46 protein-coding genes and 1 pseudogene (1 of these 47 running past the window's edge) are annotated in these 57,671 nt (G+C 44.9%); 21 read left to right on the top strand and 26 right to left on the bottom strand.

The features are described from left to right. The 6 genes from JGK22_RS07925 to JGK22_RS07900 all read left to right on the top strand — a co-directional run. On the top strand, nucleotides 1-181 hold the 3' portion of the coding sequence (locus JGK22_RS07925; protein ID WP_293176366.1) for a dihydrofolate reductase family protein. 353 nt of this gene lie to the left of the window's left edge; 181 of the gene's 534 nt are visible here — the last part of the coding sequence; its start codon lies beyond the left edge, outside the window; it ends in the stop codon at nucleotides 179-181. 1,120 nt (nucleotides 182-1,301) lie between these two features. Continuing rightward, on the top strand, nucleotides 1,302-2,411 hold the full coding sequence (locus tag JGK22_RS07920; protein ID WP_293176368.1) for a phosphotransferase: 1,110 nt from the start codon (nucleotides 1,302-1,304) through the stop codon (nucleotides 2,409-2,411). 108 nt (nucleotides 2,412-2,519) lie between these two features. After that, entirely contained in the window at nucleotides 2,520-2,942 is a 423-nt protein-coding gene (locus JGK22_RS07915) for a hypothetical protein (protein ID WP_293176370.1), read from the top strand. A 245-nt stretch (nucleotides 2,943-3,187) separates the two neighbouring features. Beyond that, nucleotides 3,188-4,045, top strand: a complete 858-nt coding sequence (locus JGK22_RS07910; RefSeq protein ID WP_293176372.1) for a hypothetical protein — start codon at nucleotides 3,188-3,190, stop codon at nucleotides 4,043-4,045. Between the two features lie 466 nt (nucleotides 4,046-4,511). Then, on the top strand, nucleotides 4,512-5,594 hold the full coding sequence (locus JGK22_RS07905; protein WP_293176376.1) for a transposase: 1,083 nt from the start codon (nucleotides 4,512-4,514) through the stop codon (nucleotides 5,592-5,594). 188 nt (nucleotides 5,595-5,782) lie between these two features. Next, a complete protein-coding gene (locus JGK22_RS07900) occupies nucleotides 5,783-6,184 on the top strand; it encodes a GNAT family N-acetyltransferase (protein WP_293190332.1) in 402 nt (133 codons plus the stop codon). Nucleotides 6,185-6,420: 236 nt separating this feature from the next. Here JGK22_RS07900 and JGK22_RS07895 read toward each other — a convergent pair whose 3' ends face one another. Beyond that, complete coding sequence (locus tag JGK22_RS07895) at nucleotides 6,421-7,152, bottom strand: WecB/TagA/CpsF family glycosyltransferase (RefSeq protein WP_293176378.1); 732 nt, start codon at nucleotides 7,150-7,152, stop codon at nucleotides 6,421-6,423. A 171-nt stretch (nucleotides 7,153-7,323) separates the two neighbouring features. Then, nucleotides 7,324-7,461 (bottom strand): hypothetical protein, encoded by a 138-nt coding sequence (locus JGK22_RS07890; protein WP_293176380.1) that lies wholly within the window; start codon nucleotides 7,459-7,461, stop codon nucleotides 7,324-7,326. A 111-nt stretch (nucleotides 7,462-7,572) separates the two neighbouring features. Here JGK22_RS07890 and JGK22_RS07885 point away from each other — a divergent pair, with 111 nt between their 5' ends. Then, nucleotides 7,573-10,782, top strand: coding sequence for a glycoside hydrolase family 15 protein (locus JGK22_RS07885; protein WP_293176382.1), 3,210 nt, complete (start codon nucleotides 7,573-7,575; stop codon nucleotides 10,780-10,782). Between the two features lie 104 nt (nucleotides 10,783-10,886). Here the strand turns inward: JGK22_RS07885 and hisB are convergent, their stop codons facing one another. Beyond that, a complete protein-coding gene (gene hisB / locus JGK22_RS07880; RefSeq protein WP_366025264.1) occupies nucleotides 10,887-11,549 on the bottom strand; it encodes an imidazoleglycerol-phosphate dehydratase HisB in 663 nt (220 codons plus the stop codon). Between the two features lie 147 nt (nucleotides 11,550-11,696). Further along, nucleotides 11,697-12,473 (bottom strand): enoyl-ACP reductase FabI, encoded by a 777-nt coding sequence (gene fabI, locus JGK22_RS07875; protein WP_293130545.1) that lies wholly within the window; start codon nucleotides 12,471-12,473, stop codon nucleotides 11,697-11,699. A gap of 317 nt (nucleotides 12,474-12,790) precedes the next feature. On the opposite strand from fabI, the gene ntcA reads away from it, so the two are divergent. The 4 genes from ntcA (at nucleotide 12,791) to ruvX (ending at nucleotide 17,534) form a co-directional block, all read left to right on the top strand. Next, complete coding sequence (gene ntcA / locus JGK22_RS07870) at nucleotides 12,791-13,456, top strand: global nitrogen regulator NtcA (protein ID WP_293145473.1); 666 nt, start codon at nucleotides 12,791-12,793, stop codon at nucleotides 13,454-13,456. A 77-nt stretch (nucleotides 13,457-13,533) separates the two neighbouring features. After that, the gene (locus JGK22_RS07865; protein ID WP_293176384.1) at nucleotides 13,534-15,222 is read left to right on the top strand and encodes a DUF3084 domain-containing protein; all 1,689 of its coding nucleotides are present in this window, start codon (nucleotides 13,534-13,536) and stop codon (nucleotides 15,220-15,222) included. Between the two features lie 292 nt (nucleotides 15,223-15,514). Further along, entirely contained in the window at nucleotides 15,515-16,639 is a 1,125-nt protein-coding gene (locus tag JGK22_RS07860; protein WP_293176386.1) for a formylglycine-generating enzyme family protein, read from the top strand. Nucleotides 16,640-17,123: 484 nt separating this feature from the next. Continuing rightward, the gene (gene ruvX, locus JGK22_RS07855) at nucleotides 17,124-17,534 is read left to right on the top strand and encodes a Holliday junction resolvase RuvX (RefSeq protein WP_293176388.1); all 411 of its coding nucleotides are present in this window, start codon (nucleotides 17,124-17,126) and stop codon (nucleotides 17,532-17,534) included. A gap of 79 nt (nucleotides 17,535-17,613) precedes the next feature. Here ruvX and JGK22_RS07850 read toward each other — a convergent pair whose 3' ends face one another. From JGK22_RS07850 to JGK22_RS07840, 3 genes are all read right to left on the bottom strand, one after another. Continuing rightward, complete coding sequence (locus JGK22_RS07850) at nucleotides 17,614-18,213, bottom strand: hypothetical protein (protein ID WP_293176390.1); 600 nt, start codon at nucleotides 18,211-18,213, stop codon at nucleotides 17,614-17,616. Nucleotides 18,214-18,284: 71 nt separating this feature from the next. After that, on the bottom strand, nucleotides 18,285-19,190 hold the full coding sequence (locus JGK22_RS07845) for an Rpn family recombination-promoting nuclease/putative transposase (RefSeq protein WP_293205874.1): 906 nt from the start codon (nucleotides 19,188-19,190) through the stop codon (nucleotides 18,285-18,287). A 232-nt stretch (nucleotides 19,191-19,422) separates the two neighbouring features. Further along, nucleotides 19,423-21,003, bottom strand: coding sequence for a photosystem II high light acclimation radical SAM protein (locus JGK22_RS07840; protein WP_293312654.1), 1,581 nt, complete (start codon nucleotides 21,001-21,003; stop codon nucleotides 19,423-19,425). A gap of 375 nt (nucleotides 21,004-21,378) precedes the next feature. Here JGK22_RS07840 and JGK22_RS07835 point away from each other — a divergent pair, with 375 nt between their 5' ends. Both JGK22_RS07835 and JGK22_RS07830 read left to right on the top strand, forming a co-directional pair. Further along, entirely contained in the window at nucleotides 21,379-21,768 is a 390-nt protein-coding gene (locus JGK22_RS07835; protein ID WP_293176394.1) for a DUF1830 domain-containing protein, read from the top strand. A 482-nt stretch (nucleotides 21,769-22,250) separates the two neighbouring features. After that, a complete protein-coding gene (locus tag JGK22_RS07830) occupies nucleotides 22,251-22,835 on the top strand; it encodes a hypothetical protein (RefSeq protein WP_293216911.1) in 585 nt (194 codons plus the stop codon). Between the two features lie 180 nt (nucleotides 22,836-23,015). Here JGK22_RS07830 and JGK22_RS07825 read toward each other — a convergent pair whose 3' ends face one another. Continuing rightward, nucleotides 23,016-23,663, bottom strand: a complete 648-nt coding sequence (locus tag JGK22_RS07825) for a calcium-binding protein (RefSeq protein WP_293216887.1) — start codon at nucleotides 23,661-23,663, stop codon at nucleotides 23,016-23,018. Between the two features lie 632 nt (nucleotides 23,664-24,295). Between JGK22_RS07825 and JGK22_RS07820 the strand changes: the two genes are divergently transcribed. Further along, a complete protein-coding gene (locus JGK22_RS07820; RefSeq protein ID WP_293195836.1) occupies nucleotides 24,296-25,195 on the top strand; it encodes a BTAD domain-containing putative transcriptional regulator in 900 nt (299 codons plus the stop codon). A 5-nt stretch (nucleotides 25,196-25,200) separates the two neighbouring features. Here the strand turns inward: JGK22_RS07820 and JGK22_RS07815 are convergent, their stop codons facing one another. Further along, entirely contained in the window at nucleotides 25,201-28,878 is a 3,678-nt protein-coding gene (locus tag JGK22_RS07815; protein ID WP_293176400.1) for an NB-ARC domain-containing protein, read from the bottom strand. A gap of 470 nt (nucleotides 28,879-29,348) precedes the next feature. Between JGK22_RS07815 and JGK22_RS07810 the strand changes: the two genes are divergently transcribed. After that, nucleotides 29,349-30,713 (top strand): calcium-binding protein, encoded by a 1,365-nt coding sequence (locus tag JGK22_RS07810; RefSeq protein ID WP_293176402.1) that lies wholly within the window; start codon nucleotides 29,349-29,351, stop codon nucleotides 30,711-30,713. Between the two features lie 139 nt (nucleotides 30,714-30,852). Here the strand turns inward: JGK22_RS07810 and JGK22_RS07805 are convergent, their stop codons facing one another. From JGK22_RS07805 to purL, 7 genes are all read right to left on the bottom strand, one after another. Further along, on the bottom strand, nucleotides 30,853-31,929 hold the full coding sequence (locus JGK22_RS07805; protein ID WP_293176404.1) for a DUF3474 domain-containing protein: 1,077 nt from the start codon (nucleotides 31,927-31,929) through the stop codon (nucleotides 30,853-30,855). Between the two features lie 1,064 nt (nucleotides 31,930-32,993). Beyond that, complete coding sequence (gene purF / locus JGK22_RS07800) at nucleotides 32,994-34,460, bottom strand: amidophosphoribosyltransferase (RefSeq protein ID WP_293176406.1); 1,467 nt, start codon at nucleotides 34,458-34,460, stop codon at nucleotides 32,994-32,996. Nucleotides 34,461-35,238: 778 nt separating this feature from the next. Further along, nucleotides 35,239-35,673, bottom strand: a complete 435-nt coding sequence (locus tag JGK22_RS07795; protein ID WP_293176408.1) for a hypothetical protein — start codon at nucleotides 35,671-35,673, stop codon at nucleotides 35,239-35,241. 32 nt (nucleotides 35,674-35,705) lie between these two features. After that, nucleotides 35,706-36,110 carry a hypothetical protein gene (locus JGK22_RS07790; RefSeq protein ID WP_293176410.1) on the bottom strand — a complete coding sequence of 135 codons (405 nt, stop codon included), beginning with the start codon at nucleotides 36,108-36,110 and terminating at the stop codon, nucleotides 35,706-35,708. A 5-nt stretch (nucleotides 36,111-36,115) separates the two neighbouring features. Then, entirely contained in the window at nucleotides 36,116-36,331 is a 216-nt protein-coding gene (locus JGK22_RS07785; RefSeq protein WP_293176412.1) for a hypothetical protein, read from the bottom strand. A gap of 124 nt (nucleotides 36,332-36,455) precedes the next feature. Continuing rightward, nucleotides 36,456-37,259: a formylglycine-generating enzyme family protein gene (locus JGK22_RS07780; protein ID WP_325314963.1), complete on the bottom strand. Its 804-nt coding sequence runs from the start codon at nucleotides 37,257-37,259 to the stop codon at nucleotides 36,456-36,458. Between the two features lie 119 nt (nucleotides 37,260-37,378). Next, nucleotides 37,379-39,961, bottom strand: a complete 2,583-nt coding sequence (gene purL / locus JGK22_RS07775) for a phosphoribosylformylglycinamidine synthase subunit PurL (RefSeq protein ID WP_293205868.1) — start codon at nucleotides 39,959-39,961, stop codon at nucleotides 37,379-37,381. A 612-nt stretch (nucleotides 39,962-40,573) separates the two neighbouring features. Between purL and JGK22_RS07770 the strand changes: the two genes are divergently transcribed. Continuing rightward, nucleotides 40,574-41,173 (top strand): pentapeptide repeat-containing protein, encoded by a 600-nt coding sequence (locus JGK22_RS07770; protein WP_293176417.1) that lies wholly within the window; start codon nucleotides 40,574-40,576, stop codon nucleotides 41,171-41,173. Between the two features lie 330 nt (nucleotides 41,174-41,503). Here the strand turns inward: JGK22_RS07770 and JGK22_RS07765 are convergent, their stop codons facing one another. The 5 genes from JGK22_RS07765 to JGK22_RS07745 form a co-directional block, all read right to left on the bottom strand. Beyond that, nucleotides 41,504-43,816: a dynamin family protein gene (locus JGK22_RS07765; RefSeq protein ID WP_293176419.1), complete on the bottom strand. Its 2,313-nt coding sequence runs from the start codon at nucleotides 43,814-43,816 to the stop codon at nucleotides 41,504-41,506. An 11-nt stretch (nucleotides 43,817-43,827) separates the two neighbouring features. Then, a complete protein-coding gene (locus JGK22_RS07760; RefSeq protein ID WP_293176421.1) occupies nucleotides 43,828-44,391 on the bottom strand; it encodes a hypothetical protein in 564 nt (187 codons plus the stop codon). Nucleotides 44,392-44,446: 55 nt separating this feature from the next. Further along, complete coding sequence (locus JGK22_RS07755) at nucleotides 44,447-46,858, bottom strand: dynamin family protein (RefSeq protein ID WP_293176423.1); 2,412 nt, start codon at nucleotides 46,856-46,858, stop codon at nucleotides 44,447-44,449. A gap of 211 nt (nucleotides 46,859-47,069) precedes the next feature. Next, nucleotides 47,070-47,213: a hypothetical protein gene (locus tag JGK22_RS07750; RefSeq protein ID WP_293176425.1), complete on the bottom strand. Its 144-nt coding sequence runs from the start codon at nucleotides 47,211-47,213 to the stop codon at nucleotides 47,070-47,072. Between the two features lie 37 nt (nucleotides 47,214-47,250). Next, nucleotides 47,251-47,427, bottom strand: a complete 177-nt coding sequence (locus JGK22_RS07745; RefSeq protein ID WP_293205866.1) for a hypothetical protein — start codon at nucleotides 47,425-47,427, stop codon at nucleotides 47,251-47,253. A gap of 140 nt (nucleotides 47,428-47,567) precedes the next feature. Here JGK22_RS07745 and JGK22_RS07740 point away from each other — a divergent pair, with 140 nt between their 5' ends. Together JGK22_RS07740 and JGK22_RS07735 are read left to right on the top strand one after the other, a co-directional pair. Beyond that, nucleotides 47,568-48,701, top strand: coding sequence for a flagellar assembly protein H (locus tag JGK22_RS07740; RefSeq protein WP_293195841.1), 1,134 nt, complete (start codon nucleotides 47,568-47,570; stop codon nucleotides 48,699-48,701). Between the two features lie 142 nt (nucleotides 48,702-48,843). After that, entirely contained in the window at nucleotides 48,844-50,580 is a 1,737-nt protein-coding gene (locus JGK22_RS07735; RefSeq protein ID WP_293312652.1) for a DUF3352 domain-containing protein, read from the top strand. Nucleotides 50,581-51,003: 423 nt separating this feature from the next. Here the strand turns inward: JGK22_RS07735 and mrdA are convergent, their stop codons facing one another. The 4 genes and pseudogenes from mrdA to JGK22_RS07715 form a co-directional block, all read right to left on the bottom strand. Beyond that, nucleotides 51,004-52,833, bottom strand: coding sequence for a penicillin-binding protein 2 (mrdA, locus tag JGK22_RS07730; protein WP_293210252.1), 1,830 nt, complete (start codon nucleotides 52,831-52,833; stop codon nucleotides 51,004-51,006). Nucleotides 52,834-53,004: 171 nt separating this feature from the next. Then, a pseudogene (locus tag JGK22_RS07725) lies at nucleotides 53,005-53,823 on the bottom strand (transposase); the annotation flags it as partial. A 42-nt stretch (nucleotides 53,824-53,865) separates the two neighbouring features. Next, the gene (locus tag JGK22_RS07720; RefSeq protein WP_293216877.1) at nucleotides 53,866-54,495 is read right to left on the bottom strand and encodes a helix-turn-helix domain-containing protein; all 630 of its coding nucleotides are present in this window, start codon (nucleotides 54,493-54,495) and stop codon (nucleotides 53,866-53,868) included. A 202-nt stretch (nucleotides 54,496-54,697) separates the two neighbouring features. After that, the gene (locus JGK22_RS07715; protein WP_293176435.1) at nucleotides 54,698-54,991 is read right to left on the bottom strand and encodes a hypothetical protein; all 294 of its coding nucleotides are present in this window, start codon (nucleotides 54,989-54,991) and stop codon (nucleotides 54,698-54,700) included. A 113-nt stretch (nucleotides 54,992-55,104) separates the two neighbouring features. Here JGK22_RS07715 and JGK22_RS07710 point away from each other — a divergent pair, with 113 nt between their 5' ends. The 3 genes from JGK22_RS07710 (at nucleotide 55,105) to JGK22_RS07700 (ending at nucleotide 56,820) form a co-directional block, all read left to right on the top strand. After that, nucleotides 55,105-55,587 carry a hypothetical protein gene (locus JGK22_RS07710; RefSeq protein WP_293176437.1) on the top strand — a complete coding sequence of 161 codons (483 nt, stop codon included), beginning with the start codon at nucleotides 55,105-55,107 and terminating at the stop codon, nucleotides 55,585-55,587. Nucleotides 55,588-55,777: 190 nt separating this feature from the next. Further along, complete coding sequence (gene cysE, locus JGK22_RS07705) at nucleotides 55,778-56,575, top strand: serine O-acetyltransferase (protein WP_293176439.1); 798 nt, start codon at nucleotides 55,778-55,780, stop codon at nucleotides 56,573-56,575. Nucleotides 56,576-56,583: 8 nt separating this feature from the next. After that, nucleotides 56,584-56,820: a hypothetical protein gene (locus JGK22_RS07700; RefSeq protein ID WP_293312658.1), complete on the top strand. Its 237-nt coding sequence runs from the start codon at nucleotides 56,584-56,586 to the stop codon at nucleotides 56,818-56,820. A 120-nt stretch (nucleotides 56,821-56,940) separates the two neighbouring features. Here the strand turns inward: JGK22_RS07700 and JGK22_RS07695 are convergent, their stop codons facing one another. Further along, complete coding sequence (locus JGK22_RS07695) at nucleotides 56,941-57,522, bottom strand: Npun_F5749 family FMN-dependent PPOX-type flavoprotein (protein WP_293176443.1); 582 nt, start codon at nucleotides 57,520-57,522, stop codon at nucleotides 56,941-56,943. Between the last annotated feature and the right edge of the window lie 149 nt (nucleotides 57,523-57,671).

Genomic DNA, 57,671 nt, shown 5'->3' with positions numbered 1-57,671 from the left:
CTCATTCCTCCAATGTCAACTGATTGATGAATATATTCTGTCGATCGCACCTATCATGTTAGGCGAAGGAATTCCCTTATTCTTGCCATCTCCCATGGAGATGAAATTAAAGTTAATAGAAGTACAGAAGTATCCGACCGAGTTAGTTCAAGTAAGATACACCAAATATAAAAGTAAATAAAAAATACAGACAAAGGAAGCTTTCACATGAGCAAAGTTCGCATTTAATTCTGCTGAGGAATCAGTACAGGTTTTATTGATCGAGTGATGTCTAGCTTTAAAATGATTAGAGGCGTACCAATTGCATCGGGATAGCGACGGTTAACAACAACTTTGAATGCCAACTCAATTTGAGTCTGAGGAAAGTTTTGTGAAACCCATGCTGGCGAAAAATTGTATTAAGCAGACGATGGTGACAGTCCTAATAATGAATGTAATTGTTGGCAATCCGTTTCAGCAACAAACAATCTCAGATGTACCAGATAGGAATCTCCTCAGAATACAGTCTTATCGTCAGTCAGTTTTCCTGTTCTTGAATTAGTACAGGTCAAGGGAATTTTCAAGGTCAAAATTCATTCTTTATTGTAGAATATCTTTGAGCAAACTCCACAGCAGCAATCGGGTGGGCTCAAAGCCTCTGTCCACAACCAGAAGTTTGATGAAAGCCGACGAACTCCCGCGATTGCTATCAGTCAAGCCCCTCTCTATCCCAGGGCTGATTTATTCTAATATCAATTTACGATTTAAATCTGGACAAAGCTTTTAGTAGCAAGGAAAACAGGAGTTTTTAATAATTTGCTAAGCCTGCTACAGAAAGATCTACCCAACGCCTCATAACATAAGGGTTAGAGAGATTGGAAAATTTTAGAAGGAATCAGCCCTGCTCTCTATCCCAATCTCCTGCTGCTTCAAAAGCAGAGTTTGCCTAATATCGATAGGGACTGTTGACATTTGGTAAAATCCCCATGTATTGTTAACGGAAAATTAGTACCCCGTGAGGACGGTGATTATATCTATTCAGGCGATCGTCTCAATTGAGACTGATTACCAGGAATATTTGGTGAGGTCAGACAGGAAAATGTCAGTGATGCAACCGCATCAAAATCTCGCAATCGAAATCGAATCGGATTTGCAGCGGTATGGTTAACGGCTTGAAAACACTCAGGCTGTTATGAGTTTCCTTGGGCGCTGCCCTACAGCTTGCTTGGAACAATTGAGATCAATGGTAATGGCGCCGACAAAGTTATTGTCAAACGTGCTCTGAGTATGAAGGCACTAGCTTTGAGTTCTAGGAATACAGAATGGTCAACTCAATCGCATTTTCAGGGGTGAAGGGTACGGTTGTCAAAGTTGTTTTCCAGGAATGTAAATTCGTTGAGGATTTTATGCCAAACTCTACTTTGAAATCATCGATCCCAGAAGCAAAACTCGAAGCAGTTGAAACAGCAATTCAAACTGCTTTTAATACCAGAAATGTCGAAAGTATCCAGCTTCTAACTGGAGGGTTCTCCTCAGCGCTGGTTTATAAAATTACCGTGAATGGTAAAGCTTATGTATTAAGGCTGATTATGCAGATCGATCCGCTCAGCGATCCCGTTCGGCAATATGCTTGCATGAATTTGGCCGCAGAAGCTGGCATTTCACCACAGGTTTATTATTTCAGCACGGAAGATGCTTTAGCAATTACCGACTTTATCGAAGCTGTACCTTTGTCGAAATATGTTGGCTCGCGAGATGATTTGCTGGCAGAATTCGCAAAAATGATTGAATCGATTCATGCTACCTCGCTTTTTCCAAAATTCGTGAATTTCATGGATGGCATTGACGGTTTTATTCAGGAGTTTAAGGCTTCAAAAGTATTGCCAGAAACTGCAACAGCAGAAGTTTTCAAATATTACTCAGAAATCCAGATGGTTTATCCGCGTCACGATCGCGATTTAGTCTCAAGTCACAACGATTTGAACCCACACAATATTCTTTTTGATGGCAATAAATTCTGGGTTATTGATTGGGAGGGAGCCTTTGGGAGCGATCGCTATGTGGATTTGGCGATCCTTGCCAATAGCTTTGTCACCACCGAAAAGCAGGAAAACATCTATCTAAAGGCATACTTCGGTGACGCACTGGATGACTGCAAGCGCGATCGCTTGTTCCTGATGCAGCAAGTTTGTCACATTTTCTACGCGCTACCGTTTATGAAGTTTGCTGCGGCGTTGCGTCCCCCCAATTTCGTCCATGACAGCAGCATGGATACGCCTGGTTACAGACAATTTTGCTGGCAACTTGGGGCTGGTGAAGTTTCGCTTAATTCCTATGAAGGAAAACTATTGTTTGGAAAAGTCTTGTTGAACGAGGCTTTGCACAATATGAAAACAGCGCGATTTGTAAGAGCGATCGAGCAAATGGCATAATAAGATATGATGTTCGCAACCTAACTCTGTGAATTCAGATTCCATCTCTTGAGAGCAAAACAGTTCCATAGATCGCGATTAAGGGGTAGCACATTGATTTCCACAGCAATGCAAAATCAAGAAATCACAGATTTTGGAATCAAACTGATTGCAACGGTGAATGGGATTGCAGCCTTACTGCACTTGGGTTTCTGGATATTTGCTTTCCTGCGGCTGCCCCGTCCATCGGTTGTCGAGACAGAAGCAGAACGTGTTGACCTAATCGTGACTTACGGGTTGGGAGTTGCGGATCTTTTATGGTCTGTACCTCTGTTGATTGTGGGTTGTTTTTGGCTTTACAATGGCAGGGAAATTGGTTGGCTAGCGGCACAAATGGCAAACGTGCTTTATTGGTACTCTTTTACGTTCATTCTGATCCGCGAACTGAATGCTAAGTCTATTCGTTTTGGCACCCTGCTATTTTCGCCGTTTGCTATGTTCTCGCTGTGGGCGGCCTGGTATCTATGGCAGGTTCGCACCATGTTTTATTAACCAGAAAATAGATTAGATTAATAGTGCAGAAAAAGTTCTAGCTGGATGATTCTGAAGCAAAACTACTGGTTGGAAAAGTCTTGTTGAACGAGGCTTTGCACAATATGAAAACAGCGCGATTTGTAAGAGCGATCGAGCAAATGGCTCGATAAAATCTACGCTTTAGTCATGACATTCAGGGAAATTGCCTGCGTTTAGTAAGCGGGATAGTTAGATATAAATTCCACCTTTTTGCCGATCGTTGAATGAAACATACCGCAATTGATATGCCGCGCATTCCCACCGCGCCGAGTTCAATTCAGAAGGGAGTTCCTCTGAAGCATCTGCTTGGGTCAGAAGCAGTTGATTGTTTGGCACACAATATCTTGCTCGCGTACCCGCAATTTGATGAAAAATCGTTTCGTCAGGTTGCGTTAGATGGATTGGATTCGCTTGAACTTATGGAACGCGGCCGACATCTGGCATTAGCACTCCGTCAATGTTTGCCTGATAAATATGCGACAGCTATTGAGATACTTGTGGCTTCTTTGACACCGCCACTAACTCAAACAGATGGACTCAAACTAGCAGTATTTTTTTATCTTCCTCATATTTGTTTCATTGCTAAGTATGGTATAGAACTAAAAGATAATGATGGACAAGATCCGTTTGAAATATCCATGCTTGCCCAATACGAACTTACCAAACGGTTTAGTGCGGAGTTTTCCATACGACCGTTTCTAATTCAACAACAATATCGCACCCTTTCGCAACTGCTTGATTGGACATCGGATCCAGACCCCCATGTCCGTCGTCTTTGTTCTGAAGGTACGCGATCCAGACTTCCTTGGGGAACGCGAATCCCCGCTTTCATCGCCAACCCAGCCCCCGTATTCCCAATCCTTGATGCCCTGAAGGACGATCGCAGCCTTTACGTGCGTCGCAGTGTCGCCAACAATCTGGGCGATATTGCCAAAGACCACCCCGAACAGGTATTTGCAATTTGCGATCGTTGGCTAAACGGTGCCTCTAATGAAGTCAAATGGCTCATCCGCCATGCTCTTCGGTACCCAGCAAAAAAAGGAAATAAAACCGCTCTCCAACTTAGAGTCGCAGCTAAATAACGAAAATCACTTTAATAAACCTCTCCTAAAAAGATTCTGGAGGCCTTGCTATATGACGATTTTAAAATACAATAAAAATAAAAGTGTTTTTGTTGCGTAAGTCATATTTGAATTAAATTTCCAATCAAATATCGATCGAGAAGGCAGAACCATGATTGAGACGACTAATCTGCAACTACTCCCCGTCGAACGGATACACATCAAGGCTTTTTTGAGCAGTAAAAGCGAGCTGGCAGAACTTTTGCAAGTCACAGTACCTAATAACTGGCCGCAGTTCCCTCACCGAAAACGAGCGGGAAGCCCCGGGCTTTAGACATGGGGAGGAACGCGGCTGCGACTTATTTAGTCGCCTACATCTTTTTTGAGAATAAATCTTTTCATAGTCGCCTACAAAATGTTTTTTATTGGCAAAATCCCACCTTAAATAAGATTGCTATGCTAATCTAATAATCAGGAGGAAATAGAAATGTTTGGATGTCAACAAAATCTCATTAGTCCCGATAATAATCTCAAAGCAATTCTAGAATTCCTGTGCAGTGAGTCATCAAAATTGACGAATTGCGGAATTTATTATGCTCGACAGATGTACTTCAAGACTGGTAAAATACCGACGAGGGCAGAGTTACACAAAGTGTTAGGCACGGAGAATCAAAATCTGCATTACAAGGCATTCTATTCGGACACGGCACAGCAGATTTTAACTACTGTCGCCGAGTCTTTTAAATCCTATATTGGACTTCTAGAAGGCATCAAAAAAGGGACGGTAACTCAAAGACCTAGATTACCTAATTATCGACAAGGTGGTCTAGCTTTGGTGACTTATACAGGTCGCTCCGTTCGACTTAAAGACGGACTTTTGAGATTTCCGCTGGGTACTAAAGTTAAAGCCTGGTTCGGATTGGATGCTTTTTATCTACCTTGGCCTACAAACTTAGACGACAAAGCAATCAGAGAATATCGAATCCTACCTAGAAACGGCTGCTTCTATTTGGAATTAGTCTACAAAACGGCAGATATCCAAGCAGATGTAGACCCATCTAAAGCTTTGATGATCGACCACGGAATGAACAACTGGCTAACTTGTGTTAGTAATATAGGAACTAGCTTGATCGTTGATGGGTTACATTTGAAGTCGCTCAATCAAGGATACAATAAGCGTGTTGCTTTTTTGATGTCAGGGAAGGCAAATGGTTATTGGTCAAAACGACTGGCGCGTTTGACAGAAAATCGCAATCGGACGATGCGAGATGCTATTAATAAAGCAGCTCGAAAAGTGATAAATCATTGCTTAAGCAACAATCTTGGTACTGTTATATTTGGTTGGAATGCTGGCATGAAGAATGCTATTAATCTTGGCTCTCAAACCAATCAGAATTTTGTGCAAATTCCGACGGGTAGACTCAAGAATAGAATTGCTAAACTGTGTGAAGAATACGGGATTAAGTTTGTAGAAACGGAAGAGTCGTATACTTCCAAGGCTTCATTTATTGACCTTGATTTGCTACCTAAATTCTGCGAAAAACTTTCGTGGGTGGCAACCTTGTGGTAAACGAGTTAAGCGCGGATTGTATCGTACTCTTGAAGGTTTGTTGATTAATGCAGACTGCAATGGGGCAGCGAATATTGGTCGAAAAGTAGCGGCAACCTTGGGGATAAGTCTCAAGGGAGTCAGTAGAGGTGCTTTGATAACGCCTTTGAAAGTCCCTTTGTGGTCTTAGTCAAGAATCCCCCTGATTCATCAGTGGGGAGTATCAAGCATTTTCCCTCCCTGAGGATGAATCCTTACCGCTTCCTAATGGTTGGAATGGATATTTGTTTATTCACCCGCAACAGGCAGTGCTTGTGGGTAATGGAGGTTTCAAAGGTGAACCAAATGAGTCGGGCATTGTAGAAATTGGTTATGAAATAGCTGCCGAATACTGGAATCGCGGATTGGCAACTGAGGCAGTACAGGGGCTAATTGACTATGCTTTCGATCGCGAGGAAGTGCGAGCAGTCAACGCTCATACTCTGGGTGAAGCTAATGCTTCCAATCGGGTACTACAGAAGGTGGGGATGCGGTTTGTGTCCGATGTTGTTCATTCTCAATTAGGTACAATCTGGCTCTGGCAGATCGATCGAGATTCTGCCAATCGTTGATGGAATTGATGAGGATTTTTGTAGCAAGGTCAACAGGTGCGATCGATCGCCCGCAATGACTCGCCAGTTGTTTCGAGCATCCGCTTTAACACTCGCTGCATCACCTGTGCTTCATCATCATGTAGAATATGCTGGATCTGTCAAATAAATTAACCACAATTATTGTAGAGACGGGTTCGCGGGCGATCGCAAATATCAGCAATAACACCCGCAAACCGGATTTGATTGGGAACTTTCTAAGCTCGCAAATCGCCTAAAGCTTTCAAGGCAAATTGTGGCAAAGCCAACATCCTGCGCCAGCGCCAAGGTTCTTGATAAAGCCGGTACAACCATTCTAAATGATTGTCGCAAAACCACGCCGGTGCGCGGTCTTTTGTTCCAGCCCAAATATCAAAACTGCCGCCAACTCCCACCCAAATTGACTGCGGACAAAGGTGGCGGTGTTCGGCAATCCAAAACTCTTGGCGCGGCACTCCTAAGCCGACAAAAATAATTTTTGGCTGTATTTGTTTGAGGCTTTCACAGAATTCTGTTTCTTCCTCAGCAGAAAGATAGCCGTGTTGAGCAGAAATAGACAATCGATTAACTTTTTGCTGCCAACTTTCCGCCGCCTTCGCCGTGACTCCGGGCGCACCTCCAAAGAAAAATATTGGTTCGGAATTCGGCAATTTTCCGGCCTGTTGCAGCAGCGATTCTGCTAGTTCAATCCCCGGAAACCGCTGTGCCGATTTGCCGCGCATTCGCAAATACAGCACTACTCCAGAACCGTCGGGTATCACGAGCTCGGCAGAGCGAATTACATCGGCTAAAGCCGGGTTTTGTTCGGCTTGCATTGCCATTTCAGCATTCAGCGTCACGACGTGAGTCCCTAACCCTTGATGCAGGCGCTCTATCAGCCAACCTGCATAATCGTCTAATATGTGAACTGGTAGTCCCAGCACTGAAAATTGCGGGCGCGATCGATCCATATTTCTTTCTTTGAGATTCCTACACACCTAGTTGTTTAAATTAGCTTAGTTTGGCGATCGCCCTCAGACAAGTCTCGGACGCAAAAAACCCGATTTTTGGCACCAAAAGTCTGTTAAGTCATCATTCTGTGGCCGATAAACCGGGTTTTTGGTCGAAATCGCGATCGCCCGTTAGCGTTCAATTTTCTTAACAGAGCCGTCAGCGTACCATTCCATCGGCACGAGTTCAATTTTACCATTAATTTTCACTGTAGAGTAGACAATCTTTACGAAAGCAACGCTGTTGTTATTGTTGTTGCGGCTAGACATGGCAAATACCTTGTTATGTTTGTAGAACTTGAGAAATGATAGAAACTCTGATATATTTAAAAGTCTATTCACCGCAATTCGGCTCGCATCAGGAAAACTAAGGAAAACGAAATGGCGATCGCAACAACCCAGCGGCAAACCCGGTTAGATTATTACTACCAGCAAATCAAAAACGTCATCCTCAAACGCCAGAACCCAATAACCGGTTTGCTGCCGGCGAGTACGGCTGTTAACGCCCACGGCGACTACACCGATGCCTGGGTGCGCGATAACGTGTACAGCATTTTGGCAGTGTGGGGTTTGGGTTTAGCTTACCGCAAAATTGATGGCGATCGCGGCAGAACATTTGAACTCGAACACAGCACAGTCAAACTAATGCGCGGCTTGATGTTTGCGATGATGCAGCAAGCAAACAAAGTCGAACGTTTTAAAAATACTCAATTGCCCCTAGATGCCCTGCACGCCAAATACAATACTCAAACCGGAAACATTGTTGTCGGCGATGACGAGTGGGGACATTTGCAGTTAGATGCTACCTCTATCTTTTTGTTAATTCTTGCTCAAATGACGGCTTCGGGATTGCATATAGTTTTTACAATCGATGAAGTCAATTTCGTCCAAAATTTAGTTTACTACATTGGCAGAGCTTACCGCACTCCCGATTACGGAATTTGGGAAAGAGGTCATAAAATTAATCGCGGCAATGCCGAATTAAATGCCAGTTCTGTTGGCATGGCAAAAGCAGCGCTGGAAGCAATCAATGGATTGGATTTGTTTGGAGTTAACGGTTCTCAAGCATCGGTAATTCACGTTTTACCGGATGAAATTGCCAGAAGCCGCATCACTTTGGAATCGCTTTTGCCTCGCGAATCTAGTTCAAAAGAAGTAGATGCTGCTTTATTGAGCGTGATTAGTTTTCCTGCTTTTGCTGTGGAAGACAAAGAATTAGTAGCGCGGACTCGCAATAAAATTATTGACAAATTACAGGGAAATTACGGCTGCAAGCGGTTTCTGCGGGACGGACACCAAACAGTTTTAGAAGATGCCGATCGCCTGCATTACGAACCGACAGAATTAAAGCAGTTCGATAGTATAGAATGCGAGTGGCCGCTATTTTTCACTTATCTGCTCTTGGACGGCATATTTGAGGGAAACCAAGCCCAAGTCGAAGAGTACCAGGAGCGTTTGGCATCTCTGGCAGTCGATCGCGCTGGTTTACCTTTACTACCAGAATTGTACTATGTCCCTGCCGTAAATATAGAAGCCGAAAAATTAAATCCCCGCAGCCAGCAGCGCTTACCCAATGAAAATGTTCCCCTAGTTTGGGCGCAAAGTTTGTATTTTCTCGGTCAATTGCTGAACGAGAAATTAATTGCAGTGGGGGATATCGACCCGCTAGGAAGGCATCTGTCAGTCGGCCAGCAAAGAGAACCTTTAGTGCAAATTGCCCTGTTAGCTGAAGACGAAGATTTGCAAGCAGAATTAGCCGCTAACGGCATAGCAGCCCAAACGCCCAAGCAGGTAGCACCAATTCAAGTCCGCCAAACTAAGGAATTATCCGCTATTTACGCGGAGATTGGACGCAACGATCCGCTAGGCTTAACCGGGCGCCCCGTGCGCCGTTTGCGGAGTTTGACGACTTCCCGGGTGTTCAAAATTCGCGGAGAGGCGATCGTATTTCTCCCCTCATTTTTGGACAGAGAAGAATTTTACCTAACCCTAGACTACCATTTTCTAGTATCTAAAATCCAAAGTGAAATCGCTCACATTCACCGCCACTGGTATCAGTTAGGACGCCCCACAGTAACGCTGATGTTAACTCATGCGATGCTGGAAACCGGCCGGGAAGCATTGTTAGACTTGATGAAAGAACTCCGGGACGGACACTGCAAAAACACGCCAGTTAAACTCGGGAATCTCAACCAGTTAATGCTGACTGCGGGTACGGAAAGAATTGATTTCATGCACGATTTTGAATTCACCGAATCTCCGGTAACAGGTGCAATAGAAACCCGCAGCTATCTCGGTTACAATCCCGAAAAAACTTGGCCTTTGGGTCACACGCAAGAATTCAAACTAGAGTGCGAAACTAATACTAAATTGCTGCTCGCTAGCCTGCGCGGTTCAGAGAACTTGTACGAACAAATAGAGCTGCTGCACACATTGATTCGACTAAAAGGACTAAATTTCGATACAGGATTTGGAGGCGCCGAAGCAACAGTAAAAGTTGTGGATTTGCTCAACGAAGTTTATACAAAAGCTGGAGAAAGTTCGCAGTCAAAAATCCAATGGGCAGTCATCCGCCATGCTGCTGGATTGCTGGACAAGGTTGATATCAGCTTGTCGGATGCGGTGACAGACATTTTGGTCAGGCAAAAACAAATTGCTGTGGGGAAAGCCTACAGCGAAGATTCGGTGATTTCGCGGCCTGGTTCTTACATGGAAGTGATGGACAAAATCCGCCAATTCTGCGGAGAAGATGTTCGCGATCGAGTTCTCACCCAAGAAGTTATTATCTATCTCAGCGTCCTAATTAAAGCCGAACCGCAGTTATTTAAAGGTCTGCTGACACTGAGAGTTAGCTACTTTATTTTGTTGTTAACCAGCGAATTAGCCCGCGAATTGGGAGTTACGCAAAACGAAGCTTACGAACATTTAATGCAGCTAAGTCCCTTTGAAATCAAAAATCGCCTGCGCCAAGTTTTGACAGAATACGAGGAAATGAATCAAATCCTCAAAGAGCAAGAATCCCTGCGCGTCAAACAGCCGGAAAAAGATATTGAATGGGTAGTCGCGCCTGTTTTTGAAGAACCACAAATGCCTGCGGGAGGATGGCGTCGCAAGCGGCAAATGGAAGGTGCAGTCAATCGCGTACCGAAAGATTTTTATCCGAGTGTTTGGGGATTGCTGCGGCACTGTAAAGGCTTGATTATTGGCGACAAATTAGAGCGCCGAAATCGGTTAGATAGCGATGTTATTTTATCGGAAATGACGCCGGGTGAAAAGAATTTTGCGCTGCAAATCGAGCATTTGCTGAACAAGATTGTGGCACCGGAATATCGACAAGTAAATATTGAGGCGCTGATGGAGTTGGCTGCGATCGCCCAGCGGAATCCAGAATTGAAAGTAGAAGAATACATTGTTTTAGATGTATTAGTCGGTCACGCGGTGCGGCTGAATTGGCAAGGAAAACACCCGGAAAGAGCGGACAGGTATGATGAAGATAAGGCGGCGGCGTGGCAAGGTTTTTACAATACTTCGCCCTACGTTTGTGCGAGTCACGTCCTCGATGCTTTCCGATTCTTGACGACGTTTGGATAGGTAGTAGGGTGTTGTGAATTTAAATTGCATATTCGGGGTGGTGCTGCGAAGCCCACCCCACTAATTGTTTGATTGTTTTTTGGGACGCAGTTACTACCCCTAAACTACAAAACTCCTTTAGAGCTCGGAATCCGACTGGCGCGCCGAGGATCGATCGCCACCGCCATCCGCAGAGCCCGCGCAAATGCCTTAAACGCGGCTTCGACAATGTGATGAGAATTCCCGCCCTGCAACTGTCTGACGTGCAGTGTCATTTGAGTGTGGTTCACCACCGCAGCAAAAAACTCTCTCACTAACTCGGTGTCGTAACTACCGATGCGCTGGGTGGGAATTTCCAAGTTGTAACTTAAATGAGGCCTTCCCGAAAAATCTAGCACTACTTCAATTAATGCTTCATCCAGCGGGGCGATGAAGTGTCCGAAACGAGAAATGCCCGATCGATCTCCGACAGCTTTTGCTAGGGTTTGACCTAAGGTAATGCCCACATCTTCGTTCGTGTGATGGTCGTCGATCGCCAAATCGCCGATCGCCTGCACGTCCAAATCGATCAATCCGTGAGAAGCAATCTGCTGCAACATATGGTCTAAAAACGGAATTCCTGTAGACGCCTTGCAAGTTCCCGAACCGTCGAGATTGAGGCTGACAGTGACATCCGTTTCGAGTGTTGTGCGCTTCACCAAGGCGGCCCTGGCGATCGTGTTACTAGAAATTGGAGGAGGTACAGGCGGGCGATCGATTATTTCCATAATTCGCAATTGGTCATTCATTAGAATTAATTAGTAATTTGGGATTAACACTTTTGTAGCGAACAAAAGACAGTTATTGACAGTTGACTGTTTGCAAATCTTGCTGTCAACTGTCTAAAAACTTCGCTGTCAACTGTCAACTGTCAACTGTCAACTGTTTAAAAGCTGTTACATTCCCATGATTTCGTAACCGGCATCGACATACAAAACTTGACCCGTAATCCCGCTAGATAGATTGCTGCACAGAAAAGCCGCAGCATTTCCCACTTCCTGCTGAGTTACCGTCCGCCGCAGCGGTGCCACTTCCTCAACGTGGTGGATCATGTCCAGAATGCCGCCAACTGCTGACGAAGCCAGAGTCCGAATCGGGCCTGAAGAAATGGCATTTACCCGAATATTTAACGGGCCGAGTTCCGCCGCCAGATACCGAACATTCATTTCCAAAGCAGCCTTAGCAATTCCCATGACATTATAATTAGGAACTACCCGCACACCGCCCAAATAAGTTAGCGTGATAATACTGCCGCCTTCGGCCATCAGCGGTTTAGCAGCAGCACAAAGCCGCACCAGCGAGTAAGCGCTAATATCCAAAGCATTGGAGAAGCCTTGACGCGAGGTGTTGCTGAAATCTCCGGAAAGTTCGTCTTTGCCGGCAAAAGCCAGACAGTGAACTAGGACATCTAACTTGCCCCATTTGTCGGCGATCGTTTTAAAAGTAGACTCGATTTCGCTTTCGTCTTGGACATTGCAGGGCAGATACAGACTGGGATTGAGCGGTTCCACGAGTTCAGCGACTTTGCGCTCGTGCTTGCCTTTTTCGTCCTTCAAATAAGTTATGCCGAGATTAGCCCCAGCTTTGTGGAGCTGCTGGGCGATGCCCCAGGCGATCGAGCGATTGTTGGCAATGCCCGTAACAAGAGCATTTTTTCCGGTCAAATCTATCATCTGTATTTTTTTAAGAAGCAACTAGCACCGTTCTCATTGGCTGTATGCGACAACCCCGCCAGTTTAGACACAACCGATTCAGATTTAACTGATTCAGACACAATTGAGACACAATTGATATTAATTTTGCTGTGGAGCTAGATGGGGCGGAATTGAAAAAGTTAAGAGAAGGGCTAGATTTAATCATACAGCGTGTGCTTACCTTAACATTAGATGACAGTAACAGAATCCCTAGAGATTGGAGGTTGGGCAGTATATTTACTCAATAAGGTTAATCGACAAGTTACAAAGTATTGATTAGTACAAAGGATCTCGTCGTGACACATGATAGACCGCTAGCAGCCGTGTTCCGCCAAATCAGTGGCGGGGCGTTTCCGCCCATTGTCGAAAACTTTGAACGGGGCAAGACAATTTTTTTCCCTGGAGATCCGGCTGAGCGCGTCTACGTTCTCATTAAAGGCGCTGTGAAGCTCTCCAGGGTGTACGAAGCAGGGGAAGAAATTACAGTCGCCCTCCTGCGCGAAAACAGCGTATTTGGGGTGCTGTCTCTGATTACGGGACACAGATCGGATAGGTTTTACCACGCGGTAGCCTTTACACCGGTGGAATTGATCTCGCTGCCGATCGAACAAGTGGAGAAAGCGCTCAAGGAAGACCCGGAATTGTCGATGGTGATGCTTCGGGGACTGTCATCTCGGATTTTGCAAACCGAGATGATGATCGAAACGCTGGCACACCGAGATATGGGTTCGAGACTCGTCAGCTTTTTGCTGATTCTATGCCGGGATTTTGGGGTGCCGAGTACGGATGGGATTACGATTGATTTGAAGCTGTCCCATCAGGCGATCGCCGAGGCGATCGGCTCGACGCGGGTAACTGTGACTCGTTTGCTGGGGGATCTCAGACAAGAAACAATGATCTCGATCCACAAGAAAAAGATCACAGTTCACAATCCGGTGGCCTTAAGCCAGCAATTCACTTGATGCCGAGAAATTATACGATTTTGGATTTTGGATTCTTTCTTCAATCCAAAATCCACAATCTAAAATAAGAAATCGGAATGACTGCTGGATACATCTTAATATTTGTAATGTTAGTGTTGGGCGGCGTGATCGCTACTGTTAGCGATCGCCTTGGGACGAAAGTCGGCAAGGCCAGATTGAGTTTGTTCAAACTGCGCCCCCGCGATACCGCTGTTGTAGTGACAGTGATGGCCGGCAGCATCCTGTCAGCCATTACTCTGGGCATTTTATTTGCTACCAGCAAGCCGCTGCGAACCGGAGTTTTTAGCATAGACGAGATTCAAAAAAGACTCAACAACGCCCGCAGAGAAATCAAACAAGCCACTCAAGAGAAAAATCGAGTTGAAACTGAATTAGCTCAAGCTTTGGCGGCTCAATCCCAAGCTAAAGCCAATTTAGAGCAAATTAATCAATCGCTCCAAGCAGCTAATGCCGAGCAAGCTAAGACGCAAACAAAATTAAATTCGCTGCGGGCCCAACTTAACAGCGTGCAAGCAGCCAAGTCTAAAACTGAACAGCAGTTAAGTCAGGTAGAAGCGGCTAAATCGCAAACGGAAGAACAGCTTGCTACTGTGGAAGCGGCTAAATCTCAGACAGAAGAACAATTGAAATTGGTGGAAACGGCGCGATCGACTACCAGAGTTCAGCTCGATCGCACTGAGAATCAATTGAAGACTGTTTCAGGGCAAAAAACGACTTTGAGCTCGGAAATCGCCCAACTGCAAGCGGAACGCCAACAGTTAATCGAGCAGCGAGAGCAGGTTAAAACTCAAATTGCTCAGCGGGACAAGGAAATTGCCCAGCGAGAGGCAGAAATTACAAAACGAAATGTGGCAATTGTCGATCGCAACAAGCTAATTGCTGAGCGAGACAAGGAAATTGCCCAGCGTGCGGAAAATCTCGCCCAGCGCGATCGCATAATTGTCGAGAGGGACAAGGTAATTGCCGAGAGGGAAGCACTTTTAGAAACCCTGGGACAGCAACAAGCTCAACTCGAACAGCAACAAACTTTATTGCAGCAGCAAATGCAAGTTTTGGAACGCGATTTTCAAGCCATCCGCGAGGGAACAGTTGCGATCAGGCGCGGTCAAATTTTAGCTGCTGGTGTTGTTAGCATCAAAGAAGCGGGTACGGAAAGCCGCGCGATCGATCGACTGTTGCAAGAAGCAAATAAAACCACCGTCGAACTGATGCAGCCGGAAAATAATAAGGTTAGAGAGCAGGTTATTCAAATTACTAAGGCGGAAATCGATCAATTAATCAGTCAGATCAAAGACGGTAAAGACTACGTGGTGCGGATTGTAGCCGGCGCTAATTACCTGCGACAAGAAAAGGTAATTAAGGTATTTGCAGAAGCCGAAATCAATCGAGTGGTGTTCCGCGCTGGAGATGTGATTGCAGGGGTTGCTGTCGATCCCGTAGCTTTACCTGACGAACAGGTGCGACAACAGTTGCAGCAATTGATTGAAGCTTGTCAATTTCGAGCTCGGTTAATTGGTGTTGTCGGCGGTAGAGTCCAAGTTGCGGACAATCGGATTGAAACTTTGGGCGGTTTTGTCGATCGACTACAGCAGTACGATAAACCATTGGAGGTTCGGGCGATCGCCGCGGATGTCACTTACATCGCCGGGCCGCTGAAAATAGATTTAGTTGCTCTGTCAAACGGAGTCGTGGTTTTCCGCACCGGACAACAAGAGCCAAGTAGAGGAGATTTGAAACTTAGATAAGAAGTGCGATCGATCTATCGAATTTGATGAAATATTTTGGGCGATCGAACCGCAATTTTGCTTGACATTTTCGCGCCATTGACATATCATTAAATCATGGGAATCCGTGTCGCCATATATATAGCAATCGTAGGGTATGTCGCCACCAAAAATCTGGAAGCACCACCAACAATCTCACAGCGACGCACCGCACCGCTAAAAGGTCAAAGAGAGAAATTAAGAATCGATCCCTGAGATATTGACATCACAAAACAAAATTTTACTCAATTAAAATGCAGGACAGTGCGGTGTAATGTCAGAGAATCAAAATGAACCCAGAGAATACGATGCTGTCCGTGGCGGACAAAATTCAATTCCTGTCAATGCCGCGGTACTCGGAGGCATACCCGGTGTTAAAAGCCGCTTAGCCTCACCCATTGTCGAAGTGAAAATCGCCGCACTCTCCGAAGCACTGAAATATGGAGAAGCAGGCTTAGATGTGATAGTGCAAGCCTTGCGCGAGGAATCAATGCAGGTGAAATTTGCTGCCTATTCACTCCTGAAAGATAGAGATGACTTAAAGATAAAACCGCAGTTTCAAGACTATCTCCCTACATTTGAATTTGATGTCATCACAGTCGATGATAAAGGAAAAGAAAACAGTCGCATCAAGTCCTTTGCTCATTACTTCAGAGAAGACTTAGGTAATGGAGTTGTACTAGAAATGGTTTACATTCCTGGCGGCACATTTATGATGGGTTCGCCAGCAACAGAATCAGGTATATACGATCGCGAAAGTCCGCACCATCAAGTAACAGTACCCGCTTTTTATGCAGGAAAATACCCCATCACCCAAGCACAGTGGCAAGCAGTGATGGGAAATAACCCATCGCACTTTAGAGGTGAGAAACTGCCTGTAGAAACTTTAGGCTGGGATAAGGCTGTAGCATTCTGCCGGAAAATTTCTGAAAAAACAGGCAAGATTTATCGCTTACTTTCGGAATCTGAATGGGAATATGCTTGTCGCGCCGGAACTGCAACACCTTTCTATTTTGGCGAGACAATTACCACGGATTTAGTTAATTATAATGGGAATTTTCCCTTCGGTGCAGCACCGACGGGACGTTACCGCGAACAAACAATGGATGTGGGGAGTTTTCCCCCCAATCCCTTTGGACTTTATGATATGCACGGTCAGGTTTGCGAATGGTGCAGCGATAAGTGGCACATTAACTATGACGGCGCACCGATTGACGGAAGTTCTTGGGAAACTGGAACAAGTAATTGCCGAGTGCTGCGTGGTGGTTCGTGGTACAACTATGCGGTGTATTGCCGTGCTGCCCGCCGCGACTGGATCCCTGCGGGCCACTCGTACAGGTGCAGGGGTTTTCGTGTAGCGGTAGCTTTGACTGTCCCTTCCTCCCTGTCTTCCCTGTGAGGACTCTTCTCTACTCTCTAGATAGTAGGGTGCGTCGCCATCTGCAATTTGCAAATCAAATCGACAATCTCACAGCGACGCACCGCCAGAATCAGATACGCCTTCTGATATCATGTCTGGTCGATTACCATAACAAAAAACGGTTTGTAGTGCGGACTTCAGTCCGCAATATTGAGCGGACTTCAGTCCGCACTACGAACGAATCTTGCTGCGGTCAATTGATGGGACACGATATCAATTAAAACGGGGAAGTAAAGATTGTGGCAAAAACCCGGTTTCTGATTTTAGGCATTATATGGTCGCACGGATTCCCATGATGATATAATATGTCAATCCTGCAAAAAAGTCAAGTAAAATAAGTACGATCGCCCGCCAAGATTTTGAGACAGTCAAGAATGCAAGTATCAGATTAGATATAAGTTGGCGATTGAGTTAGCCGGCGCTCAAGCCCCTGTAAAAACTTATTAAATGAGGACTAATAAATATGATTTTAGGTTTCGATCCGGGGAAAGACAAGTGCGGCATCGCCGTGATGGGTAGAGATAAGAACATCTGCTACCATCAAGTAGTGCTGTCCGACGAAGCAATATCTACCATTCAATCACTGTGCAAACAGTTTCCAATTGAGTTATTAGTCATGGGAGACCAAACAACTTCCAAAAGTTGGAAACAAAAACTGACGCAGAGTTTGTCGCCCTTTATAAAAATTGTGCAGATTGACGAGAGGTTCAGCAGTCTAGAAGCGAAGGATCGTTACTGGGAAATGTACCCTGCGACGGGACTTTCTCGCTTGATTCCCCAGGGAATGCGGACTCCGCCGCGGCCTGTAGATGATATTGTGGCGATCGTCCTAATTGAAAGATATTTAAACAAGCAGTTGACATTTGACAGTTGACAGCGAGGTTTTTAAGCAAGTTCTAAAAACTTTGGGTTTAGTGCGAAATCCTATTTTTTACTGAATAAGTGAAATCTAGCTAAGTCTGTTGAACCATCCAAACCAAGAATCCTAAAATGGTTTCCACGGGAAGCAGCGGATAATCGGTAAGATCGATCGCCACAGTTGTTCCTGAAAGCTTGAGAAAGCGCCATTGAGTGCCGCTGCTGATACAACCGTAGATAGTTGCGATCGGGTGTTCTGCTGCTTCGTTAAAGCGCTGTGCTGCTACCATTTCAGCAATACATTGACCGATCCCTTCGTTCAAATCGGCTTTTTTTGCTTCCACAACTACGATCGCAGGTGCTTCAACGGTAAGCTGTTCGGGCGATCGGCTAATTAAAAAATCGACGTATCCGGTAAGATCGCAACTGGGGTCAACATTAAATTCCCGTCCCGAAAATAAACTGATTTGGCGGTTCATCAAGCGCCGGACTTCTTGCAAAACTGGGTAGACAAGGGCTTCCGATCTCGCTTTTTCGGAACCAACTGCGATCGTCCAAGGCAAATCTTCTAATTCGCTAGTCAATCTCGGACTGGGATTAATTGATTCCACCTCAGGAAAAAACCGAGTGCCCTCCACGATAGTTAACTGAAAGTCTTTTTTAGCTTTAGTAATTGTGAATTGACTGTAAGGCATAATGTGCGATCGCTCTTTATGAAATTGAAAATGCTATAGACAAGATACGCAAGGCGCACTCTGACTTTTTACTATCGATCGCCCATTTCCTGCAACCAACTCACCAAATCTTCCGCGCTATTGAAATCAAGCACAGCTTCTGTCAAAGTATCGATTCGATCGCTAGATAACTGTGTAATTCTAGATTTAATTGACTCATCCAAAGTTTCCAGCTTTCGTTCCAGCAAACGAATCACAGTATTAATTTGACCCCGCTGAGCTCCGGTTTCTAAGGCTTCTTCTATAGACCTTTGCTGATCTTGCAGATAAAAGACCTGTGCTTCCAGTTGATCTAATTCTTTGCGGCTGAGGTTCACGGTATTAGCAATACCAAAAGCTTGCTGAATCGGTGCAGTTGTTTCCAGCGATTCTGGAACCATTTCCAAATTCGGTGCTTCTCTGATAAAATAAATCCACTTGTCAGCTAGAGATTCTAACTCATCAACAGACTTATTAAATTTTGGTAACTCCACAAAAATTAGCGTCATTGTCGGACAGATATAATCAAAATGTTCTTCCTCTTCTTTAAAAGAAAAACGCGAAATAATTTTATTGGTGTTTTCAAACAAAATAAAATCCGTAATTGTGATGGCAATTACTGGGTCTAAACTGAAGTAGCCCTTGCCCCGCGTGAGTTGATTTCCGTAAGCTTTCGCTGCATTGTAGGCAATCCGTTTTTCAAAGGCTTTAACATTCAAAACTTGCATTTCGATAATCACGATCGTCCCGTTATCTAGGGTTGCTTTGACATCTAAATACGAGTCTTTCAATCCCACAACTTCTCCGGCTTGATACGGATCGATCATTTGTAAATCTTGAATAGTGGGATTGCCTTGATAAATCAGACCGTTGAGAAAGCTAATCAGAATAGGTTTACTTTCTGCGGAAGCAAATATTCTTTTAAATGCAAAATCCGTTCTGGGGTCGATAAAAGTCATGATGTTTATCTCCTATTTATGATTCTGTTTTCCAAGTGTTGACAATGTGAAAAAAATTAGGTTCGTAGTAAGGACTTTAGTCCGGTTTGTTTTAATTTTGGAAGGACTGAAGTCCTCACTACGAACCTTCTTGAAGGACTAAAGTCCTCACTACGAACCTTTTTGTCGTAAAGACTTTAGTCCGGCTTATCTTAATTTGGAAGGACTGAAGTCCTCACTACAAACCAGGAAATCAACGAACAGCAGTTAACTGTTTATCTTTGATTTCAACAGGTGCAGTCAAAGCTGCTTCCAAATCCGCACAGCCGAGTTTTTCCTCCAAAATCGCCATCACTTCGCGGCCGAAATCATTGGAATTTCGCTGCCAAGCTTCTAAACAAATTTGTCCGAAAAACGAGCCCAAAGGTTCGGGATTCCACAGCAGTTTGCGCGCTGTCCAAGGCATCAAACTCATCGGATCGTAACCGGGTTGCAGAATATCCTTTTTAAAGGCGTATTCTTCTAAAATTGTGTGCGGCTGCAACCCGATAAAGAAAATCGCAGGTTCTACTTTGTCCACTCCGAAAATCCGCTCTAATTCTCGGTGGTAAGCAATAGTTTGCCGGATGGTTTCAACGGTTTCGTCAATGACGTTGAATGAGTAATTTACCGAAACCACATCGTTGTAACCGGCGGCTTTTAAATCGCGGCAATTTTCCAAAACTACTCGCAGGTTATAGCCCATTCGCATTTTGCGAACAAGTTCTTGGGAACCGCTGGTGATGCCGATTTCAAAGTAATTCATTCCCGTTTTTACCATCAAATCGCACAATTCGGGTGTGAGATTGTCCGCACGGATGTAAGCAGCCCAGTGGATGTCACTCATGCCGTCGGCGATGATTTTTTGCAATAATTCGATCGCATCATCGATGAATTTGCGCGCCGGGATAAATTGAGCGTCGGTAAACCAGAAATTGCGGATACCTCGATCGTACAATTGGCGCATCTCCGCCACCACCTCATCCGCCGGATTGATCCGCACTTGCTTCCCTTCAATCACCGTATAGATGCAGTAACAGCAATTGTGAGGACAGCCGCGCTTGGTTTGGACTCCGAGGTAGAAGTCCATATCCTGTAGATAATAGGAAAATTCTGGCCAAATGCTCTCGATGTAGTTATAGTTGCAAGCAGTTTTCTCGATGTTGGCTGGCTTTTCGTGAATTAGTCGATCGCGCGGTACAGTTTCTCCTACTACATAACACCTTTCCTGTGCCAAATCTTCGCCTTTAATCAACTTCTCCAGCAAAGCCTCGCCTTCGCCCACCGAAACCACAGTCCCGGCCGGCAAGCTGCGGCCCAACTGCTCGTAAAACACGCTCACAGCACCGCCACCGACGACTGCGCGCGCTTCCGGATGGTATTTCCGGGCCCGCTTCAATCCGCGCTTAAGCAGTCCCAGATTGCGCCAGAGTTCGGTGTAGTAAGACGTGGCCAAACGCAATCCTCCGAGAGCTCCCCGGAACTTGGTTAGGGGATTTTTGGCGTAGTAAAACTCGAAGGCATTTTGCAGCGGATTTCCGCCTCTACCGCCCACGGGCGCGTAAATTTGAATGTCCCGCCAAGAGAAAACTAACAGCGTTGGCCTAAACTCATCTACGATCGCATCCAAACCTTTAGCGTAATCCAGCGGGGGCACCGCGCCTAAGTCGAAAATCCGCTGTTGGACATCGGGAAACAGCTTGTGCACGTGATCCGAAAGGTACACAACTCCGATCGGGAAAATGGGATTGCAAGGGAGGCGAACGTACAAAACTCGGTTTTCTCGGCTTTCCATGATTGCCATATCCTAATGTGGAACTTTTTTAACTATGTTTATATTCTTTTAATATAACTTTACATTCAATCTAATTTTCGCAATTTAATATTAAATATTCTTAAATTTTGCTAAGAGGCTTAAGGGTGAGCTGGTGGGTGTCGATGGGCGATCGCAGCAGAAAAAAGTTAAATTTTAAGCAAATACAGCGTATATTGACCGAAAATCGCCGGAAAAAGTCAAAAATTTGGTATTTTTTTGGGTAAAGACAAGTATGAGGTGCGATCGGTCTCTCATCTGTTATTCAGTTGGTAGTCGGCTTTACAGTAGGCCGGGATCGCAAGATGTTAGCCTGAGAAGATAACTAAAACTTTTAGGCAAAGCCCCTCAGCATTTATGGCTCAAATTCTTGACCCAGTACCCTCAGACGCCGACAGCAAAATTCTCTGCTGCTACGTCAACGCCACGAGTCAAATTCAGATTGCTCGCATCTGCAACATTCCTAACTGGTATTTTGAACGAGTGGTGTTTCCCGGACAGCGTTTAGTCTTTGAAGCGATGCGGGCCGCAGCATTGGAAATTCACACCGGGATGATGGCCAGTGCAATTTTGTCGGATAAAATTCCTTGCGATCGCTTGCAGATTAACGAAGGCCCTTATTCAAGCGTCAATCCTAGCAGATCCCGAGGCAAAGCTCAGGGCGATCGCGCCATGATGGCCGGCCGCCCCAAATCCCGAGAAATCTCAGAACCTTTGACAGTACCCGCATTAACAGCCGTTGATTAATATAAGTTGTGAGTTTTGAGTTATAAATTGTCCGTTAATTGATAACTGGGCACTCAAGATTCCAACTCCTGCAAATCGGTAAAAACTCAACAGTTAAAAATCAAAGTTTCTGAATAGAATTTTAGCTCGAAAGTCAACAGTGCAAATATAGTCATGTTTTGCATATTTGCCTGAGTATTTGTAGGGTGCGGATCCATCAACAATCCCTCCCATTTAATCGACTTTTCGAGTGGCGACGCACCTTATACCATTTCTTTCAAGTATTGGTACATAATTATTGAGTTTGTTTGCTCGACTATTCAAAAGTATAGGTGCGTCGCTATTAGACGAGCGATTTTTATTTGGGGATTTTTAATGGCGACGCACCCTACGGCTCAAAACTTCATGAATATAGCCGATACCCGTGCTGCATCAATGATTTGATTCGGGTTCTGCAACTGTCAACTGTCAACTGTCCACTGTCCACTGCTATAATTTCAGCCATGTCAGCAGAACCGATCGCACTTTCGCCATCTTCCCCCCCAGTATTTGAGCCGGCAGTATTCCGGCTTTCTCCGCTGATTAGAATCACGCTGTTGAGTTTGTACTTCGCCCTGAGTATTCCGTTACCGTTTCTGTCGGAAGTAACGAAAGCACCCGTTCCGCCCGCTGCACTCTGGGTGGCAATTGCGATCGGCGCAGCGGGCCTTTACGGCGTGCTCAGCGAACGGGTAATCCTCACCGAGGAGGGGATTGAAGTTACCTATCCGAACTGGTTTCCGCGCGTGTTTCGCAGGGGTTGGGATCTTCCTTGGACTGAGGTAAAGGCTCTTAAACCTCGATCGACCGGTCAAGGAGGTTTAGTGTACTATTTTTTGAGTCATGCGGGTGAAGGTTATTTGTTGCCGATGCGGGTGGCTGGATTTGGTAAATTAGTGCGTTTGGTGGAAGCGAAAACGGGTATTGATACTAGAGATGTTCGCCCTTTGTCTCAACCTTGGATGTATCTTATTTTACTTTTATGTACGCTGCTGCTGCTGTTGGTGGATGCGTGGACGATCGCAACGGCGATTAGCATAAAAAGTTAAGAATTTCAAGTAATAATTGGTAATCGGTAATTGCTAATCGGTCAGTCCTGGACGCAACCATCAAAGAAATAGGGGCAACCACGAGTGGATTGCCTCTATAAAACGCTATATGTTGGTGTGTTATATGGCGTCATGCACCCTGCATGACTCGATTATGGATCCTTTATTTCGAGCAGATCCCTAAACGCTAAAGAACGAGGAATTAGGCACATTGATCGTGTCTTGAATAACAGCAATCCGGTTTCCGTTTAACAGAATCTCCGTGTCAAATGCGCTGCCCCCCAGTTGAAGGTCACGATCCTTCCTTAGCGTGTACTGAGACAGACTGCCCTTAATCTGAATCTTGTCGCCCTCACCCGGTGCAAAACCTCGGATCAGCGCGAATTGGTTGGATGCAGTGTAGAAGGCAGTGGAGAAATTGCCAAGCACATAGGTATCTGCACCACCTCCACCAAGAAGATCGTCAACTTGAGAACCAGATTGATTGCCGAAGCCATTCAAGGTGTCATTGCCCAATCCCCCCGTTAGGAAATCTGAGCCCGCCTCACCATTCAAGACATCGTTGCCTTGGCCACCGCTCAACTGATCGTTGCCAGTACCACCGAAAAGTACGTCATTGCCACCATTACCCTGGACGTTATCATTTCCGTTTCCAGCAAAGATTGTGTCATTACCATCGCTCGGCAGGGCTGCACCACCGTTATCACCAAAGATGCGATCGTCTCCGTCAAGACCTTGAATGAAATCGTTTCCTCCAAGTCCCCTGATTGTATCAGCTTGTAAAGAGCCGATTAGATTGTTGTTGCCGCTGTTACCTATAATTTCCATGTTGGGTTTCCTGTTTGTTGTTAATCCAGTGATGTGTAGACCCTAACAAGGCATCGTCTACGCATCGTCCACAGCAGCGTGAATCGATCGTGAATTGGTAAAATTTTCTGGCTTTACTGTTTTGGCTACTATGGAAAAGCTCAGCAATTTCATAACCGTAATTTTTTTGCTGAGGAATGAGAATTAAATAACTTACAAGCTTTATTATTCTTGTGGGATGGGCGTCCCGCCCGTTCTTTATGGACGGGCGGGACGCCCATCCCACTTTCATTGTGTAAATTATTTAATTTGCGATCCTGAGTACCCCTGTGGGTACTTTCTCTGCTCCTGAATCAATACATACGACTTTTTATGACTTTTTATGGCTGGCATTGTCAGTGCATTGGTTTAACTTGGGTTTATCAGGTCAAACAAACCCGCTGATACTAATACTATTCCCTAAAACTCATGCAACAGTAAAAAGAGTAGGTTGATTGCCTGAAATCAAGCCAAGGATGCAGAGTGTAGCAAGAGTTTTTAGAATTGGTATCTCCAGCAAAGATAACTGACTCAAACGCACAATTTAAGTTCTGGGAATTGACCCAAATCACACACTATTCACTCAATTAAGTTTTTGTAAGAGGCACAATATTATGACTCGATTAGCGTTAGCATTGCTCGGACAAATGCAAGTAATGGTGAACGGGCAGCCAATCCTGAATTTCCCCTATGAGAAAGTGCGGGCGCTGTTTGCTTATTTAGCGATCGAATCAAGCTATCCCCATCACCGCGATTCTCTGGCTGCGCTGTTGTGGTCAGATCGGTGCGAGTCAAACGCTCGCAGCAATCTTCGCAAAGCCTTATGCACGCTCCGCCATCTGCTAGCAGATTCGACGGTTCACTCACCGCTATTTCTCACCACGCGCAATACGATTCAGTTTAATCCTGCGGGCGAGCATACGTCTGATGTCGCTATATTAACTCAATTGCTTGATGGTCACAGCGAACATTCCTATGCCGGTGGTGAACTCGATCCAGAATGCGTGTCTGATTTAGAACAAGCAGTTGCTTTGTATCGGGGAGCGTTTCTCGATCGCATTCAACTTCCAGATAGCGAAGCTTTTGAAGCATGGGTGATGCTGAATCGCCAACGATTCCACGAATTTGTGGTCAACGCCTGTATGGCACTTGTCACACACTACGAACACCAGCATAACTATCAAAAAGCACAACATTACGTTCAACGGCAGCTTCAACTAGAACCCTGGAATGAATCAGCCCATCAATGTTTGATACGGATTTTGGCACAGTGCGGGCGGCGCACGGCTGCTTTGAAGCAGTACGATCGCTGCTGTCAGATTCTAGAACAAGAATTAGCCACCGAACCAGAACCCGCAACGATCGAGTTATGGGAAGCGATTCGATCGGGCATATTTCCTGACCGGGCGAGTGCAGATTTCGATCGGGTGAATCTACTATCCATCTCTGCGGTTTCTCAGCACTCGGTTCGAGAATCCTTAGCGGTAGTGGGACAGTGCGGACGGCAGACATGATATAACTAATAACTATTCGCAATTTCCACTGCTCCGAGCGCCTTGAGTGTTGATTTTTGAGCATCGGTTATACCCGTGACACCTGCAATATTCATGCCTTCATAAATCCTGGGCGATCGCATATTTCCAACAGATTCTGCCGTCTCCATTTCCCACAGATTAATAGCTCCATCGGCGCTGCCGCTGGCTATGGTCTTACCATCGGGAGAAATTGCGATCGCCCAAACTTCAGATGTATAGTTCTGGATGGTTTTAACACATTCCCCGGAGCACACATCCCACAACTTAATTGTTTTATCGTGACTGCCGCTGACCAAAATTCGCCCATCTAAACTAAACCGCACGCACCAAACTAAAGCTGCGTGACCTTGCAAGGTTTTCAGACATTCTCCAGACTCAACATCCCACAGTTTTACCGTTTTGTCGTCACCGCTACTTGCTAGAATCTTTCCATCTGGGCTAAAAGCAACCGAAAACAGCAAACTGGTATGACCTGAAAGGGTTTTGAAACATTCCCCAGAACGCACATCCCACAATCTCACCAGTCTATCATCGCTGCCACTGGCTAAAATTGTGCCATCTGGACTGAAAGCAACTGACCAAGCACGACAATTATCTGACAGAATTTGGCAGCATTCACCAGTCTGAACGTTCCACAATCGGAGAGTATGAGCATTATCGCTACTTGCCAATGTGCGACCGTCTGGACTGAAGCTAATGGCAAACACGACATTCGGAATGCTTGTACTCCCCTGCATTACCCGCAGCAATTGACCTGTAGCGACATCCCACAAGCGGATAATGCCACGATTACTGCTGCTAGCAAGCATTTGACCATCTGGACTGAAGGCAACCCACCAAACCCAATTTGTATGTCCTTGCAGTGTTTTGCTGCACTCACCAGATTGGACATCCCATAATTTGAGTGTTGTGTCATCGCTACCGCTGGCTAATAACTGTCCATCTGGACTAAAAGCAAGCGATTTAATCCCAGCGCTGTAGCCGTGCAGCGTCCTGAATGATTCTCCTGTTTCCCGATTCCAGAGCGTGACGGTGCAATCTAAGCTACCACTTGCTAGAGTATGACCTTGCGGGTGAAATGCGATCGACCAGATCCAACCGCAGTGTTTCTGCATAATTTTGAAACACAGTCCAGTCGCAACATCCCAGAGTCGAACCGTGCAATCATAACTGGCACTAGCGATCGCGCAACCATCGGGACTAAACGCGACTCCTGCAACAGGATCGGTATGTCCCCGCAAAATCTTTAAACATTGTCCTGTAGAAATCTCCCACAAGCGAACAGTACCATCCCAACTGCCACTGACCAGAGTTTGATTATCTGGACTAAAAGCAATCGACCGAATGATGTGTGTATGCCCTTGCAATGTGTTAATAATTTCCCCTGTTTCAAGCAGCCACAATTTTATAGTTTTGTCGTAACTACAAGTCGCCAAAAGTTTACCTTCGGGACTAAAAATCACCGATGTTACAAAATTGGTATGTCCCTGAAGCGTCTTTAAACATTCACCCGTTGCCACATCCCACAACTTAATTGTGCAGTCCCAACTACCACTAGCTAAGGTTCGACCGTCTGGACTAAATACAACAGAATCCGCCCATCCGGTATGCTCTCTTAATGTTTGAATACACTCACCAGTAGCCAAATCCCATAACTTGACGGTATGGTCAAAAGAGGCACTTGCTAAAGTTTGATTGTTCGGACTGAAAGCAACACGAGCAATCCAACTGGTGTGTCCTTCACAGGTGAGAAAATCTCGATAATCTTGGGTGCGGCAGACTCGAATCTTACCATCCGCATTGCCGACTGCCAAAAAATTACCATCGGAGCTAAAGGCAACAGATACAGCCCCATTTGAATTGCTGGTAAAAACGGATTTAGATAGATCGGAATTGGCAAAGTTCACTCGATGCAAGTTGGTACCAATCAGATAAGCTTGCCAGATACTCAAGTACGAGAAATCATAGTCGCTTAAATTTATTTTTAATTGAAGTAACAGGTTAATCAAATTGCCACCCGCATATCCCACTGAGTTAGGAAATTGCGATCGCATCCGAAACAAAACCTGATTTAGTTGATATTCGACCTCTTTATTAGAGCGGTATTCGCCGATTAGTCGTTCGGCAAACGGTGCTAAAATTAAGCGAGTTTGGCTTTCTCTGACGTAATCTTTAGCCTCGGCTTTAATCAGGGCGTGGGTTATGAATAAATCTAGATTCTGCGACTGAATTTCCCGCTCGAACCGCTCGATCAACTGTTCGGTAACGTACTCCATCACCACAGGTTGCAAGGTGAATTGTCCGGCATTTTTTTCGATCAGCGATCGCCCTCTTAGCGACAACAAAGCATCCAGCAGTTTAGATTGTGAAGGGAGGGAAACAAAATCCGCCCGTAACTCGGCAAGCGTTATCCATTCTCGATCGATCGCCAGCCAATACACGATCTGCTTTTCCAAGTCTGACAAACGACGAAATTGCCCGTCGAGCAGAATATTGATATCTCCAAACGCGATCGCTCCATGCTCCAAAAAGTTGGTAATATTGCCATCAAATAAATCTCGCACGGTTGTGGAGACAATTTTGAGCGCTAGGGGATTTCCGCAATAATGTTGAGTTAAATTTACCCAATCTGTTTCTGTTGTGGAAAAACACCCATTGGCTTGTAAAATATTTTGCACTTCCTCGGAACTTAAGCCTATTAAGGGTAAGGTTCGCACAGGTGAGTTTTCGCCTTCCAACGGCATCAAAGTTGTGGGTTTTTCCCGACTTGTTAATAGCAGACAACTGGAATGCCCTTCGCTTCCCACTCGTGTCAGAAGTTCCCCATATCCCTCGTAACCTTCTCGATATTGTTCTACTATACCTGTGGGAAAACTCTGGTTTGGCAGGCATCCTGCCTGTCTTTGTGCTTCTGGGCTGGATAAATTTGCGGGGGACTTTGCGCCATCATTACTGCCGAGAATTGCCTCAAGGTTATCCAGGATTAAAAGACAGCGTGAGGCACGTAAATATCCCATTAATTGAGAAATTTGAGCCGACAGCGATGTCGGGAGTGCAGTTTCTTGCTGCCCAGAAAGGATTTGAATCAAATTTAACAATACATCTTCAATTGGTGGCGCGTTGCGTAAGGATTGCCAGATCAGGAAGTCAAAGTTATTTTGAAGTGCGATCGCGAGTTTTGCAGCCAGTGACGTTTTGCCAATTCCACCCATTCCAATCAAGGCAACCAAACGGCAGGAGTCGCTCACAATCCATTGTTGCAGTCGCGCTAATTCCTGATTTCGGCCGTAGAATGCGGAGACATCAACGATTTCTCCCCAGTGGCGGTGTGTAGAAAATTCTTGTTGTTGAATTTGCTGTTGCAGTGGCTGTATTTTTTGTATCTCTGTGCTGGATGATTCTACGGATACCTGACGCGCTCGCCGCCCTATTACTGCTTGAAGATTGCTTTTAGTAACCTTTTCTCCAAGTGCTTGACTGAGTAGTTGCCATAACTTGTAACCCACATCTTTTATATAACTAGCATCATAGCCAGCGCTACCAGCAATATCTAAATAAGATAGCCCTTCCCAAGATTGGCGAAATACGATCTCTTGGATGTTGCTCAGAGAAGTTGGCGCGATCGCACTATCTAAAATTTTCAGTGCTTCTTCCACAGTCATGGCTTTACAGCACTCCTAAATTAGTCTTCTGATATCTTGCTTTTCTTATTTTACGTGAGATAAGTTTTCCAGCCCATCTCACAAGAAAAATTAACCTCTTGCAGGTAAGTATCTCGCCTGCCTAGTCTGTGGATGCAAAATCTGAGTCCTCTTACTTTAACAAGATTTTTCTATGTTTTTACAAAAATAGCGATCTCAACATTTATCGCCCGCCAGCGGACGAACAATGGTCATCGAACTTGCCAATCTTAATCGTACTGACTTTTTCAGACTATTTATTCCTGACTTTTTACGGCCTTTTCTTGTCGTCATATCAAAGCTGATTGCTTAACTTGGGTCTAGAGCGAAACAAAACTTGCATTGTACGCAGCAAGAGTCGCTCAATTGTCAATCATTCATTTGGATGATTTTCTTGAGTTTGTAACAAAAGAGAAACATTCAAACCTAAACAAATAAGGAGAAACAAAATCATGGCGATTATCGGAAACCCAACCCCTGGTAACGACTTAATTCTTGGTGATGCAGCGAATAACTTCATCGATGCCCTCGCAGGCGATGATACTGTCAATGGTAACGGTGGCGATGATTCCCTCCTCGGTGGATTGGGCAATGACCAACTTCTGGGTGCAGTTGGCAATGACACCCTGATCGGTGGAGGAGGCAATGACGTTCTCGTTGGGGATATTTTTGGAGGCACGGGCAATGACAGCCTCAATGGTGGTGCGGGCGACGATGTACTTAACGGAGGCTTAGGTGCAGATACTATCGCTGGCGGCCCCGGAAACGATACCTACAGTGTCGGCTCACTTAATGCCACCTTTATCGAGCAGGCTAATGAAGGCAATGACATCGTTAATTCTCCTATCAGCTTCACTCTACCAAACAACATCGAAAGATTGACTTTGGTGGGAACTGCTAACATCAACGGCACTGGCAATGCCCTTGGGAATAGCATTCTCGGTAATGCCGCTAATAACAGTTTGAGTGGCTTAGCAGGGGATGATACAATTAACGGTCTTGATGGCAATGATACTCTCAATGGTGGTGATGGCATTGACATTCTCAATGGTAACAATGGCGATGACATCCTCAACGGTGGTGCTGGTAATGATGTCATCAATGGTGGTGCTGGAATCGATCGAGTCAAGGTGAATGCTGTTGGAAGTAACATCGTGCTGACTAACACCAGCGTGACGGGTGAGGGGGTTGATAGCCTGAATGGAATTGAGAATGCTGAACTGTTTGTCTTCCAAAGTAACAATATTCCCGGCAACATTGATGCTTCAGCTTTTACCTTAGGATCTGTTACCCTCGATGGTGGAATTGGCAGTAACGTCCTCATTGGTGGCAGTGGCAATGACTTTTTGGATGGAGAAGGTGCCAATGACACTCTCACCGGTGGCAGCGGCGATGACACTCTCAATGGTGGATCTGGTAACGATTTGCTCACTGGCGGTGCTGGTGCCGATCGATTCCTTTACGAAACTGGTCGAGCATTTATTGCTTCCGATGTTGGCCTTGATACTGTCACTTCTTTCAGCGTTAGTTCCGACAAATTCGTTCTATCCAAAAAGACTTTCGATACTCTTATCACTGCTGCTGGTGGAACGTTACTCAGTTCGGAATTTGAAGTTGTAGATAGTTTCATCGAACAGTTTTCAAGCAATGCCAAAATTACTTACAATCGTGTAAGTGGCGATTTGTCTTTTAACCGCAACGGTTCTATCCTAGTTGGCGGAGATGCAGAGGGCGGTTTTATTGCGGATCTCAATCCTGGAAACGTAGCGGGTGGTGCTCCTCTGCTGAGTGCTTCAAATATTCGGATTGTGGCGTAGGGAAGTTGTATGGGATTGGAAAAAATGTAAATAAAAGAAACCCGGTTTTATTGCAAAACCGGGTTTTTGAGTCGGAAGAGTTTTAAACAGTGGACAATTGTCAATAGTCAATTGTCCACTATTAAATTAACCTGCTAACTCAATTCGATTTCCGACTGTTAGGCGATTCGTAGTAAACTCCAGAACCTGTATCGGAAACAAAGTGACAATCCCAGTAAGAGCGAATAAAGCTCTTCCAAATGGGATCGGTTGATTTGCGATAATAATCGCCCAACAGTGGCTTGATGGCTTCTGTGGCTTCCTTCAAGTGATAGTGCGGCATTGTCGAGAAGATGTGGTGGGCGACGTGGGTGCCGATGTCGTGATGGATGGAATTGATGATTCCGTAATCGCGATCGATCGTAGATAGCGCACCTTTCAAGAAATACCAGTCATCTCCGCGATACCAGGGAATATCGGCTTCTGTGTGGTGCAGGAATGTTACCAAATCCAGCCACATTACGAAGATTACGTAGGGAACTAGGTAGAACTTCAGTAAAAACAGCCAACCAAATTGATAGGTTAACGCACCCAAAAAGGCTACCATCAATACCAATGATGCGGAACTCGTCAATACGTCCGCTTTTTCGGAAGGACGGAAAATCGGGCTACCGGGCATGAAGTGAGAACCTACCCGATCGGGCGATCGCCGAAACAGATAAATTGGATAAGCAAATAACATCAAATAAAAGCGTCCCAGCTTCTCGTACCAGGGCATTTGATTGTATTTGCTCTCCGACACTGGATACCAGCTTTCATCGTTGTCCAAGCTGCCTGTATTGGCGTGGTGGGTTCTGTGGCTGATCCGCCAACCGTGGAAGGGTACGAGAATGGGTGCGTGGGAAAGGTGTCCGATCAGGTTGTTGAGCCATTTGCTCTTAGAAAATGAACCGTGCCCGCAGTCGTGCCCGACTACAAACAATGCCCAAAACATGGTTCCCTGCATGAACCAGAAGATTGGATAAAATAACCAGGAATCTAGGCTGTAGGCGATCGCGTATAAACCTGCGATAATTCCAAGATCCAAAAAGAAATAAGCTAGAGATCTCCAAGCCGAGGGTTCAAAACAATGGGCTGGAATGGCTGCTTTGACATCACCAAGAGTAAAAGGTAACTCTTTTGTACGAGAGGATGAGCTGGTATTGCTCGGCTGATTGAGAACAGTATCTAATTGCACGAAGTTTCCGATTTAAGCTGACTTGAGAAACCGCATTCCGCCTTTTAACTTTCACTTTCAGCCCGCAAGGAGCCATATTTTTTACTCTGCAAGGGTTTCTAAAGTTCTTTAGTTCCGCATGAATCGCCCGCCCGCGATTCTCAAGCAAGTTGGCTTGTAGAATATTTGTGTGGGGAGATTTAGCGCGATCGACCCTGTTATCTGAAAAAATCCTATGTGTCCGTTGTTGGTACGAAATGCGACTTCAATTTGAGATCGCACTTTCTGGAGAAACTATCTCCAGTTCGCAGGTAGCATACAACATTTCCAGCAGGTATTGTCAACGAGAGTGTAGGTTGAGCCGATCGATTTTAGATTGGCGATTTTAGATTCAAGGACAAATCTCAAATCCGAAATCTCAAATCGGAGTCTTGGGTTTCACATCAAGCTCTACCTCAATACGCTTGGGCTAACACTGTTTATTGCCCGGAGATCCCCCTCGCATCCCCCTTAAGAAGGGGGACTTTGAGAAGATTCTTGTCCCCCCTTTTTAACGGGGGTTAGGGGGGATCTGTCTTAAACCAAGCCTATTGAGTTCTACCCAACTGATCGCTCCCTACAGTTCACAAATTCTGCCAGAGTTGCTAGAGCTAAGTTAATTTAACATTTCTACACACACTCTGGCAATGACTTACCAGAAAATTTTTTTCAATCGACAAATCGCGGAAAGCGAGCTAAGTAGATGAGTATGAAAATACACAAGTATGTCCGAAGAGAGCGAAACGAAGTGAAGCGAAGCATAAGCCCTAGCCCTTTCAGGGCGGCTTCGCCAACGGGCAGGCACGCGGCTACGCAGGGGTTACGGTTGCTTTACGTTCTGTTACATGAACCGATTTATTTACACCCACCTACTTACCCAAAAACGGATAGAAGCGCTAAACAATCGTCGCGAATACAGCAGAGTTTTAGACTAAAGTTTTAGATATCAGATTCACTGTGCGAGCCGTGTGAATCTAAAATCTAAAATCTAAAATCTAAAATCTAAAATCTACTGACTGGCGATCGCTTTCTCGCTGTTTGGTTTTCTAGGTTGCAGCCTTTTCTAATAAGAGCTTCGCCCGTTTGACCATTTCCGGAATCTCGATCGGATAATCGCCGGTGAAACACGCCGAACAAAAACTTTTCGTGTCTTCGTTAGTCGCACTCAGCATTCCTTCCCGGCTCAAGAAAGCCAAGGAATCCACCCCAATTTGAACGCCAATTTCGGCGACGGATTTGGTAGCAGCAATCAACTGATCTTGATTGTCGGTGTCGATGCCGTAAAAACAAGGATGAGTCACCGGGGGCGAAGAAATTCTCATGTGAACTTCGGTGGCGCCCGCATCCCGCAAGGCTTTGACAATTTTGCGGCTGGTAGTGCCGCGGACGATAGAATCGTCGATAATAATGACCCGCTTTCCTTCCAACACATCTTTGAGAGGGTTGAGTTTCATGCGGATTCCTGACTCGCGCATTGTCTGAGTCGGTTGAATAAAAGTGCGTCCGACGTAGCGATTTTTAATCAATCCTTCGGCGTAAGGAATGCCGGAAGCTTGAGAAAAGCCGATCGCCGCTGGGATTCCAGAATCGGGAACACCGATGACTATATCAGCATCAATCGGAGATTCGACTGCCAACCTCCGCCCGATCCGCAGTCGGTAGGTATATAAATTTTCACCTTCCATAATGCTGTCTGGTCGAGCAAAATAGATCATTTCAAAGACGCAAAGTTTGCGTTTTTGCTGCTGACTCCAGTGGAAAGAAGCCATACCTTCCTCTGTAATCCAAACTAATTCTCCCGGTTCTACGTCCCGCAAAAATTCAGCACCGATAATATCTAATCCGCAGGTTTCCGATGCTAAAACGTACCGTTGCGGAGTTGTGGGGAGGGTGCCAATTACCAGCGGGCGGACGCCGTGGGGGTCGCGGACTCCCATGACGCCTTGGGGGGTGGCGATCGTCAAACTAAAGGCTCCTTGGCACATAGCAAAGGCACTGATCGCAGCTTCCAGCCAGTCTTTGCCCTGGTCTACCTCCCAACCGATCGCCACTGCGATCGCCTCTGAATCCGTCGTGCTGACAAACTCGCACTTCCGAGACAGCAATTCTTCCCGCAATTCTTTAGTATTGACAAGATTCCCGTTATGTGCTAGAGCCAGACTTCCCAAGCGAGTTTCGACAACCACAGGCTGAGCGTTGACCACGCGGGACGAGCCGGTAGTAGAGTAGCGAGTGTGCCCTACGGCTAAGTTACCGGGCAAATGACCTAAATTCGATTCGTTGAAGACTTGGGAAACCAGTCCCATCTCCTTGTGCAGGTGGACTGTTTCACCATCAAAAGTAGCAATTCCGGCGGATTCCTGACCTCGGTGCTGCAAAGCATACAAGCCGAAGTAGGTCAACTTGGCGACATCTTCACCCGGTGCGTAGATACCGAAAACGCCGCAAGCTTCCTCGGGCTTGTCTGGTTTGCTAGAATGCTCGTCAGCCTCGAAGGAATGGTTGGGAATCATAGATGGGTGGGCTCCTAATGGGAACGGTGGGTTAGCGGGAAAGTTTCAGCGGGAAGTTTTGTTTGCGATCGCGTCGCATAACTTAATAATTCCTTAATATTGCCACGGATCGAACATTAATTTCAAGTTGTTTGGCATTCTGGCTGGGGATGTGGGGCGTTTAAGGGGATTGTAATATCGATCGCCCATATCTCTGATAGTAGCGTTTATTCACGGGGGGCGATCCTCTTCGAGGGCTTCGCTAACGGGGGGAAAACCCGCATAAGTAATTCGGGATTCGCAAATCGATAGATTTTGTAGGGAAAATAGGTCTTTTTCAAAGATTAAGATATCGAGGGCGATTTCCTACGGGATAGCTACGCTTCACGGGCTGTTTGAAATATTAGCATTTAATGGCGATCGCTCTTGACTTTTGTGTGAGATTGACATACTATATCATCATGGGAATCTGTGCGGCCATATAAATCATTTTTGACACGACAAGTTATGTCAATAGCACAGAGCAGATAAATTTTTCAGTCTAATTGGTAGGGTGCGTCGCTGCGAGATTCTTGATGAAACTTGCAGATTGTAGATGGCGATGCACCTTACTATTGTGTGGTGCGTCGCTGCGAGATTGTCGATCGAAATTGCAGATTTTCGATGCGACGCACCCTACGGATTAAGTCCATGCACTTGCTATTATGTGGTGCGTCGCTGCGAGATTGTCGATTTGATTTGTAGATTGTTGATAGCGACGCACCCTACGGCTTCAACCCGCACATCCTCCGGGTTTTGTTTATCTAGACGCGGTTTCAACCGCCGCTTCCAATTCTTGAAAAATTTTGTAACTACCGCAAACTACTTCGATACAAATATCTCCTTCCAGCCGAAAGTAGAAAAGAGTTGAAGAACCTGTCTCAACCAAACCCTCTTGATTTTGAAAAGGATAGGACAAAGCAGATAAAATTTGACTTTTATCTTCTGTCAGTTGTCTTAATTCTGCGTTACCTACCCAGAAGCAAGAGTCTTCTGAGTCGGCGTTGACAGGTTGAGAGATTACCTGATGCACGAGTTGATAGAATTCGATCGCAGTATCGTAGATCCCGGTTCCGAAAGTAAAGTCCAAACGCAAGGTTAAAGGTTGAGGGATGAGAGAAATACCTGTGAGGTCGGCACTTTTCAGGTCTTCTATGCAAAAATGTTTTAAAGGGCGATCGGTTGTAGCAGTCATAGAATTACCGTGCCAATAAATTATGGTGGAAATTAACGCTTCAGCTCAATATCAAACTCAAGCCGAGAACGATAAAAGTGAACGTCAAATTCTAAGAAAAAATTTGTCTGTCCCAGAATCAATGATACGCTATCACTTTTTGCCCAAGCAAATACTAATCTTACCGGAGCAAACTCCCCTATTTCAGCCATGAAAAATACTGGCATCGCTGGTTGATTACCAACGTTACCAGCCAGTCGAATAATGGCTTTGCTGTCATCCCACACTAAGCCAAGCTGAATTCCTATTTTGTAAGGCAATACACTCACTGTTGCACCGCTGTCTACTAACCCAACAACTTCGACTCTCTGGTTATTGTGGTGCAGAATCAAGGGAATGCGCGGTAAGCTGTCAAACTCATCTTGAGAGGGGTGATTGGTAGAGTATTGAAATCGCATAATACTCACTTTTCGTTGCTGTTAGCCAGATTCATTGCCTGCATCAAAGCTGTACCAGCACCAAAAGTATTGTAGGGAGTTGGCAAGTAGTAAGTCTTGTAAGGTTCCAAAGGAAAAATATTCTGACTGATATCTTCTTCCGCCATAAGAATACGGATTAACTCTCGTTTATCGATCGCAGACAGTTTTTTAATGGTAGGGAGTAATTCTGTTAGTGTCATCGGTTGTTTTCCTACGATGCGTCTATCTTGATGATAGCAGGTGAACAGTGTTTGTAGGGTGCGTCGCTGTGAGATTGTCAATTTGATTTGTAGATTGTTGATAGCGACGCACCTACAAGTGAGACTACCCAGAAACAAGAGCAACGCGAAAACCTCTGTCGTCGTCGCCTGCCCTATTCCCGGAGCGATAGGCACTGCGACAATTCACCGCATGACATTTCCAGGAACCGCCACGAAGAACTCTCAAGTCAGAGTGAGTTTCCCAAGAACTTCCATCATTTGGTGCGCCATTGTAGTTAAAATTCACGCTATCGCTGCACCATTCGTTAACATTCCCGTGCATATCGTAAAGTCCAAAAGCATTCGGAGGAAAACTCCCGACATCCGTTGTTTCTTTGCGGGAAGGTTCCCATTGTGCAGAACCATAGGGATAGCCACTATAATTGACTAAATCCGCGGTAATTGTTTCGCCAAAGTGAAAAGGTGTTTTAGTTCTCGCGCGACAAGCATATTCCCACTCGGCTTCCGAAGGTAAGCGATAAGTCTTGCCTGTTTTTTGGGAAAGTTTCTCGCAGAATTCCACAGCATCATTCCAACTTACTTTTTCTACAGGACGTTTCGCGCCTTTGAATTTAGATGGGTTATTTCCCATCACCGCTTGGTATTGTTCTTGAGTGACTTCATACTTGCCCATAAAAAAAGGAGAGATGTTAACTTTGTGTTGCGGATTTTCCATATTTTCTTTCCCTACTTCCTCAGTGGGGGAGCCCATCAGGAAACTGCCTCCAGGGATTGCTATCATTTCTAAGCTTGCACCGCCACCTAAATCTTCGCTAATAAATTGTGCTTGATTGTCTTTACGGTTAGTTATATTACCCTGGACATCAACTGTCACTGTTTCAAAATCAAACGTTTGTAAATTTCTCATAATTGTGGGTTTTAAAGAAGAAAATATATTGTAGAAATTTAACCCGCGCAGGCGGGTTTTGTCAGTGTAGCGGTGGTTGAAACCAGGCACTTTCAACCACCGCTACTTATCCCTCGAAATCAAACAGATCCAATTCGACGCTCGATCGCATTATAGAACCGATCGCCCATATCACCCATCCCGACCTCAATCAACCCCAAATTATCCGCACTCACCACCCGCAAAGGCGAGTCAGCACCCCCAACTACACCGATTTTCTGCCACATTTTAGCCAAATGTTCTTGCAAGTAAGCTTCCCAAACTCCTTGATTTTCCGGCGCGATGGAAACAATAATGCAGTTGCCCATTTCACCAAACAAAACTTCATCCCAACGGCTAACATTTGCCGAATTCAAGCCCAGATGGATTTCCGCACCCAGTTTACCAGAGATGCAGGATTCCGCCAGGGCGATCGCAATTCCACCTTCCGCAGCATCGTGGGCGGAACAAACCCAACCGCTACGGATTCCATCGCGACAAACTGATTGCACTTTCCTTTCCAATTCAAAATTAATCCTTGGCGGTTTCCCCGCTACAATCCCGTGAACTGCCGCTAAATATTCCGAACCTCCGAGAGTAGCAAAAGCCGATTTCTTCGGAGTTTCAGTTTTCAATTCAGAATTAGCCGATTGAAAAAAGGTCAGTTCATCCTGACTATTTGCTCCAATTCCCAACACATAAATTAAATCGCCCTTCTTTTGCCAACCTTGACCGCAAATCTTCGTCAAATCTGGAATCAATCCCACCATTCCGATTACCGGAGTTGGATAAATCGGTTGAGGATTGCCATCAGAATCAACCGTTTCATTGTACAGAGAAACATTACCCCCAGTCACAGGTGTTTTCAACTCGCGACAAGCATCAGCAATCCCGCGACAAGCCGATGCTAACTGCCAATATCCTACAGGTTTTTCGGGACTGCCAAAATTGAGATTGTCCGTAACTGCAATAGGTTCAGCACCGACACAACTTAAGTTTCTCGCTGCTTCCGCTACGACGGCTTTTGCACCTTCATAAGGGTCGAGATAAACATAGCGAGAATTGCAATCAACCGTCGCCGCAACTCCGGGAATAACCCCCCCTGGCGAGGGCGGGCACGGGGGCACCGCCCCTACAAGGGGGGGAGAAAATTCGGCAGTTTCTCTTCCTTGTGCTTTCTTAAATAAGGGAATAGCTTCTGCTTCCTCTTGTAGCGTCGCCTTAGTAAGGGCGGGTTCTTCCTCTTGTAGCCCCCCCTTAGCAAGGGGGGGTTGGGGGGGTTCTTTTTGACATGGTTCCAGAGGCCGCAATCTGACCACAGCAGCATCAGCGCCTCCCGGCAAAACAACAGTATTATTTTGCACCTGATGGTCGTATTGGCGATAAACCCAGCGTTTAGAAGCGATGGTGGGAGTATCTAAAAGAGTCAGCAAAATCTGATTCCAAGTTTGGAAATCACCTTGAACTTCGATACCGGCTGCGGTGCATTCCGGCAACTTGTCCGCCGTCCATTCCCATGCTTTTCTAGCATATTCTGGCGCTTCCGTTAACAATTCGCGGTGATAAATTGGCGTATTATCTGCCAAAGCAGTCGCGGTAATTTCAGCAGCGATTTCGCCTTTAAACAGAATTCGGACGATCGGCTCTGCGATGACTGTCCCCGCGACTACGGCGTGCAATCCCCAGCGATGAAAAATATCAATTAATTCCTGTTCCCGTCCTTTCTGTGCGACAAACAACATCCGTTCTTGCGATTCCGAAAGCAGGTATTCGTAGGGAACCATACCGCTTTCTCGAACCGGAACTTTATCTAAATCAAATTCAATTCCGACACCACCTTTGGCTGCCATTTCCGATGTCGAACAGGTGATTCCTGCCGCGCCCATATCTTGGGCGGCGACGACAGCACCAGTTTTGAATGCTGCCAAACAAGCTTCAATTAAGGATTTTTCGAGAAACGGATCTCCTACTTGGACTGCTGGGCGGTCATCCATTGATTTGTCGGTCAATTCTGCACTAGCAAAACTTGCGCCTCCCATGCCATCTCTGCCAGTAGTTGAACCCACATAAAGCACAGGATTTCCGATTCCCGATGCGCCAGATTTAACAATTTCTTGAGTTTCCATTAAACCCAAAGCCATGACATTAACTAGCGGGTTTTCAGAATAAGCAGCATCGAAATAAACTTCGCCGCCAACCGTGGGTACGCCGATGCAGTTTCCGTAGTGACTGATTCCCGATACAACACCTTTGAACAATCTCTGAGTTTTGCTATCATCTAAATTGCCGAAACGTAGAGAATTCAAAAGTGCGATCGGGCGAGCGCCCATTGTAAAGATATCGCGGAGAATCCCACCGACGCCAGTTGCAGCACCTTGGAAAGGTTCCACTGCTGACGGGTGGTTGTGGGATTCAATTTTGAAAGCAAGTTGCAAGCCATCTCCCAAGTCTACAACGCCGGCATTTTCTCCAGGGCCGACAAGAATGCGATCGCCCTCTGTGGGAAACTGTTTTAATAGCGGCCGCGAATTTTTGTAGCAGCAGTGTTCGCTCCACATCACGCCGAACATTCCCAATTCAGCCTTATTGGGATGGCGGCCGAGACGCTGAACGATTTCTTCATATTCTTCGGGTTTGAGTCTTTCAGCGGCAATTTGTTCGGGGGAAAATGGGAGGTTTGGCATAATAATTGCGATGTTTTGTAGATTTTACATCCCGACTTGGGATTTTGTCGATCGGGATTTAGGTATCAAGACCAAAGAAACCGGGTTTTTTATTTAATCTGAGGGTTGGAAGGAAATCTTTGGGTGCATCTGGTTTTTGAGGAGGGCGAAGCATGACCGCATATAAATTATTAGTTATAATCCCATATTGACTGCGGTCATGCTTCGCCCCTACAAACATATTTGTCTTGCGCCAGATGCACCCAAATCTTTTCGGTAAAAAACCCGGTTTCTGACCACTCGTCCATCCAGGACTGTTAATGCTAATTTCTAGGATGACAGAGTTTGTGGATAACAGCATTCAGATTTTAATTTCTAGCATGAATTGAAGGGGCTGCATTGTTGTCAACTTAATCTCAAAGATCGTAGCAGTTTTTGGCGGCTCCGATGAATTCCTAGGACGCGATCGATCGTACAGGGAAACTGAGAAGTTACCAAATATCGGATAATAATTGACATATATCTTATTTTCTGCTAAAGAAGTCGCACCCGACAGTTAAGATATGCTTAATTCCTCAAACCCTCTTCCTTCTTCCCTCTTCCTTCTTCCTTCTTCCTTCTTCCCTCTTCCTTATGACTCAAAATCTCAATTTTGCCAACCAAAACTTGCGGAACCGTTCATTTAAAGGGCTGGACTTATCAGGGGCGAACTTCAGCGGTTGCGACATTCGAGGCTGCAATTTCACCGGGGCGATTTTGAGAGGGGCAAATTTTCAGGGCGTCAGAACCGGACAAAGCCGCCGCCGAGTAAAAAAATTGATTGCTAGGGCTGGCGTAACAGCGGTGATAGTGACGGCTGCTGGGGCTTTGATTGGACTGATTGGCGGGGTGGATGCGGGGGCTGTGGCTGTGGCTGGGACTGCTGCGACGGCGATTGCTGCGACTCGGGGCGAGGCGGGAATTGTGGCGGGGGCTGTAGCTGGGGCTGCTGCTGCGATCGGCGCTAACGGTATTGTGACATTTTTGGGCGGGGATACTCTGAGGGGAATTGGTTTATTTTTGGTTTCTGGGGTTATTTTGGGGTTATGTGCGATCGGCTTTTTTATCGCTGTTGAAGAAATCGAAAAATTATCAGTAACGTCGTTTAGAAAAGCTGATTTAACTGGCGCTATATTCGATCCGGGGGCGGTTCTCGATGCTGATTTTTCCGATGCGCGAGGCTTGCCGTGGTAACCTGCACAATTAGTTCGCGTTTGGTAAAATAACCCTGATAACGTTAGGTATGAAAGCACGTCCGCCGCTACTGGGAGGACGTTAAGCGTGCGATCGAGGCGGGTATTTTTTCGGCGGATTAGAAGCTGATTGATGATGGTGGAAGATGTTTTGGGCGATCGTACCCACAGACTTATGTTAAATTAGACCTCTTGCAAAAATAGCTAAGACGGGATCTCCGGCCCATCCCACAAAAATCATCTTTTCTTGTGGAATGGGCCGGAGAGCCCGTCCTAAAATTTGATTAAAAGGACTTTTGCAAAAGGTCTATTTTCCTGTATTTTCAGTCACTCACAGTACCTCCGGCAAACGACTTCTTTTTAAAGCAATAGATAATTGCCTTAATCGTTCGCTAACTTCTAAATTCGATTCTTCTGACTTCAAGTTATCAGGTATTTCAGCAAACAGAATTGAATTTCCCTGCAACCATTCATTAAGAGCAACCCCAGTCCAAGTACCTTCTTTGTCTCTAAAACTATCAACTAAACCCTTCAGTTCTTGAATACAGTATGACTCGAAACCAGACGCACCGAAGATTGCATAGCGTAGGTATTCTTCAAACGCATTAATATCATTCTCTACCTCAAAAACTACAGATTCTTGTGAAGATATGAGGTCTTTAGAAACATCTACTACTATCTGCGTTGCTACCCCAGCAATTTGTCTTGCTACTCCTGGCACTCCCAAGACTTGTTGCCGAAGGTCAGGATTAAATAGTAAATCCGAGCCATATTTTACATATTTTTTCAGAACTTTAAAGGCAGCTTCTTCGCCACTATAGTAGTTATCAACAATTTCAATATCTACTCCTAAACTTTTGATGATTTTATTTCGAGTATCACTATTAACTGGGCCACGAATCAGCGCTTCCGAAACTGGACGGGCAAAACGTAAAAATAATACGCTTAAGCTATTCTCTAGTTTTGCTAAAAAATACTCCTCTGAATTTTCAATAAGCCTGGATTTTACTTGGTTACTTTCCCATAATAAACTTGTCATGTATTCAACTAATTTTAATGCTTCATCCTTAAGTTCTAAAGCAAGTTGATGAGCAATTGAAGATAGAAGCTTACTAATATCACCATACAAACTATCACGCCAAGCAAAATTGGCTTTCATGCGATCAAACTCTGGATTTGAGTTAGCCAGAAAAATCGTATCTTTCTTGTTAAATGTTTCCTCCCTAAGTTTCTTCATTTCAGTCTCGACGATTTGTAAATATCGCTCTCTAAATTTTTCTATTTGAGTAAATGACTTAGCAGTTGAACTCTCTAAGGGTTTGTTGACAACAGAATATTCATAGTATTTTTGTAAGTCAGCTTTAATTATTTCCCATTTTTGATTCCACCATTCTGTAAATAAAACTCGCCGATTATTTTCTTCAAATAGCTTTGCTTCTTCAGGATTTTCAGGATACTTTTTACTGACTGTAATATAAATTTCTTCAGAATTGCTAATAATTTTATTGATAGACGCTTCGCATCTTTTCTTTAAAATAGATACACGCTCAGTGTTGATATAGTTAAAAATTTTGTCTTTAATTTCTGGAATGCCCGTGCCATCTTTAGTGATAATTTTTCCATCGGCAATTCCTGTTAATCTCTTCAACTGAGCTTGAATATTACTTGCGTCCCCAATCTCTAACTTAGTCTGTTCTCCTGCTAAACCATTCAAAATTAAATAGGCTCCCGCTGAACCATATACAATGCGTTCAGGTGGAAGGTTTGCACGCCTTAACCAATCTTGGGAAGCTTCTTCAATATGTGTTTTAAGCGCCTCTGCACTACCTAATGAATCAATCCGACTTAAAAAAACAAACAGCTTATCAGCAACGGTGACGTTTTTATCGCCAAGTTCTGTGAATTTTATTATTTCTAGTTCCTTTTCTCGGAGGCTAGTAAACCGTTGTACCAATATTACAGCATCACAGTCAGAGAGCATTTCTTGTGCTTCATCAACGTGCTTTGCTAAACCTGAATCTAAACCCGGAACATCATAAAAAACAATCCCTTCAGCTTGAGCAAGTTTGTTAGTATAAAGTCGAGCTTCTAAAACAGCGTGAGCATACTTTTCATCTGCTACATATTTTTTTAGCGGTTCTCTAATATCTTCTAGTCTAGTAAATGAGAAAGTCACATTACCTTCTCTTCTTACCTGTTGTAAAGTTATTTCGTTTGCTCTTATGGTATTTAGGTCTTCGTTCGCCCCTACTTTCTCAAGCTCTTTTAGTAAATTTAGAAACTCTTCATCAGTTCTCGCTTGTACTTCCAGCCTTTGTTCGGACTCATTTTCAACTGAATAAATTTGGGTGGTTGTAAATGTACATCTTCCTCCCTTCGCTGGAAGTAAATCGCATTCTAGCCAAGCATTAATAAATGTGCTTTTTCCGGCTTTTTCTAGCCCAACAACAGCGATGCGAAACTCACGCTTTCTCAGTCTTTCAAGTTGGCGACGAGTTGGTTCTGCTTCTTGTAAAAGTACCTCTTTTAATCGAGCCGGAACTTCGGCTTGGGGTAAGTTGGCTAAATTTACCGCGTGTCTTTGGATGTTTAAAGCGTCAGTGAGACGAGTCTCATAGTAAGAAGAAGCTGTTTTCCAGTCCATTGATATATTCCTTACACGCGGTTAAATTTTTCTAAACCAGATACAGATAGATATTCCAGACAAGCTAATTCTTTAACAGTACCCTGTCCATTTGGGGGAAGATTTCTTTTTAAAATATATTGAACTTTTTTCCCAATCATTTCTGGCCCATCAGCAATGTCAATCCTGAAGTAAAATTCTCTTTGTTCACTTACATCTGTAATATCTTCCTCAGTTAATTTTAGACGCTGCTGTATGATATTCGCATCTTCAGGACTTGTACATAGAAAATATGAAGCATTTTCTATTAGTGTTTCTATATCAGAGACATTAATTGTATGATTTTCTCTGATATTTCCCACCACCGATGCTGGAACAATAAGACACAAAGCTACAGACACGGAAGACTTTTTTGGAGAAGGAGGTAGAGATGGTCTATTATTTGATGATTCTCCTTGTATTTGCTTCCTCTTTGGTTCTTGAGAATTTGGCCTCTCCACAAATTTGGTAGCTGTAGCAGCAACAAAATCCTGGATAGCTGTACCAACAACATCCTGGATAACTTTAGCAGTATCCCTAATTTTTTCAAAATCCATTTCTTTATCGCTCCAATAGCAAATTTGATTTGCGTTCCTTAATACTCATTTGAATTTAACACTCCTGTTTTAAGATTATGTCGAAGCTCGAAAATTCTTCTGCTAGGTTTTGAGCTTTTTGTTTCATAGGTTGCCAAATGTTTCTTTGCTTTTCATAATCTAGAGTAATTTCTTGGTTTGCTTTATCGAGTCTTTCCTGATAACGGTCAATAATATCACTCTGAATTTTGTCTACATTTTTTTTTAGACAGTCAATTTGTTCTAGTAACCAGCGTGCAACTTGATTTACTCTTTCTGACTCTTGCCCTTTCGCCTGCTCTATCCAACCTTCCAGTAATTTTTCTGTGCTGGGTAGTTCAGCATTATCACTAGAACGTGGTTGATACTCAGTTTCATAAATGGTTTTTTTACCTATCCACAATGTATACCAAGTTCGTTTTTGTTTTGGAACCTGTACTGCTTCTTCCCAAGTCCCTTGTGTAATAGCAAATCCTGCTTTAAACCGAAAATTAAATTTTAAATTACTCTCGACTTTAATCAGTTCTGATTCAGGAAATTTAATCGCTATGTCAGGTGCACGAGAATTTGCTCCATTTTCAAAATAAGACAAGTGGCAACGAAACAATTCGGACACAGCCTGATGAATTCTATTTAATTCTTGAGTAGAAATCTGTTTTAATACATCCTGTATAACAATGTTGAGATGGATAGCTAGTTCATTAAGTTCCTCATTGAGTTGTTTGAGTTTGTTTTTATCTGCCTCTGTTCTTGCTTCCATTGTTTTTCCTTCTTTAGCAACGGAAGCTTTGTAGCCTAAGTCAACTAAACGGTTCAAGTTTCTTGCTAGTAAATTGACATTTAAAACATTTGCTCTTTTTAAATTCGGACTGTCTAACTCTACCCTTCCAGTTTCTAAAGACTTTGCCACTGCTTCTAAGACTTGAGTAATTCCTTTTTGAAATTCCTTCTCCCATGAATAAAGTGGAAATAATTTTTCTCCTAATTTCTTGTATGGCTCTTCCTGTTGGAGTTCCCTAATTACGGTTCTTATATAATTCACAACGTCATCTTGTGACTGTTTTGCAAGAACCTGTTTGACTTTTGTATCTAGTCTTTCAAACGGCTGTTTTAAGTTTGTATCGCTAGTTTCTAAGAAGCCTTCAAGCTCTGCCCTAATTTTTGATATTTTTTCACATTCCTCTTGATAACCTGCTTCTGAACTGTTAAGAATAGCTGTTGTTGTTTGTACAGCCCATTCCGTTACTGCATTTCCAGCAGCCAGATTAAAACGTTCTATAATTTGTGGAATTACTAGCTGTGGGAAGTGTTCAGTAATATGTTCTCTTAAGTGTTGCTGAAACTCTTCTGCATAAGATTTTTTCCATAATGCTTCAGCAACTCGGTTTCGGTCGTGTCTAGACCATTTTTGTACGTTACGTGGCAAGTCTTCTAATATATCTTCATCAATTAATCCATTAAAATTGTTGTCCGCTTTTTTACACGCCTCAGCACTAAATATTTCATCATAATTTTGGATCTGAAGAGCCAGTAAAGCCGGCCATGTACTAAGTTTTACAACCTGCAACTTCTCAATCTCTTCTGTATATTCTTTTAATTGTTCAGTCAATTCACCTTTAATACTGCGGATAGCATTTTCAAAAAAGCGATTTTCTGTTTCAGGCCAATTTCTATCGGAGCGAAAAACATCAATACGATTAAGAGTAAAAAGCATACGCGCCGGAGAACCACCTAAATCTTTGACCTGCTGTACAACTTCTTGCAACAAGCTTTTTACTTTCTGTGCATCGGTTTCTGCACTATTGTATGTTACTATGCACAATGCCTCTCGGCACTGTTGAATCACATTTGCGTTACCTTGATCGCCCACATAGGCTAAACCAGGTAAATCAAGAATTTTTACCCTAGTTCCTTGTGGCAGTTCTAGTTTTGACTCTTTGACAAGCCGGAAAGGGTAAAAGATTGTCGATTGTGGACAAGCTAAATTCGGTTGTTTTTCTCTATTTTCAATATAACTTATCATTGCTTCATATAAGCGCTGATAAATTTTCTCCTCTCTGATACCTCTCCATTCTCCACACTCCCACAATGCTCCTGGTGTTTCATGGATTATTAGAGACTTTTCCTTGCTATATTCGATAGTGACTGCCCCTGCGCTCATTTCACTTACGGCTACGGGGACAATTTCGGCTCCACATAACAAATTTACCAAAGTGCTTTTCCCACTACTGGTGGTTCCTGTGGTCGCCAGAGTCAGAGTTGGATTACGGAGTTCATCAACCAGATTACTTAAAGCCTCGTCTAATTTACTAGAAAGTTCTTGTATTTCAGGCTGATATGTATCTGGTAAATGTTCGGAGATTTCTGTAGAAAAATTATTCCAGTATTTAGCAAGCAGTTGAGCTTGGAATTCTACTTCGTCAAAAACTTTGTATAATTGTTTACTCATGTGTTAAATACTGGTGTTGAGAGTGAATATGTATCCTATTTAACATATTTGAGTCGCAACTGATAGAGGGCTGACAGCCGCACTGTTTAATTATGACTCTAGGGTATTATACTATACTTGTAAAGATACGATCGCACTTTCTTTAAAGAATTTTACACACAGGCTCTTGAGATTGTTGCAGGTCTTCAATCAGATGATCGGCGGGCGTTGCTTAATGCAGGTATGAAACGATCGCCCGCTCGCCGAACGAGCGCTCTCTATTGTAATAAATTATACCCATATTCCCCAAAAGTCGATCGCCCGCACAGTCAAACACCAGTTTTGTGCGAGCTCTGTGATTGTCGTTTGCGTGCACGAGGGATCTCGCACGTTAAGAGTTGGTAGACTGACAATTACCTATTCCTCACCCATTCCCGGAATTCTCGCACTGCTGCGGTTGCGCCTGTCGTTGGAGTGCGATCGATCGGTCTGTTGCGATTTTCATGTTCCGGTAGCGGCACCATAATTTCTAATTGACCTTGATGATAAGCAATTCTGGCGGAACGTTGATTTCCCAGTTCCGCGAGCAAATCTTCATATAATTTCCAACTGATGTTTGGTAGTAAAACTCTTTATTCAGAGGACGTTGATATTGTTAACATTTGAGTTGGGTTTGTATTAATGACTATTTGTTTGTGTAAAATAGCAGGGAGTGCAAAACATTGACTTTATGACTAAGTTTCCCCACGACCAGTTTGCTAAAGAATACCTTCAAGAGTTATTGTCGCCTCTGGGAGAAGTAGAAACCAGCAAAGATGTCACCGCTGAAGTCAGAGAAATTGATGTCTGGTTTCAACCAACTTCTTTTGAGGGCGAATATGTTCAGAGTTTGGGTTTATTGGGTAAGATGGCTGCTACTGTAGCTGTGATTGAGCCGTTTCGCAATCCGGTTAATACTGAGGGAATCTTCAGTTGTGTGGTAAAACTATTAAATAGTAGGGCAAAACTGGGGCGGCAGACTAATCGAGAAGACCAGCGTTTAGAAGAAAGACAATTGCCGAGGTTGTGGATTTTAACTCCCACTGCTTCGGAACTTTTACTGGACAGTTTTGGTTTTCGGGTTCCCGAAGAGTCCGAGGGCTGGGCGAAAGGAGTTTATTTTTTAACTCAGGTTTGGAGAGTCGGACTAATCGCGATTCACCAGCTACCGAGAAGTCCCGAGACTATGTGGTTGCGGATGTTGGGCCGCGGACGGGTACAGGAACAGGCGATCGCAGAACTCAGTGCATTGCCTGTGGATAATCCACTCCGAACTAACGCGCTAGAATTATTGTACATCTTGCAGGCAAATTTGCAAGCGAATACACCACCTATTCCCGCAGGGGATGATGAAGATCAGGAGTTAGTTATGGCGATTGCACCTCTTTTTCAACAACATTTAGAAGCTGCACAACAACAAGGCCTCCAACAAGGCCTCCAACAAGGCCTCCAACAAGGCCGGGAAGAAGGACAGCGGATGATTTTGGAGAGTTTTTTGCAAGTTAGATATGGGGAGTTAGACCCACGAACTGTCGCATTAATTCTACCGATTTCGGCTTTGCCTGTTGCCGAGTTCACCTTGCTGTTAGTGCAATTATCTACTCTGCCTGCGGGAGAAAATGAACACCAAAATGTGCAAATTTTGTTGGCACAAACAGTTATGGAAAAAACCTTCATTCAATCGGGACAATTAGAAGAAATCCCGGTAAATCTCATCCCCGATCTGCTGGCTTTATCCCCAGACAATTTATCATCGCTGTTGGCAGACTTGCCTCAATTATCGATTGAAGAACTGATGGCTAGATTGGCACAATCATTGACTTAGAAAAAAATAAACTGACGGGTAATAGCCTGTCAATATTGGGGCGGTTTCTCACAGATACCGCCTCTATATTTTGCAGATGTCAATAGCTACGGTCATGCGCTACTGTAGTTAATAGTAGACTGTGGTCATTAGTCCTTGTTGTATGAAGCTGCGATCGTTCTTTTCTTTCCTCATTGCTGGCGTTTTGGCTCTCTTAGCCTTGAGTGCAGGCGGTTTTTACTGGCTGTCAACCAAAACTCCCCTCAATCTGCTCGCCGGTGGGCCGACAACTACTCCGGCTGCGGCTGTGTTTGTCTCGAAACAATCACCTGTGTTAGTTTCAATGCTGGTAAATCCCGATCGCCTCGAAGCATTGCGACAAATCTTTGCCTCTCCTGAAGAAAGAAGCCGATCGCACGCTGAATTCGAGCAAATAAAAAAAAGCTTCCTCGTTAATACTGGCCTGGATTACAGTCGCGATATCCAACCTTGGATAGGTGACGAAATTACTTTCGCCACCACCACGCCAGATTTCGACGATCGCGAACTCAACAACGGCAAACAAACCGGGTTTTTGCTAGCCGTTTCCTCCCAAAATGCCGATCGCAGTCAAGAATTTCTCACTTCCTACTGGCAAAAAGAATCTCGTAAGGAGAAAACTGTGCAGTCGGAAGTATACAAAGGTGTCAAAATTTATTATAAAGAGTCACCAATAACTAACCCTAAAAAAGATTCGATTTGGTCTTTCAACTCGCTTTCTCTACCAAATTCAACTTTGCCTCCCAGCTTTGTAACAGCAGCAATCGGCGGTAGTTCTGATTCAGGAAATAACAGCAGTTTTGTTTTATTTGCCAACAGTCCGAACGTGCTGCGAGATGCAATTGATAACGTAGAATCAGCAAACCGGAATCTCAACAACAGTCCTAACTATCAAAAAGCTTTGCAGCAGCTAACTCAAGGCAGAATAGCTTTAGGATTTGTCAATCTCCCGCAGCCAGCAACCGAGAAAAATCCCCAAGTTTCCCCCAATTCCCTCGCAGTTGCTATCGGAGTCAACCGACGGGGATTGCTGGCCCAAACTGCTTTGGTGACATCGGGAGACAAAACAGCAATTCCCACACTATCCGCACCAGTGCAAGCCTTGCAGTACATACCCTCAGCCAGTCCTTTCACGGTCGCCAGCACCGATTTAAGGAATTTTTGGACTGATTTGTCATCGGCGGTGTCAACTAACACAGAGGCTTCAAAATTAGTCGATCGCGCGATCGCAGATATTCAGCAAAATTCGGGCGTCAATTTGCCCCAAGATATATTTAACTGGGTACAAGGAGAATACGCTTTAGCCGTGGTTCCGAGTTCGTCAAACACTCCCGACTGGATTTTTGCGGCCGAGAAATCTGCTGATGCTCAAAAGGCGATCGACAAACTCGATGAAATTGCCCGCAGCAAAGAATACAGTATCGGCAACTTTACTCTCAGAAACCAGAAAATTACCGCTTGGACGCAGTTGACAACGAGCCAGAGTTACGATGTAAAAAATAAGAGCAAAAGTGCGATCGAAACCGAGGCAAAAGGAGTTCGAGCCACTGTCGGCAAATACGAAATTTTCACGACTTCCGTAGAAGCAATGGACGCAGCACTCAAAGCAGCCGAAACAGGCTCTTTGGTGGCAAATCAAGATTTTCAAACCAGCATCGAACCGCTACCGCCAGCTAACGACGGCTATTTTTATTTAGACTGGCCCTCCAGCAGAGCAATTTGGGAAAAACAAATCCCGCTGTTGAGGTTAATTGAACTTTCTGCAAGACCACTTTTTGACCACTTGCGATCGCTCACCGTCACCAGTACGGGAGAAATAACAGGAATTCGCAAAGCTACAATATTTATGCGGCTGAATTAGTCAGTTGTCAGTTGTCAGTTGTCAATAATTCGGACAGTTTGATGCCATCCGTAGGGGTGGTAAAAACCCGGTTTTTTACGTAAACGCACCTCGACCATCTATCAGCAGTGCAGTGGGAGCATCTCAGTTTTGATTTTATAGTGCTGTCCCCGCTCGCGATCTATCCAACACTCGCGAGCGGGGACGCTCGCACTGTAAAGAAATTGCTTTTTCCAAAAGTGAGAGGCTCCCAGTCCAGTCATGAGTCATAGCACGTTTAAAAATTATTGGCACAAACATTGTGTTTGGGCTTACTGTCTCATAACTAATGACTGATAACGTTCGCGAGCTCTTAAGCTCGCAAAACATGACTAATGACTAATAGCGTTCGCGAGTAACGTTCGCGAGCTCTTAAGCTCGCAAAACATGACTAATGACTAATGACTACTCAGGATTGACTACTATTGGGTTGACTGGTGTTTTAGGTTTCCCAAAATAAGCTTGAAACACCTCTTTGGCGATCGGCGCCGCGGCAACAGAGCCAAAACCGCCATTTTCCACAACCACGGCGATCGCAATTTCCGGCTTGTCCGCAGGCCCATAGGCTACATACAGCGAGTGATCCTTCTGTCCGATTACCTCCGAAGTCCCAGTTTTGCCCGCTGTTAGTGGAATTGAACCGTCATTGAGCCCCTGTCCCGTACCGTCGGTAACTACTGCCACGAGTCCTTCTTTAATCACATTAACTGTCGAAGGTTTCATCCCCGTAGGTACTGGTTTTGTCTCAGGCTTGCCAGTCAGAGAAGTCAAAAGATGCGGTTTGACGCGATTACCACCATTGGCGATCGAACCTACCATCACCGCCGCCTCCAAAGGAGTCACCAACACGAACCCTTGACCGATCGACATTGTTACCGTATCACCAGCATACCAAGGTTCTTTATAGATTTTTTCCTTCTGGGCCGGGGTCGGCATTTGACCGTGATCGCCACCGCCTAGGCCCAAAAGCTTCAAATCCGTATCCTTACCAATGCCCAAGCGGTGTCCCCACTTAGCAATTTCGTCCGGCCCGGCACTCATCCCGATTTGATAAAAAAACGTATTGCTGCTGAAAGCCAAGGCATCCCGAAAGCCGATGTTTCCGTAACCGCCACTGTGTTCGTTAAAATCAATTCCCCCCACAGTAATGTAAGACGAAGTACCAATAATTGAGTCCGGCGAAAACTTGCCCGACTCCATCCCCGCGACGGAAGTCACAATTTTAAACGTGCTGCCGGGGGGATAGCCTTGCATGGTTCGATTCACAAATGGATTTTCTTCCTGTTGAAGAGTTGCCCAATCATCCTTAGTGATTTTTCGCGTAAACAAATTGGGGTCAAAAGTCGGGTGGCTGGCCAAAACTAATACCGCGCCGGTTTTCACATCAAGGGCCACTACTGCTCCCCGGCGGTTCCCCAGGGCTGTTTCGGCTGCTTTTTGCATGGACAAGTCTATGGTTAGCTGCACTGCCTCGCCCGGTTTGGGCGGTGTCTCCCCCATCAGTCGCAATTCTTGATTTTGGGCATTTACTTCGATCAGCCGATCGCCCCACACACCCGCAATTTCCTTGTTAGAACTTGCTTCTATGCCCATCTGACCGACAATCATCCCCATTGGATATTCCGGGTGAGCTTTCAAGTCTTCTGCGGTAGCTTCGCCAATATATCCCAAAACGTGAGCAGCTAAACTGCCTTCGGGATAGTAGCGGCTTGCTTCTGGCCGCACTTCCACTCCCCGCATTTGTCCCACCTGTTCTGCTAGCGGTACAAACAATGCTGGTGGCATAGCTTGCTTGATTCGCACCGGTCTGTAGGATAGAGGATCAACTTTTTTTAATTTCTCTAATATTTCTTTAGCCGGGATTTTTAGCAGCGGACTCAACTTTTGTGCTGTCACTTTCCACTCTTCGGGCGTTTGTTCTTTCGGCCACAAATAGACCGATCGAGCTAAATTGTTAGCCGCTAGCAGCTTGCCTTTGCGATCGACAATGTGTCCGCGATTCGCCGGCATCGGTACTAGGCGAACGCGATTGTTTTCGGCTCGTTCTCGGTTTTGCTTGCCTTGTACCAGTTGCAATTCCACCAGCCGGCTAGCGTGCAGGCCCAGCAAACCGGTTGCTACTAGCATTAACACGATCGCCCGGTGTATCGGACGCGACTGTTTCTTAGGAGTTTCCAGCAGAGTTTTGTCATTCGAGCGAAATTCAGAGAGCGCAGAAATTTCTCGTTGCATCATTCTATAGGTAGATGTTAAATCCTAGATTTTAGAGTCCTGATTGTCAATTTTGCAGTATACATCATCACACCCCGGGCCGTTCTATAGGTGCAAGCTGCATTAACGGGAATTGACCGTTGGGCGAAGCGGAAAGATTGTTGACACTCCCCGGCAGTCAAGGCACGGGGATTCTTAAGACATTTCGGTCTTAATATCCCTATGGCTAGGGTTCCCAAACTCACCACATTTGCTTTTTGAGCGTGGTGATACCTTTTGGGCGTCTAGGTACATAGTACCAGGTTTCGCAGAGTCCCCGCGTACCATTTTCAAAGCTCGATCTCTAATCGTTTTTGCAGCACCAATATCAGCGTGTTCATGATAGCCACATTCTACACAGATGAATTTTTCACCATCTCTGTTGGACTTATCTATATGACCACAATTTCGACATTCTTGGCTAGAGTGTTTAGGATTGACTTTAATGACGACCTTTCCTTGCTTTGCAGCTAGATACTCAATCTTCAAAATCAATTCACCCCAGCCTGCATCAGAAATAGAGCGATTTAAACCTTTTTTTCTGGACTGTCCATTTTTGAGAAATCTTCCAGTTTTCTCCTCAATTTTTACACGACAACGACGTAGCATTCCAGAAATATGTAAATCTTCTAAAGCAATTGCATCAATATTTCGCTCCACTATTTTGTGAGCGACTTTCCATTGATACGCTTGACGCCGATTGCTGATTTTTTGATGTAATAGTCCTACTTTTTTGGCTGTTTTTTTCCGATTTTTACTGCCTTTGACTTGGCGACTAACTCGTCTCTGTCTAATTTTTAAGGTGCGTTTAACTTTTTTATTAGTTGAAAATTTGGGATTTTCAATTTGATATCCATCGGAAAGATGCACCAGCTTGGTAATCCCTAAGTCGCATCCAATTACTTTAACCACATCCTGGAGAGATTTAGCCTTGTAATCGGGAACAGACTTGTCTTCGATCCTCAGAGACACGTACCAACCATTTTGGCGCTAAAAAGGTGAGGTATGACTGACAGGTTATATAACCACTGAAACCAAGAGGGCTCTCTTCCCAACAACGTCCGCGAATATGAGAGCTAGATCCGCTATAGTGAAACCATCAGGGATTGAGCGTGAGTTATAAAACCGCATCCAACCTACTTTGGGCAAGTAGATTTTGTTACCTTGTATCTTTATTCCCATTACAAAAGTAAAAGAGGTAAAGTTACTACGGTTTTTGAATTGAGGAAATCCTCTGCCTTCAAAGAAGTTTTTGTAGGCAGTATCTAAACGTTTAACGTTCTGTTGTAAAACTGTTGAGTCAATGCCACTATACCAAGGTCTAGCTATTTTGAGCTTCGGTAAGGATGTGATTTGAATGTCACCAGCAGTGCGACGAGGATTTTTGAGTTTACCTTCAAAATCTACCTTGCCATCTTTCCAGGGATTGCCGGTTGCACCATTTTTACTGACGAAGCAGGTTAACGGACAAGCTTCAACCTGATTTCTGATATCGCAGTAGTCTCCTTGAACAAACTGTTGGTTATATTGAATGATTCTGTCGTTCAGGCACCAGTTATAGTGACTTCTCAACATATCCACCCAGTTTGACATTTTTAAATCTTGGGTTTGATTTGGACGAAGTTTGTAAACATAGTTGGTCAACAAGATTGAGTCACCTCCTGTTTGTTGTGTACCTGATTTAAGCTTAAACTAAAATCTATTGGATTGAAGGGTTTGTCATACTTCTTTGTATTGAAAAGGTTTAAAAGTTGAAGCCTTGCTCTATATTTGAATTAAAGCCGTCCTATAATGACGGGGTTTTCAACCCAATTTTCTGATAATTGGCCTTGGAATAACTAATAACTTGTCACCGATCGCTGCAAACTAATCGCCCAAGCACCAAGAAATAGCCAGCAAAATCAAAGTCAGGCTGAGCCAAACCGGGAAATGGAGCCAGCCAGATAGAGTCATAGGTAACAATAGCAAAACCTCGGCGAATAGGGAAGCAATTCCCAATACAGAGGCAAGCAGTATCAAATTTATCATCTTGACACCGTACAATTGCGGGTATGAGCGTGGCGCGTGTGGCAGAACTGGGAGTGGCACGAGGAAGGGCGATCGCACAGGTGTTGTTCTGATAAAAATAAGGAAGAGAAACCAAGAGGTTTTGAACTAATTAAAAAAAAATGTTCTTCCTCTCCTAGTTCGGATTCTTGGGGCTGCGATGGGTAAATTCTGAGTTGTGATTTTAAGTTGTGACAGAGGAGTAGTGCCATGTTGTTTAATCCGCGAGTTCATTTCAAAAACGCTGCGATCTTGGCTGCGACTTGTGCGATCGCCACCCACCCAGTTTTAGCAGAAACAGCCAATTTCGGCACATTAATTTTATCGCGAGGTTTTGGGGCCCCAACAGCAGCTTTGAGAGGTTCCACAGGCGGATCGTACTCTCTATCTGCCATTGCCAACGCCGATCGCCACAAAAACAAATGTTTGGGTTTTGCCACCCCCACTCCCGACCACATCATAGTCTTGCAGCAAAACTTGGACAAACTTACCATCCAAGTCAACAGCGGAGGCAAGGACACCACCTTACTCGTACAAGGCCCCGGTAACACCGTGCGCTGCGGAGACGATACAGGTCAGAATAAAGATGCTGGCATTGTAGATTCAGACTGGCAAGCAGGCTCATACAAAATTTGGGTCGGCACACTCGAACCCGGAGTCAAGTCTAACTATACGATCTCAGTACAGGAATAGGGTGCAGTGGCGCTGTGAGGTGGGGACAATCGAATATCTTCAAATTTTATCGCAATCTCCCCCAATCTGCTCCAGGGACACTCCCCCAATCTCCGACTCCCCAAATCTCGCGCTCCGCCACTAACTTCCCCCATCAAGTAAAATGTAAGATCGAAAGTGCCGTGTTTAACCAAAATTGGTAAATCCGAAAGTGCTAAAGACTCTTAGAGCTGACTTCAGTATAATTTTCGATCGCGACCCAGCCGCTCGCAACTGGCTGGAAGTTTTGTTTTGTTACCCAGGTCTTCAGGCCCTAGTGCTGCACCGCCTCGCACACTGGCTTTACGTACTGGGTCTTCCCTTCATTCCCCGCTTAATTTCCCACATTGCTCGCTTTTTGACCGGCATTGAAATTCACCCAGGGGCAACGATCGGCAAAAGCGTCTTCATCGACCACGGTATGGGGGTTGTGATTGGCGAAACAGCGATCGTCGGCGATTTTGCCCTAATTTACCAAGGTGTCACCCTCGGCGGCACAGGCAAGGAAAGTGGCAAACGTCACCCTACCGTCGGTGAAAATGTAGTTGTCGGTGCCGGCGCCAAGGTACTCGGCAACCTGCTAATTGGCAACAACGTTCGCATCGGCGCCGGTTCCGTCGTCCTGCGAGACGTACCATCTGACTGTACCGTTGTAGGGATTCCCGGCCGCATTGTTTATCGATCGGGAGTGCGCGTCAATCCCCTAGAACACGGCAGTTTGCCGGATTCCGAAGCTGCGGTAATTCGCTCTTTAGTCGATCGTATCGAATCCCTCGAACAGCAACTAAAAAGTTTGATTCCCCAACCATCTGCCTCATTAACTTCTGTTTCCGATTTCCATTCAGCATTCTCAACTTTAAATCAAACCAGTCATGTAGCTGTAGCTGAAAAAAACCAATTAGCTGTTGCCACCGCTTGTCAGTTAAAAGATAAAGCAATTCAAGAATTTTTCGACGGCACCGGCATCTAAAATTTGAATTGGGAATTGGGAATTGGGAATTGGGAATTGGGAATTGGGAATTGGGAATTGGGCATTGGGCATTGGGCATTGGGCATTGGGCATTGGGAATTGGGAATTGGGAATTGGGAATTGGGCATTGGGCATTGGGCATTGGGCATTGGGAATTGGGCATTGGGCAAACAGGGCATTGGGAAGAAGGCCAAACAGGGAAGAATGCCCGCGCAGGGCATTGGAACCAATCCAATAACCAATAACCAATAACCAATAACCAATAACCAATAACCAATAACCAATAACCAATAACCAATAACCAATAACCAATAACCAATAACCAATAACTAATAACCAATAACCAATAACTAATGACTTCTTTTTCAGGGATTGACCGATCGCACAAACCAATTGCCATCCCCGTCGCGCCCGTAAAGCGATCGGTTCTGGGGTTCCCCCCGCAACTCCAAAAAATCCACCGTTTCCGGTTCCAACAGCAGCAAGCAAAAACTAGGCAGCGGCTCGATCGCATCTGGGGAAGCACAATCAAAAGCAGTAGCCTCAGCCTTGTCTTTCCCAGGATCGGGCCAACCAAACTGCACCCGCGCCCCCTCAGAAAGCTCCTGCCAAGCTGTGCGGCGGGCTGCGTACAACTCTACATCTGGACAATCTGCCCCTGCCAAAATCAGTTGTCCAGCAATCCGAAATTGTTCCCGAGTTTTAGGGAAATACCAGCAAATCTCCCCCCAAGGATAGAGATTAATTTCCTCTGCCTTTTGACTGCGAATATCTGTAATAAACTTTAACTGGTTGGTGTTTTCCAAAAAGCCTCGAAACACCACAGTGCGGTTAGCAGGACGCCCGTCAGGACGAACCGTTGCTAGTTGCAAGTAGCGGGCATAGGCAAGACTGCGGTTGCGGTGGAGCGATCGCGCTAAGGGCGATCGCCAAAGTGCTAAAGACATAATGAATATCCTATTATATGGGTAATTGGCGATCGGTAGTTGGCAATCAGTAACTGTAGTTTAGACTAAAAAATGAGTACAGCTAAAAGTAGCCACCTTTGAATCTCAGGCAAGCTGTTGCTTAAAAACTCAAGAGGGATCAGATTAAA

This window comes from Microcoleus sp. PH2017_08_TRC_O_A, assembly GCF_020738665.1.
In the GTDB taxonomy this organism is placed as follows: domain Bacteria; phylum Cyanobacteriota; class Cyanobacteriia; order Cyanobacteriales; family Microcoleaceae; genus Microcoleus.
The sequence above is the reverse complement of the archived record's forward strand: the minus strand, read 5'-3'. Positions and strand labels throughout refer to the sequence as shown.

Bases quoted from the DNA above. Each gene is read 5' to 3' on its own strand.
- JGK22_RS07920 (WP_293176368.1), top strand. From the start codon at position 1,302: ATGGTCAACTCAATCGCATTTTCAGGGGTGAAGGGTACGGTTGTCAAA.
- JGK22_RS07915 (WP_293176370.1), top strand. From the start codon at position 2,520: ATGCAAAATCAAGAAATCACAGATTTTGGAATCAAACTGATTGCAACG.
- JGK22_RS07910 (WP_293176372.1), top strand. From the start codon at position 3,188: ATGAAACATACCGCAATTGATATGCCGCGCATTCCCACCGCGCCGAGT.
- JGK22_RS07905 (WP_293176376.1), top strand. From the start codon at position 4,512: ATGTTTGGATGTCAACAAAATCTCATTAGTCCCGATAATAATCTCAAA.
- JGK22_RS07895 (WP_293176378.1), bottom strand. From the start codon at position 7,152: ATGGATCGATCGCGCCCGCAATTTTCAGTGCTGGGACTACCAGTTCAC.
- JGK22_RS07890 (WP_293176380.1), bottom strand. From the start codon at position 7,461: ATGTCTAGCCGCAACAACAATAACAACAGCGTTGCTTTCGTAAAGATT.
- JGK22_RS07885 (WP_293176382.1), top strand. From the start codon at position 7,573: ATGGCGATCGCAACAACCCAGCGGCAAACCCGGTTAGATTATTACTAC.
- hisB (WP_366025264.1), bottom strand. From the start codon at position 11,549: ATGAATGACCAATTGCGAATTATGGAAATAATCGATCGCCCGCCTGTA.
- fabI (WP_293130545.1), bottom strand. From the start codon at position 12,473: ATGATAGATTTGACCGGAAAAAATGCTCTTGTTACGGGCATTGCCAAC.
- JGK22_RS07865 (WP_293176384.1), top strand. From the start codon at position 13,534: ATGACTGCTGGATACATCTTAATATTTGTAATGTTAGTGTTGGGCGGC.
- JGK22_RS07860 (WP_293176386.1), top strand. From the start codon at position 15,515: ATGTCAGAGAATCAAAATGAACCCAGAGAATACGATGCTGTCCGTGGC.
- ruvX (WP_293176388.1), top strand. From the start codon at position 17,124: ATGATTTTAGGTTTCGATCCGGGGAAAGACAAGTGCGGCATCGCCGTG.
- JGK22_RS07850 (WP_293176390.1), bottom strand. From the start codon at position 18,213: ATGCCTTACAGTCAATTCACAATTACTAAAGCTAAAAAAGACTTTCAG.
- JGK22_RS07845 (WP_293205874.1), bottom strand. From the start codon at position 19,190: ATGACTTTTATCGACCCCAGAACGGATTTTGCATTTAAAAGAATATTT.
- JGK22_RS07840 (WP_293312654.1), bottom strand. From the start codon at position 21,003: ATGGAAAGCCGAGAAAACCGAGTTTTGTACGTTCGCCTCCCTTGCAAT.
- JGK22_RS07835 (WP_293176394.1), top strand. From the start codon at position 21,379: ATGGCTCAAATTCTTGACCCAGTACCCTCAGACGCCGACAGCAAAATT.
- JGK22_RS07830 (WP_293216911.1), top strand. From the start codon at position 22,251: ATGTCAGCAGAACCGATCGCACTTTCGCCATCTTCCCCCCCAGTATTT.
- JGK22_RS07825 (WP_293216887.1), bottom strand. From the start codon at position 23,663: ATGGAAATTATAGGTAACAGCGGCAACAACAATCTAATCGGCTCTTTA.
- JGK22_RS07820 (WP_293195836.1), top strand. From the start codon at position 24,296: ATGACTCGATTAGCGTTAGCATTGCTCGGACAAATGCAAGTAATGGTG.
- JGK22_RS07815 (WP_293176400.1), bottom strand. From the start codon at position 28,878: ATGACTGTGGAAGAAGCACTGAAAATTTTAGATAGTGCGATCGCGCCA.
- JGK22_RS07810 (WP_293176402.1), top strand. From the start codon at position 29,349: ATGGCGATTATCGGAAACCCAACCCCTGGTAACGACTTAATTCTTGGT.
- purF (WP_293176406.1), bottom strand. From the start codon at position 34,460: ATGATTCCCAACCATTCCTTCGAGGCTGACGAGCATTCTAGCAAACCA.
- JGK22_RS07795 (WP_293176408.1), bottom strand. From the start codon at position 35,673: ATGACTGCTACAACCGATCGCCCTTTAAAACATTTTTGCATAGAAGAC.
- JGK22_RS07790 (WP_293176410.1), bottom strand. From the start codon at position 36,110: ATGCGATTTCAATACTCTACCAATCACCCCTCTCAAGATGAGTTTGAC.
- JGK22_RS07785 (WP_293176412.1), bottom strand. From the start codon at position 36,331: ATGACACTAACAGAATTACTCCCTACCATTAAAAAACTGTCTGCGATC.
- JGK22_RS07780 (WP_325314963.1), bottom strand. From the start codon at position 37,259: ATGAGAAATTTACAAACGTTTGATTTTGAAACAGTGACAGTTGATGTC.
- purL (WP_293205868.1), bottom strand. From the start codon at position 39,961: ATGCCAAACCTCCCATTTTCCCCCGAACAAATTGCCGCTGAAAGACTC.
- JGK22_RS07770 (WP_293176417.1), top strand. From the start codon at position 40,574: ATGACTCAAAATCTCAATTTTGCCAACCAAAACTTGCGGAACCGTTCA.
- JGK22_RS07765 (WP_293176419.1), bottom strand. From the start codon at position 43,816: ATGGACTGGAAAACAGCTTCTTCTTACTATGAGACTCGTCTCACTGAC.
- JGK22_RS07760 (WP_293176421.1), bottom strand. From the start codon at position 44,391: ATGGATTTTGAAAAAATTAGGGATACTGCTAAAGTTATCCAGGATGTT.
- JGK22_RS07755 (WP_293176423.1), bottom strand. From the start codon at position 46,858: ATGAGTAAACAATTATACAAAGTTTTTGACGAAGTAGAATTCCAAGCT.
- JGK22_RS07740 (WP_293195841.1), top strand. From the start codon at position 47,568: ATGACTAAGTTTCCCCACGACCAGTTTGCTAAAGAATACCTTCAAGAG.
- JGK22_RS07735 (WP_293312652.1), top strand. From the start codon at position 48,844: ATGAAGCTGCGATCGTTCTTTTCTTTCCTCATTGCTGGCGTTTTGGCT.
- mrdA (WP_293210252.1), bottom strand. From the start codon at position 52,833: ATGATGCAACGAGAAATTTCTGCGCTCTCTGAATTTCGCTCGAATGAC.
- JGK22_RS07710 (WP_293176437.1), top strand. From the start codon at position 55,105: ATGTTGTTTAATCCGCGAGTTCATTTCAAAAACGCTGCGATCTTGGCT.
- JGK22_RS07695 (WP_293176443.1), bottom strand. From the start codon at position 57,522: ATGTCTTTAGCACTTTGGCGATCGCCCTTAGCGCGATCGCTCCACCGC.